Source organism: Planktothricoides sp. SR001 (genome assembly GCF_001276715.1).
GTDB lineage: Bacteria > Cyanobacteriota > Cyanobacteriia > Cyanobacteriales > Laspinemataceae > Planktothricoides > Planktothricoides raciborskii.
The window spans coordinates 90,399-148,069 of record NZ_LIUQ01000009.1; the positions used below are offsets into that span (position 1 = coordinate 90,399).

Sequence of the window (57,671 nt, forward strand, 5' to 3'; positions counted from 1 at the left end):
GGTTAATCCAAGTCTTTGATACCCATATAAATTATGTTAGACAGCACACTAAGTTTTTGGCTGATGCTCTAAATTGGCAAGAAAATCACCAGCAAACTCGATATTTGTTGATTGGCGAACAAAGGCAAGCGGCAGAACAATGGTTAGACCGAAAATTCGTGGATGAACCTGCTCCTTGTCAACCCACTGATTTACAATGCGAATATATTTGTGAAAGCATCAAGAATGCGAATAACTTGATGACCCAAGTATTTATCGGGTATGCAGACTCAGACCGGGACATTATGGAACATCTGACTCGGACTTTGCGCCGAGAAAAAATTACGGTTTGGCAAAATACCAGAGATATTAAAACTGGTGCAGATTTTCAAGAAGAAATTAAGCGAGGGATTGTTGGGGCAGATAACTTAGTTTATCTAATTTCTCCAGATTCTCTCGCTTCTCAATATTTTCACTCAGAAATTGAGTTGGCTTTGTCCTACCAAAAGCGGATTATTTGTTTAATGGTTCAGCCTATAGAAGTTAAAACGATTCCTGAAACATTGCGATCGCTTCAATTTATCGAGTTAACCGATTGGCAAAATTATGAAATTTATCAGAAACAAAGCAATGAATTAATTAAACAACTCCGAGAAGAATCCGCTTATTATCAAGACCATAAACTTCTCCTGGCTAAAGCCTTAAAATGGCAAGAACAAAACCGCAACCCTAGCATTTTGTTGCGGGGATATAACTTACAGCATTTTCAGGCATGGCTGAAACTAGGAAAAACCCGCGATCGATATCAGCCAATTCCTTTACAAGGGGAATTTATTGAGGTCAGCAGTCAGTATCAGTTCAGTTATTTAGAAGTTTTCATCTCTTATTCTCGCACCGATTCCGACCTAGCTAGAAAAATTAATGATGCACTCCAATCTCAAGGAAAATTTACCTGGTTTGACCAGGAAAGTATTGCCGCTGGGACAGATTTTCAGCAAGAAATCTATCGGGGCATTGAAAATTCTGATAACCTCTTATTTATTATTTCTCCTAGTTCGGTGAATTCCCCCTATTGTGCGGCGGAAGTGGAATATGCCCAAAAATTAAATAAGCGATTTGTCACTATATTATATCGTCCCGTTGACCCAGAAACTTTGCATCCCGTTTTGGCGAAAGTGCAGTGGATTGACTTTAATCAGCATGGGGGCGATTTTTATGCCAATTTTAGTGAGTTAGTCAGAACTTTAGACACGGATAGAGACCATCTAAGAAGTCATACGAAGTGGTCGCAACGAGCTTTGGAATGGCAGGAAAAAGGGAAAAGTGCCGATTTATTGTTGCGGGGCAGCGAGTTAAGTGTTGCTGAAGATTGGTTGCAGGAAAGTCAACAAGAACATAAGCAGCCTCCGGTGACGGATTTGCAACAGGAATATATTGCGAAAAGTCAAGCCGCGAGAGAAGCTGGGATTAAGCAAGAAAAGCAACGAGTTTTGATTTTAAGAACCCTACTTGGTGGAGTTAGCGTGGCATTGGTGGCGGCGATCGCCCTGGGGTTAAAGGCGAATAAATTGGCCACAGAAGCGACGATTAAAGCTGATGCAATTTTAGCCCGAAATTTGATTAGAGCAAATCCCCTAGAAGCTTTAATTTCCGCCATTGAAATCACCGGCAGAAGTGAAGCAAAATTAGGCCAAGTTTTGCCGATCGCTCAATCTAGTTTATCCGCCACCGTCCACGCAATTCGAGAACGCGATCGCCTCAAAGGACATACCGCTAATATTAATTCAGTGGTGATGACTCTAGACGGTAAAAAAATTGTTTCTGCCAGTGGAGATAAAACCATTAGAATCTGGGATAATTCGGGAGAAAAATTAGCGGTATTAACCGGCCATAAAAATTATATTTTCTCCGTGGCTATTACCCCAGACGATCAAAAAATTGTTTCCGGTAGTGGGGACAGTACGATTCGCGTCTGGGATATTATTTCCGGGAAACAATTAGCCGTTTTAAAAGGACATCATGGGAACATTTTAGCAGTAGCTATTACCCCAGATGGGCAAAACATTGTTTCCGCCAGTTGGGATAACACAATTAGAATTTGGGATATTAATTCAGGCCAGCAATTAGCCGTTTTAAATGGACATGAAAATGGGGTGATTGCGGTGGCCATTACACCAGATGGGCAAAACATTGTTTCCGCCAGTTGGGATAACACAATTAGAATTTGGGATTTAGTTTCCGGATCTGAATTAAAAGTATTAAAAGGCCATGATTCTGGAGTAATTTCTGTGGCGATTACCCCCGATGGGCAAAATATTGTTTCTGGGAGTTGGGATAATACAATTCGGGTCTGGAATATGGCCGGTGAACCATTAAAAGTTTTAAAAGGACATCTGGATCGAGTTTGGTCTGTGAAAATTACCCCCGATGGCCAAAAAATTGTCTCCGGTAGTGGGGATAAAACGATTAAAGTTTGGAGTTTATCCGGTGAAGAATTAGCGGAATATAAAGGACATGAGTCAGGGGTACTTTCCATAGGCATATCCCCCGATGGCAAAACGATTATTTCTGCCAGTGATGACCGCACAATTCGTCTGTGGGATATGTCAGCCCAAGAACCGAAAATTCTAGGGATACATGACTCATATGTGATTTCCGTAGCCATTTCTCCAGACGGGCAAAAAATTGTTTCTGGTAGTGCGGATAAAACCATTCGACTTTGGGATATATCTCAGGATAAATTAACCGTATTTAAAGGACATGAATTGACGATTAATTCAGTGGCTATTACCCCCGATGGCCAAAAAATTGTGTCCGGTAGTGATGACCAGACAATTCGACTTTGGGATATGTCTGGTAAGCAATTAGCGGTGTTAAAAGGGCATCAGTCTGGGGTAATTTCTGTGGCTATTTCCCCGGACGGGAAACAAATTGTTTCTGGTAGTTCAGACAATACTATTCGACTTTGGGATATCTCCGGTAAGGACTTAGCTGTATTTGAAGGACATGAGGGGGCGGTGGTTTCCGTGGCTATTTCTCCCGACGGGAAACAAATTGTTTCTGGTAGTGATGATGGAACAGTTCGTTTGTGGAGTATTTCTGGGGAACAATTAGCCGTATTTACCGGCCATGAATCCGGGGTTTATTCCGTGGCTATTTCCCCAGACGGCAAAAGAATTGTTTCTGGTAGTTTAGACAACAAAATTCGCATTTGGAATTTAGCGGGTCAGCCCCTCGCTATATTAAAAGGCCATGAGAATTATGTGCGATTTGTGGCTATAACCCCCAATGGCCAAAATATTGTTTCCGCTAGTCAGGATAATACAATTAGAGTCTGGAATTTAGCCGGGGAAGAAGTAGGAATCTTACAAGGACATGAGGGCGGAGTTAATGCAGTGGCGATTACTTCAGATGGGCAGAATATTATTTCTGGCAGTGATGATAAAACGATTCTTTTGTGGCGAGGTTCTTGGTCTGGTTGGTTAGCCACAGGATGCGATCGCTTACGGTTACATCCAGTATTCTTAGAAACCGCATTTAACCGCCCAAATGTAGAATCAATCCGCTTGGATTTTTCCCAAAAATCAGAAACAGAAAATATCCCACTGGCAGCGGTAAAAACTTGTCAAGAACAGGTATGGAATAAACAGCAAACAGCCGATTTTTATGTGCAACAAGGTTTATTAATTGCCCGGTCAACGGGTGATTTTGCCTCCGCGAAAAAACAGTTTAAGCAAGCGCAACAGTTAGACCCAGAATTTTATTCTGCTTTAGAATTTAACCCAGAAACAAAAGCCAAGCAAATCGTGGTGTTAATGTTGCTCCAAGATGCAGAAAACCGGGCACAACAGGCAGATTTACCCGGCGCGATCGCCAAATTTAACCGGGCGAAAAATATCGATCCGGCTTTACCATTTGACCCGGAAACAAAAGCCAAAGAAATCGTCGCGGCTACTTGGATTACTAAGGCCGCTGCATCGATTCGCCAAGGAGATTTAGAGTTAGCGTGGAAACATTATCAACAGGCGCGGGAATTAGACACTGAATTAGCAAAAGCCACTGTAGGGGATTTAAATACAATCTGTTGGTATGGCACTTTACAAGGTTATGTTACTCAGGCGATCGCTGCTTGCGAAATTGCCGTAAAACGCGAACCCAATCATGGGGGAATGCGGGATAGTCGCGGGGTGGCGCGAGTGTTGACGGGCAATTATGCCGGGGCAATGTCTGATTTTGAGGCATTTATTAACTGGAGTGATAATGACGTAGAAAAAAATCAACGTCAAGGCTGGGTAGATGCGTTACGTCAGGGAAAAAACCCGTTAACGGAGGACGTGATAAAAGAGTTATTATTAGAATCCCACTAACCAATACCAATAAGCAACAATTTTCAGAAATTTAGGGGCTACATCGGATGACAATTAGGTTATCGAATACAGAAAAAATTTGTAAAGCGATCGTTTTGACAGACTTTTGCTGTTTTCTCTTCATCTGTTCTGTCAGAGTTGTTTTGGTTATTATTTTGCCTATTGGGTGCTAACCGGGAAAAGGGCTGGGTAGGTAGGGGCATTGAATTCCTCCCAGACTGAGACCCGGAAGTTGAGGTAGTCGTCGTGCCGGAGAGCGAGCCTGGGGTGGGGGTTGCGGGGGGCGGCTGACTAGGCAAAACGCTTGGGGAGGGCGTGGGTGCGGAACCCGGAAAAATACTCGGTGTGGGCGTGGGCGTGGGTGTGGGCGTCGGTGTGGGTGTGGGCGTGGAGGTTTCCACTGGCGTACCACCCAGGTCAAAGCTAAGGGGTGCAGTAGGTACTACGGGGGCTGGAGAAACTGGGGAATTTTGGGCTTGCGCGGGGGCTGCCGGAACCACTACAGTGGCGATCGCGCTAACCATGCCCGCAGTACCGACCGCGATCGCACTGTTTATAGGTGTTTTAAAATTAGAAAATCGCTGTTTTTCTTTCATTGATAAACTCTTATTAAACTATCAGAGGAAGCGATACAACGGTATCGCCTTCTTGGTAAAATACCAAATTTGCTTAAAAAAAACCAGGAGAATTTACCAAAAAGACATAAAAGACATAAAGGGGATTGATTATAATCTCTATAAAGAACTCCGATTTCTTGAAAAAACTGGCAGAAACCCGGTTTCTTCAAGAAACCGGGTTTCTGCTCCTACCAATCATTAAAAACTTATGGCTGAATTTTACGATGCCTTTATCTCCTACGGACGCGCCGATAGCCAAGAATTTGCCATCAAACTTTACAATTGCCTCACCAACGCTGGCTTTAATATCTGGTTTGACCAACATGATATCCCCTTGGCGGTAGATTTCCAAAATCAAATCGATGATGGCATTGCCAAAGCGGATAATTTTCTGTTTATCATTTCCCCTCATTCGGTGAATTCCCCCTATTGCCAGAAAGAGATTAATCTGGCATTAAAATACCATAAGCGGATCATTCCCTTATTGCACGTAGAACAAATTACCCAAGAAATTTGGCAACGCAGAAATCCCCAGGGTACTGAAGCCGAATGGCAAGATTATCAAGCTAAAGGGTTACATTCTAGTTTCACAAATATCCCCCCAGAAATTGCCAAGATTAACTGGGTTTACTTTAGAGAAAATATTGATAATATTAACGCAGCATTGGCGGGATTAATCGACTTATTTTATAAGCATCAAGATTATGTCAGACAACATACGGAGTTATTGGCGAAAGCCCTGGAGTGGGCAGAAAATAAAAAGCCTAATCGCTATTTATTAGTTGCCGAAGAAAGGCAAAAGGCAGAAGATTGGTTAGAGATTAGATTTAAAGGTGAACAAGCCCCCTGTCAGCCAACGGATTTACATTGTGAGTTTATTTGTGAAAGCATCAAGGATGCCAATAATTTTCTGACTCAGGTGTTTATCCGATATGCGGAAGAAGACCGGGGGACGATGGAAAAGTTAACTAGGACGTTGCAGCGAGAAAAAATTACTATTTGGACTGAGAGAAGCGATATCAGAAAAAGAATGAGTTTCCAGGAAAAACTGAATCGCGGTATTCTCGTATCTGACAACTTTGTTTATCTCGTTTCTGCGGATTCTCTTCAATCTGATTATTGCCAAAAAGAGATTAATTTAGCGTTGTCGTATCACAAGCGAGTGATTTGTTTTATGGTGCCATCCCCAGAAATGGAGGCGCTGCCTGAATTTAGTTATGAACACCAAGCAAATGAGCTAATTAAACAAATTAGAGACGATGATAAATATTATGAATACCATAAAATTTTGTTGGTGCAATCTCTGAAATGGCAAGAACAAAATCGCCACCCTAGTATTTTATTTCGAGGATATAAATTACAGAATTTTCAGGCATGGCTGAAAGTCGCCGAAACAAGATTAGACCATCCACCAACGGCTTTACAACAAGAATTTATCGCCGCTAGTAGTCAGTATCAAGCCAAATCCTTAGAAGTTTTTATCTGTTATTCCCGTACCGATTCCGACTTAGCCAGAAAAATTAATGATGCGCTGCAATCTCAAGGAAAATTGACCTGGTTTGACCAGGAAAGTATTGCCGCTGGAATCGATTTTCAGCAAGAAATATATCGGGGGATTGAAATTTCTGATAATTTTCTGTTTATTATTTCTCCCAGTTCGGTGAATTCTCCCTATTGTGCGGCTGAGGTGGAATATGCCCAAAAGCTAAATAAGCGGTTTGTCACTATATTATATAATTATCATAACCTAGACCCAGAAACTTTGCCTCCGGCCTTGGCGAAAATTCAGTGGATTGATTTTAATCAACCGTGCGATTTTTATGCGAATTTTAGCGAGTTAATTAGAACTATAGATACGGATAGAGAATACCTGCGGAGTCACACTTTATGGTTACAAAAGGCGTCAGAATGGCAGGAGAAAGGAAAGAATTCTGATTTATTATTGCGCGGCAGTGAGTTGACGTTTGCTGAGGTTTGGTTGCAGGAAAGTGAGGCCAATCAGCGACAACCACCCCCAACGGCTTTACAAAAAGAATATATTGGCAAAAGTCATCGGCAAAAACTCCATAATCGCCTGTGGCAAATCGGCATATTAGCTACTTTTGTGACGACGGTGAGTGGGGCGGCAGTTTTTGCTGGGTTTCAGTGGCAAAAAGCCGAAAGACAGGCTACAATTATGGGTCTGAGAGAGTCTGCATTGTTGGCGAACAATTTACTGTCTATTAAACCTCTGAAAGCTTTGATTTGGGCGATTGAAATTACTGGGGAAAGTGAAGCAAAATTAGGCCAAGTTTTGCCCCAGGTTCAGTCTAGTTTGTCGGCTGCGATCGCCTTTGCTAGGGAACAGAATCAGTTTAGACATGAAAGTTGGGTGCGTTCCGTGGCTTTTTCTCCAGATGGAAAAAAGATTATTTCCAGTAGTTCCGATCGCACGGTGAAAATTTGGGATATTCAGGGGAATTTATTGGCGGTTTTAAACGGACATACTCATGCAGTGACATCGGTGGCGGTTTCCCCAGACGGACAAAAAGTTGTTTCTGGGAGTGATGACAAAACTATTAGAATTTGGGATATCTCTGGTCAGGAAAGGGGACAATTTTTCGGACATAAAGATATAGTGACTGCCGTGGCTTTTGCCCCGGACGGAAAGACGATCGCCTCTGGTAGTTTGGATCGAACAATTCGGATTTGGGATGTTTTTGGTCAACCACTTGGGCTACTTAAAGGCCATGAGGATATTGTGACTGCGGTCGCGTTTTCCCCGGACGGAAAAATGATTATTTCTGGTAGTCGAGATCATACGATTCGGCTGTGGCATATCTCTGGTCAGCCACTTCGGGTAAATAATCGGGTGTTCAAAGGGCATGAAGCTGATGTGACTGCGGTGGCTGTTTCCTCGGACGGGCAAAGAATCGTTTCTGCGGGCGCCGATCGCACCATTCGGGTTTGGGATATATCGGGCAATCCCCTGGCAGTATGGAACCTGGGGGAAATTTTTGCGCTTTCCCTAGCGATCGCCCCTGACGATCGGAAAATTCTCGCGGGCAATTCCGACAAAACTATCGGAATTTGGGATATGTCTGGCAATGAAATCGCGGTGTTGAAGGGACATCAGGATTCGGTGTGGTCTGTGGCTTTTTCCCCCAATGGTCAAACCGTTGTTTCTGGCAGTCGGGATAAAACCGTGCGATTGTGGGACAGCTTTGGCAACCAAGTGGCAGCAGTCAGCGCCCATAATGCCGCCGTTCGATCGGTGGCGATCGCCCCAAATGGGCAGACGATGGTTTCTGGAGGTGAGGACACCAAGATTCAGTTATGGGATATTTCCGGGAGGAAACTGGCAACATTGCAGGGACATCAAGATGCTGTCAGATCCGTGGCCTTTTCCCCGGACGGCCAGACCATTGTTTCTGCCAGTGAGGACAAAACTGTCCGACTCTGGAACCTCCAAGGCCAGGAATTAGCGGTTTTCCGGGGACATGAGGCGCCTGTCTATTCCGTGGCCTTTTCCCCGGACGGCCAGACCATTGTTTCTGCCAGTGAGGACAAGACTTTGCGACTGTGGAACCGCCAAGGAGAGCAAAAAGCGGTTTTCTCCGGCCATAAAGATTATGTGCGATCGGTGGCCTTTTCCCCGGATGGCCAGACCATTGTTTCTGGGAGTTATGACAAAACGGTGCGACTTTGGGACCTCCAGGGCAATCAATTAAAGCTGTTTTCCGCGCATCAAGCCTCGGTTTACGCGGTGGCCTTTTCCCCGGATGGTCAGACCATTGTATCTGGGGGTGAGGATGATACTTTGCGATTATGGAACCGCCAAGGGGAACACAAAATTTTCCAGGGACATGACGATGCGGTGATTTCCCTGGCTTTTTCCCCGGATGGCCAGACGATTGTTTCTGGGAGTTATGACCATACCGTCAGGCTGTGGGATCTCTCCGGCAACCAACTGGCTGTCATTACCGGCCATGAAGCCCCTGTGTATTCCGTAGCCATGACCCCGGACGGCCAAAAAGTCATTTCCGGCAGTTCCGACAAGACGATTAGAGTCTGGCAAGGTTCTTGGCAGTCTTGGTTACTGGCAGGGTGTGAGAGGCTGCGATCGCATCCCGCATTGATTCAAGCCGAGGAATTGAGTGATGCGATCGCATTTCAGGCGAGGAAAACTTGTCAGCAATGGCAGCAGAAAACTCACGCACCACAAAGACGCAAAGGACACAAAGAGGATTGATGATAATCTATTCAAAGAAACCCGCTTTCTGGCAGAAACCGGGTTTCTTCAAGAAACCGGGTTTCTACTCGCACCATTAATTAAAAATGGTATTAAAAGCTTATGCCTGAATTTTACGATGCCTTTATTTCCTATGGCCGCGCCGATAGCCAAGAATTTGCCATCAAACTTTACAATTGCCTTACCAACGCTGGCTTTAATATCTGGTTTGACCATAATGATATCCCCTTGGCGGTAGATTTCCAAAATCAAATCGATGATGGCATTGCCAAAGCGGATAATTTTCTATTTATCATTTCCCCTCATTCGGTGAATTCCCCCTATTGCCAGAAAGAGATTAATCTGGCATTAAAATACCATAAGCGGATAATTCCCTTACTCCACGTGGAACAAATTACCCAAGAAACTTGGCAAGCCCGAAATCCCCAGGGTACTGAAGCCGAATGGCAAGATTACCAAGCAAAAGGCTTAGATTCTTGTTTCACAAATATCCACCCAGGAATTGCCAGAATTAACTGGGTTTACTTTAGAGAAAATCTTGATAATTTTGAAACCTCTTGCGGGGGCTTAATCCAAGTTTTTCAGCACCATGCAGATTATGTCAGTCAGCATACGGAATTGTTAGTCAAAGCCTTAGAGTGGGTGCGGGGAAAAAAGCAAAGTTCTTATTTATTAATTGGCGAAGCCAAACAAGGGGCAGAACGGTGGTTACAAGTGCGGTTTAAACATGAACAACCCCCTTGTTTGCCCACGGATTTACATTGCGAGTATATCTGTGCCAGTATTAAAAATTCTAATAACCTGATGACTGACGTTTTTCTCTGCTATGCAGAGGCAAACCGAGAGATGATGGAACAAATTACTCGAACTTTACGCAGAGAAAAATTGACGGTTTGGACGAAAATCACCGATATGGAAACCGGCATAAATGTTCAGGAACAAATTCACCGAGGAATTGCGGCGGCTGATAATTTCATTTATCTGATTTCTCCAGAGTCTTTACAATCAAAATACTGCCAAGCCGAAATTAAGTTAGCTTTAGCTTACCATAAGCGGATTATTTGTGTAATTGTTGAACTCACCGATCAGCAAATGATTCCGTTGGAGTTGATAAATTTACCTTTTTTAAATCTTACCCCAAGGGAGAAAAAGGAAAATTATGGCCTAGTTATGGCTCAATTAATCAAACAACTGAATACCGATAAAAATTATTACCAACAACATAAAATTTTGCTAGTAAAAGCACTCAAATGGCAAGAGCAAAAGTATAATCAGAGTATTTTATTAAGAGGATATAATTTACAGCATTTTCAAGCATGGCTGAAGGTGGCGAAAACTCGTCAGCAACATCCACCAATTCCTTTACAGGTAAAATTTATTGAGAAAAGTCTGAGTCAATCCACGATTTTTTCTTTAGAAGTGTTTATCTCTTATTCGCGGGTGGATTCAGATTTTGCTCGTAAAATTAATGATGCCCTGCAATTACAAGGCAAAACTACCTGGTTTGACCAGGAAAGTATCGCCGCTGGGAGTGATTTTCAGCAAGAAATTTATCGGGGGATTGAACAGTGTGATAATTTTCTGTTTATTATTTCTCCCAGTTCCGTTAATTCTCCCTATTGTGGGGATGAGGTGGAATATGCTAAAAAGTTAAATAAGCGGTTGGTGACTATATTATATCGTCCCGTTGCTGCCGGTGATTTACATCCGATTTTAGCCCAGGTACAGTGGATTAATTTTAGTCAGCATGGAGGCGATTTTTATGCTAATTTTAGTGAGTTAATTAGAACCCTGGATACCGATCGCGAATATGTACATAGCCATAATCAATTGTTGCAACGAGCGATCGCCTGGTATCAGAAAAAGCAAAATCCTGATTTGTTGTTACGGGGCAGCGAATTAGCGATCGCCGAAACTTGGTTAAAATCAGTCCAACGGCAGCAAAAACAACCACCAATCACCAAACTGCATCAAGCGTTTATTAGCAAAAGTCGCCAACAAGAACGTCTAGAAGCCGATCGCTGGAAACAACTGTATATTCAGGCAGAAAAACAACGCATTCGGGCGGAAATTGCCGAAATAAAAGCCCTAAATTCCCTATCCAAAGCCTACTTTTTATCTGACCAGCAACTCAAAGGACTTTTCGCGAGTATTCAAGCAGGTTTCAAATTAAAAAAAACCCGCGTTTCCGACTTTATTCGGCTGCAAACTATTAGCTTTTTACATACATCAATTTATCAAGTAAAAGAGCAAAATTGCTTAAATCACCATTATCAAGAGGTTGCCAGTATTTGCTTTAGTTACGACGGTGAAATTTTAGCCTCAGCCAGTGCGGATCAAACAATTAAAATTTGGCGCAAAGATGGCCAATTATTAACCACCTTAACCGGACATACGGATCGTGTCTGTCAAGTTATATTTCATCCCCAGCCAAATGAACATCAAACCCTCGTATCTGGTGGTCAAGATGGGTTGATTAAATTTTGGACTGTTGATGGGGAATTATTACAAACTATTGAAGGGCATAAACATGGGGTTTTCGGTTTGGCTTTTAGTCCCAATGGTCAAATATTAGCTTCGGTGGGTGCTGATAAAAAAATTAAGCTTTGGCAATCCGATGGAACTTGGATTAGAACTATTAGCGGTCATGGAGATCGAGTGGTGGATGTCACCTTTAGTCCTGATGGTCAAAAAATCGCCACCGCCAGTTATGATGGCACCGTGAGATTGTGGGATTTAAACAGCCGTAAAATGCAGGTTTTTCCCGGTCATTTCGGTGCCGTTTTGTCTGTGAAATTTAGTCCCGATGGTCAATTTTTAGCCTCTGGTGGTCGAGATAAAACGATTATTTTGTGGAATAATGATGGGATTGAACAATTTAGTTTAAAAGGACATCAGGCAACGGTGTTAGATGTCACTTTTAGTGCCGATGGCCAAATCATTGCTTCCGCATCTGCCGATGGCACGGTGAAACTTTGGTCGCGCAAAGGTAAAGAATTACAGACTTTTTTCGGCCATCAAGGGGCGGTTTTTCAAGTAAAATTTAGCCCGATTCGTCCTGATGGGGAAATTTTGGCCTCTGGTTCGGCGGATGGGACGGTGAAACTTTGGCGACGAAATGCCCGTCTTATGCCCTGGGTGCAATTGCCCGTGACTCAAATTACTCAGGTTAGTTTTAGTCGCGATCGCCAATTGTTTGCTACCGCTACCCCCGAAGGGTGGATGCAACTTTGGAACCTTGCCGGAATTGAACAGCAGTCTTTCCCAGGCAGTTTAGAAAGTTTACGCCAAATTTGCATTAGTCCCAAGGGAGATGCGTTCGCGAAGCGTTGCGGATGCATCATTGCTTCTGCGGGAGAAAGTGGGGTGATTAAACTCTGGGATCTGCAAGGGAAACAAACGCAGCCAATTTTTGGCCATGAAACCACCGTAGTGGATTTGGCATTTAGTCCAGACGGCGAAAAACTGGTTTCTGTCAGCGCCGATGGCACTCTAAAATTATGGCAAATCTCCTATATTTATGCTAAAATTAGCCAAACTATCAAAATAAGCGATCGCAGTATTTTACGAGTCCAGTTTAGTCCCAATGGCCAAAACATTGTGGCGGCAAATACTGAGGGCAACCTTTATATTTTTGACGCCAATGGGGGCTTATTAAACAGTTTTTCCGCCCATACTGCCAAAATTTGGGCGCTGGCTGTCAGTCCAGACAGTCAAATGATTGCTTCTGGTAGTGAAGATAAAACCATTAAACTCTGGAATTTAGACGGGAAAATCCAACAAGTTTTCTCTGGACATGGCGATCGCATCGTCGATATTTGCTTTAGTCCCGATGGCAAAATTTTAGCCTCTGGCAGCGAAGATTACACCGTGAGAATTTGGAGTATAGACGGCAAATTTATGCAAGTTTTATCGGGACATCAAAGCAGTATAATCGGCATCCGGTTTAGTCAAGATGGCAAAACTTTAATCTCTGTAAGTAGCGATGGTATGGTAAAATTCTGGAACTTTGATTTAGATGATTTATTAACCCAAGGATGTGATTGGCTGCGAGATTATCTGAAAACTAATCCAGAAGTGGATGAAACAGACCGCCACCTGGGAATGTCATAAATATCATCAATAAAATATCATCAATAAAATATCATCAATAAAATATCATCAATAAAATATCATCAATAAAATATCATCAATGTAGGGTGAGCATTGCCCACCCTACAGAGATCGTAAATCGGTAGTTTATAATACAAAATTTTCTAATTTTTACAAATCCCCTGATATTTTACCACATTTGACAATTATTGCCCAAAAATCAACAACTGTTGACTTCGATCGCCGGTGGTAAATGCTAAAATTGTCAAGGCTATGCGATCGGCATCAATTAAGCATTTCTTAAATATTCAGCAAATTCTTGAATCGGTCTAGTTTCTGCCAGTTGCCAAGAACGGCTCATTGACAAAAACAATCAATAAGTTGCTTTACTAGCGGGAAAAAGATCGAGAAATGCTCAAAAAATTTCAAGGATACAAAGACCTGATTTGATTTGCGAGTGCTATAATCGGGGTAAAGCCTGCAAGCAACGCGCTTTTTTGCTTATGATGAACAATTTTCCCACAAAATCAGTCAAAATTAAGATAGATTGATGAAAGTTGGATAATTTTAGGGAATTTCCAGGATTTAATTTCTCTTAACTTGCTCAATGTAGCTAGTTAAACCGAAAAAACCCATAAACAAATTGGGGTCATTTATAATATAAAGCCAACAAAAATTAACAATACTTAGTCAACCGTTAACAAATATTTAATGAGGTTAGAGTAAACTTAGAGAGTTCACTGTGAGGGATTCATGCGGCTTTTATGGCAAAGCAAAAAAATCAACCAGATTGCCGTCAAGTCACCGACATGAAAATTGTTGAAAAAAAAATTTAATTTTTACCGAAAAATGTCAAGAAGTCTGAAAACAAATATTGATTTCGATAAATCAAAAATTATCGAAGAGTTTTACCGTTGCAAAATAATGGTGCAAAATAATGTTGAAAATATTTCAGAAATCAAGTGATTAGGAGGCTTCCATGCAAGTGAGATTAATCAACTCATTGAGACCAGCCGCAGACCCAGCCCACAATATATTAGGTGATAAACGCCAACCCCTCGATGCGATTTTTGCACCGAAAAATGTGGCGGTAGTAGGCGCTACGGAAACTCCGGGCAGTGTGGGTAGAACCATTTTATGGAACTTAATGAGCAATCCCTTTGGGGGGACAATTTTTCCAGTGAATCCCAAACGCACCAGTGTTTTGGGCATCAAAGCCTATTCCACCATTGCGGAAATCCCTGAACCCGTTGATTTAGCAATTATTGCTACTAAAGCGTCCACGGTTCCGGACATTATTCGCCAATGTGTTGATGCGGGAGTCAATGGGGCGATTATTGTTTCCGCCGGATTTAAAGAAATTGGCGAGGCTGGAGTCAAACTCGAACAAGAAATTCTGGACTATGCTCGTCGAGGAAATCTGCGAATTATTGGCCCCAATTGTCTGGGGGTGATGAACCCATTAACCGGACTCAATGCTACTTTTGCTTCGGCGATCGCCCGTCCGGGAAATGTGGCCTTTATTTCCCAAAGTGGCGCACTCTGTACCTCGATTCTCGACTGGAGTTTTCGGGAAAATGTCGGCTTTAGTGCCTTCGTTTCCATTGGTTCCATGTTAGACGTGGACTGGGGGGATTTGATCTATTATTTCGGCGAAGATCCGCGCACCCAAAGCATCGTCATCTATATGGAATCCGTGGGGGATGCTAGGTCTTTCCTCTCCGCAGCCCGAGAAGTTGCCCTGAGTAAGCCCATCATTGTGATTAAAGCCGGTTGCACCGAACAAGCGGCCAAAGCGGCGGCCTCTCATACGGGGGCGATCGCCGGTAGTGATGCGGTCTTGGATGCGGCCTTCAGACGGTGTGGAGTCCTGCGAGTTCACAGTATTTCCTACCTATTTTACATCACTGAATTGTTGGCCAAACAACCGCCACCGAAAGGCCCACGGCTGACCATTCTCACCAACGCGGGGGGCCCTGGAGTGATTACCACAGACGCTTTAGTTTCTCAAGGCAGCGAACTCACGGAACTTGCCCCAGAAACTATTGAAGCCCTCAATAAAATTCTGCCGCCCCATTGGAGTCATAACAACCCCATCGATATTTTGGGGGATGCGGACCCCGATCGCTATGCCAAAGCGTTAGAAATTGCGGCGAACGACCCCAACACCGATGGCTTATTAGTCATCCTCACCCCGCAGTCCATGACCGAGCCCACCCAAACGGCGGAAAAACTCAAACCATACAGCCGACTGAAAGGCAAGCCGGTTTTAGCCAGTTGGATCGGGGGCACCGAAGTCAGCGCGGGGGCGGAAATTTTGAATCAAGCGGGAATTCCTTGCTTCCCATTCCCGGATATGGCAGCGCGGTTGTTTGACTATATGCGGCGTTATAGCTACAACTTGCAGGGTCTTTATGAAACTCCCATGCGGATTCAAAAAGATGACCAAGCCAACCGATTTTTAGCGGGCAAATTATCGGGGAAAACTGGCACCATTCCCGAAGAAATGACCGGACGGGCTTATGCGGATTTAATTATTAAAACCGCACGAGATACCGGACGCACTACTTTAACCGAATTTGAATCCCAAAAAGTCTTTGCGGCTTATGGCATTCCCACGGTTAAAACCATGATCGGCACCAATGAAGAAAGAGCGGTTGCCGCTGCCGAAGAAATCGGTTATCCCGTCGCCGTGAAACTCTATTCTGACAGCATCACCCATAAAAGTGATGTCAGCGGAGTGCGCTTAAACCTGCATACTCCAGAGGAAGTAATTAGTGCTTATCGGGGCATAAAACAGGCGGTGACAGACAAAGTTGGCGCCGAATATTTTGATGGCGTGACCATTCAGCCGATGATTAAATCTGAGGGTTATGAATTAATTATCGGCAGCATGGTGGATCGGCAATTTGGCCCCGTGATGCTGTTTGGTGCGGGAGGAGTTTTGATTCATGTCCTCGATGATTGCGCGATCGCCTTACCGCCATTAAATACCACTTTGGCACGACGGATGATGGAACAAACCAAAATCCACAAAATCCTCAAAGGGGTACGCGGTCGTCAGCCGATTAACTTAGAAATTCTGGAGCAAATATTAGTCCGCTTTTCTTACTTGTTGGTGGAACAACCTTGGATTAAAGAAACGGATATTAATCCCCTGTTAGTTTCCCACGATGGATTTATTGCCCTGGATGCGCGGATTATTTTACATGACTTAGAAGTCACCGAAGACCAGTTACCAGATTTGGCAATTCGTCCGTACCCTAATCAATATATCACTGAGTGGAAATTGCGTGACAATACCCCAGTGAAAATCCGCCCTATTCTGCCGGAAGATGAACCCTTAGTCCGGGAATTTCACGATCAACTTTCCGAACATAGTCTCTATTTGCGCTATGCCCAAATAATGAAAAAGAGTCGCCTACTCGTCCACGAACGGCTGTCTCGGATGTGCTTTATTGACTACGATCGCGAAATGTCTTTAGTTGTAGAATATCAAAATCTCGAAACCGGCAATACCCAGATTATTGCCATGAGTCGCTTAACCAAAATTACCGGCACCGAGGACTCTGAATTTGCTATGCTAGTGAGCGATCGCTTCCAAGGCAAAGGATTAGGCACCAAACTACTAAGTTTAATGATTGACATTGGTCACGCCGAAAAACATTCAGTGATTCGGGCAGAAATTCTCAGCGATAATTTCATCATGCAACATATCTGCAAAAAACTCGGTTTTCGGATTCACCGTCTCCCAGGAGAAGCAATGATCTCGGCAGATTTGCCCTTACAAATTCATCCGGTGATTTAATATAGCAATTGTCAGAATTATGAAGTACAAAAAAATTTGTCATTCCCGCGTTCGCGGGAATCCAGAAAACTTCTGTACTTCATTCGGACAATAACCACTATATTCGTTGATTGTTGATTGGTGATTGTTGATTGTTGTAGGGTGGGCAAAATTTTGCCCACCCTACTATTTACTGTATGATATAAATTAATATAAACTATCTTTGTGCTCTTTGTGCCTTTGTGGTAAAAAATCCATGACTCAAAATATTCTGATTTGGTATAGAAACGATTTACGCATTCACGACCATGAACCCCTCTATCGGGCAACCCGTCAAAAAAACCCCGCCTCGCAAATTATTCCCGTTTATTGTTTTGACCCCCGACACTTTGGGAAAACCCCTTATGGTTTTCCCAAAACCGGGGCATTTCGCGGCCAATTTTTGTTAGAAAGTGTAGCAGATTTAAGAAACTCTTTAAAAGCGATCGCTTCTAACCTAATTATTCGCACCGGCAAACCGGAAGAAATCTTACCTCAATTAGCCAAAGAATTAAACATCACTGACATCTATTATTCAAAAGAAGTCACCTCAGAAGAAATTGCCGTAGAAACCGCCTTAAAAAAAGCCTTAAAACCATTAGAAATTTCCCTCACCGGCTTTTGGGGACATACTCTGTATCATCCAAATAACCTCCCCTTTTCCATTAGCGAAATTCCCGAAGTATTTACCCAATTTCGTAAAGAAGTAGAAAAAAAAGGCAGCGTCAACCCGACATTTTCCACCCCTAAACAATTACCGCCCTTGCCCAAAATAGAAATAGGCGAACTCCCGGATTTAACGGATTTTGGTCTAGAAAAACCGGAATTTTCTCCCCGGTCTGTCCTGCAATTTAAAGGCGGTGAAACCGAAGCGATCGCCCGATTAAAACAGTATTTTTGGGAAAAAGATTGCTTAAAAATTTATAAAGAAACCCGCAACGGAATGATAGGGGCTGACTACTCCTCTAAATTTTCTCCCTGGTTAGCAATGGGTTGCATTTCCCCTCGTTACATTTATGAGCAAGTCCAAAAATATGAACAGCAACGCATCAAAAACGATTCGACATACTGGCTAGTTTTTGAACTCCTTTGGCGGGATTATTTCCGCTTTATTGGCGCCAAACATGGGAATAAAATATTTTATCTTTGCGGGTTACAAGGAATAGATATTCCTTGGCAAGAAGACTGGGAAAAATTTGATTTATGGCGGCAAGGAATGACCGGATTTCCTCTCGTAGATGCCAATATGAGAGAACTTGCTGCCACCGGATTTATGTCAAATCGCGGACGGCAAAATGTCGCAAGTTTCCTCACCAAAAACTTAGGCATAAATTGGCAAATGGGCGCCGAATGGTTTGAATCGTTATTAATTGACTATGATGTTTGCAGTAACTACGGCAACTGGAATTATACCGCTGGAGTGGGCAATGATGCGCGGGGCTTCCGCTTTTTTAATATTATCAAACAATCCAAAGACTACGATCGCCTCGGAGAATATGTCAAACATTGGTTGCCCGAACTAGCAAAAGTTGCCCCGGATAAAATCCATGAACCCTGGCAACTTTCCCCCGACCAGCAAAAGCGATTTAACGTCATAATTGGCGTTGATTATCCTCAGCCTGTAGTAGATTTATTTAAATCTGCCGATGAGAATAAACGCATCTATGAAGGGGCATTATCCCGGCATGATTCTCGGCGATCAAGTCAAAAACCAGGGAAAAAATCTGGTAATAAATCCGAGGTTTATGCCAAAGTTCCTAAAGCTTTAAAAAGACCAGGTTAACAGAGAAAAGTCCGTTTACTTTATAAACGGACTTTTTTCTGTTTGACGAACAATTTTTTCTACCTACGCCGGGGTCGTAACTCACTATGGGAGCCATAGAATTTTCCCGGAGTCTACATCTCATAATATAGCTCATATTCCTAAGTAGGGTGTAGGGTGGGCAAAAATTTGCCCACCCTACGAATGTTATTTTTGCCCGATCGCCGCATCCGTATAACTAAACCCGATCGCGCTGATTAAAATTTTCTGTATAGTTAGATACGTTTTAGTGGTTTTTCCCTGATTGTCACCATATACTGATATCAAGGCCAATTCGTTGTCAATCATCGGCAAATATACTCATGTGGAAATATCAGAAAATTCGGTTGAAATGGGAAACTTATTGCTTCAAGCTGTTCGGGAAATGGCGGTCTGTACCGTTAACTTGTCCAATGGATCGACCGCATCACAAACATATTTTTTGGAGTTGGTTGGGGAGTTTCTGCGCGATCGCTGCCACATCTTACCTTTCCGTCAAAACCAATTCTCCCTTACTAATGGCTCCCTTTGGGGCTACCAGCGTCTTAATTTTTGGCGTTCCTGACAGCCCTTTGGCGCAACCGCGCAATCTCATTGGGGGTAATCTTTTATCAGCCTTTATTAGCCTCAGCATTTTGCATATTTTCGGTTCTGCTCCCTGGACAATGGGGATGGCTGTAGCTACGGCGATCGGACTGATGCAGCTTACCGGAACGTTACATCCGCCTTCGGGAGCCGTTGCCTTAGTTATTATGATGACAAAGCCTGACTGGGAATTTTTAATCGTGCCAACATTTGAGGGATCGATGATTCTTCTGTTGTGTGCCGTTGTTTTCAATAACCTCGCTGAAGATCGGTCGTATCCTAAACACTGGCTATAGCATTTTTTCGGTTAAGAGAGATAAAAAATGAAGAAATATTAACCTAATTTTCCTAATTTGCCCTTCCCATCCCTGGACTAAAAAAACTGCGAGAAATCTATACTAAGATAGATTCAATTCTCGGACAAATTACTATGCTCACGGTACTTTTGCTGACCATCTCTAATCTATTTATGACTTTTGCCTGGTATGGACACCTCAAGTTTTTGCAAAATCAATCATTATTTTTTGTGATTTTAGCCAGTTGGGGCATCGCTTTTTTTGAATATTGCTTTCAAGTCCCGGCAAATCGGATTGGTTATGGAGAGTTTACCGCCACCCAGTTAAAACTCATCCAAGAAGCTATTTCTATTATGGTGTTTATTGGCTTTGCCGTAATCACTTTGGGTGAAAGTCTGAAATGGAATTATTTGGTTGCCTTTATTTTCATGTTTATCGCGGTTTATTTTGCGGTGGCGATAAAATAAAATCTGTATTTGTAGGGTGTAGGGTGTAGGGTGTAGGGTGTAGGGTGTAGGGTGGGCAAAAATTTGCCCAGCCTAAGAATTTGCGCCCGCAATGCTTGCGCCCCTACGGATTAACTCATGGGATTTTGCAGTTCTTGCTCAATTTCTTCTAAAGTTTGAATCACTAATCGTTTCGCTTGTAATTTCCAGCCCATCTGTTGCACTTTAATAGCAATAAATCCCCCCACTCCCGTCGCAATAAAATCTAACGGCTGAGTCATAGAAATGCCAAATAATAATCCCAGTCCCGCAATGCCCCAAAAAGGTAATGCCACCGTTTGCCGTTGGTGTTCCAGAATGCGACTAAATAAATCTGTGGGCATTTCTTCGATCAGTTGGGCTTTGACTTTCCTTTGTTCCGCGATCGGGACAGAAAGACCAATTTTTCGCCGCAATTTTTCGATTTTTCTGGCGGTGGTGCTGTATTCCGTTAGCTGATCTTCTGCCATCATTACTAGGCGTTCTAACTGTCCCATAATTGTTAATAAATAAGTAAAGTTTGATGTGGTTTTTGACCCCAATTTTGTAGGGGCGAAGCATGACCGCAGGAGAAACCGGGTTTCTGGGACAATGGGCGACCACTTTCGGGGAATCTCTACAAGAAACCCGGTTTCTGAAATTAAGGATCTAATACCGGAATGCTTTGCCCTGACAATGCTAAAATATTACCATATTTAGCTAAATTTTTTTGGAAAAATTCAATGATACTAAAAAAACCCGATCGCCCCCTAGGGAAACTTTCTCCCAGCTTTCTGGCTTTACTATTATTGGTGACATCCTGCACCAGGGCGACCACGGGGGGATCGCCCCTAAATTCCGTATCTTCTGAACCCGTCCGTTCCACCCCGGTAACGGTGACGGAAGCAGGAACCTGGGCATTTACACCGGAACCGGATACTTATAATAATCAAGCCTTATTAGATTTGCGGTTTCTCAATGAAAAAATAGCCGGTGAATCGGGGTTTATTCGCCGATCGCCTGATGGTCGAAATTTTGTCAAAGGGGACGGTGTACCGATTAGATTTTGGGCAGTCAATTCTGATAGTTGGAGAGAAGGTAAAGAAGCGATCGCCGACCAAGCGCGTTTTTTAGCCAAACGAGGGGTTAATTTAGTGCGTTGGCATGGACAAATTCAAGCCAAAAATGAAGAATCAAAACTAACAGATATTGACGAAAAAGCTAGGGATCAACTTTGGCAATTTGTGGCGGGAATGAAACAAGAGGGAATATATATGACCATTTCCCCATACTATGCCATGCCAGTCAAGGCAAAACCCAACTGGGGCATTCCCAGAGATAGTGAATCGATGCAGGGTTTGTTATTTTTTGATCCAGAGTTACAAGCGGCTTATAAAGGATGGCTGCGATCGCTGTTTGAACCAGTCAATCCTTATACAGGAATTGCCTTAAAAGATGACCCGGCTGTGGCCATTATTCAACTGCAAAACGAGGATTCCTTATTATTTTGGACAGTGGAAAGTATTCAAGGTCGCGATCGAGAAATTCTCAGCGGTCAATTTGGCGAATGGTTAAAGCAAAAATATGGTTCTTTAGCCGCAGCCTCAAAAGCATGGAACAACGCCAAAATAGAAAGCGATGACTTTAACAATGGTCGAGTAGGCTTTTATCACATTTGGGAAATGACCCAAGAACAAAAGCCGAACAGTGGTAAAGCCAAACGTTTGGCAGACCAAACCCAGTTTTGGACAGAAACCATGCATAATTTTAATCAGGAAATGGTGCGATTTTTGCGAGAAGAAATCGGCGCCAAACAGTTAATTAATGCCGGTAACTGGAAAACCGCCAATTCTCTGACCCTAAATGATGCCGAACGCTATTCTTATACTCCCAGTGAGGTGATGGGAGTAAATCGTTATTATGATGGCGGCGGTCATTGGGGGGAATCTTCGGGCTGGGCGATCGTGAATGGGGATAAATTTATTAACCGTTCGGTGTTATTTGACCCCAGTTCTTTGCCCACGAATTTAAAACAAGTAGCAGGTTATCCCATGATTATTCCTGAAAGTTCTTGGGTGCCCCCTTTGGGTTATCAGTCAGAAGCGCCTTTTTTAGTCAGTATTTATCAGTCCCTCGGTGGGGTGGATGCTTTCTATTGGTTTTCCATGAAAGAACCCCAATGGCGTCAACCTTCTTCGGCAAATGGCTTTAAGCCGTCCATTGGAAAATGGGTGATTAATACCCCAGAGTTGTTGGGCAATTTTCCCGCTGCGGCGTTAATGTATCGTCAAAATTATATCCAAACAGCGCCAGTGGTGGTGGCCGAAAAGCGATCGCTGGAGGATTTGTGGCAAAGGCGATCGCCCATAATTGGGGAAAATTCCGGCTTTGACCCCAACCGCGACCAAGAAGCCGCTAGATCCCTGGGACAAAACCGGGGATCTGACTCAATTCATCCCCTCGCCTTTTTGGTCGGCCCCGTAGAAGTGACTTATAATGCTGACCCCAGCCAAAGTCAGGCGATGAACTTGGATCAATATATTGATGAAAAAGCCAAAGTGGTGCGATCGCAAACCGGGGAGATCCAGTGGGACTATGGCAAAGGCATTGCCACCTTAAATGCCCCCAAAGCCCAAGGAGTCACCGGCTTTTTGGGACAAATCGGCAACTTTGAATTAGGAGATATCACGATTATTTCTGGCAATAAATACGCCACGGCGATCGCGGTATCAATGGACGATCGACCCATTGCCACCTCTAAAAAAATATTAATTCAAGTAGGAACCGTCGCCCGTCCTCACGGTTGGACAGAAAAAGCCGTCACCTGGGAAGACAAAAACGGTCAGCAATTGCAAGGGTTTGAGGTAATCAGCTACGGTGAGGCCCCGTGGGCGATCGCGGAAAATAACCTAACCATTACCGTCAACAACCCCAAAATTACCAAAGCAACAGTATTAGACATGAACGGGTTAGCCAGAGGGCAAGCAGAACTCCAGCGTCAGGGAAACAAAGTAACATTGCAAATGCCCCCTGACGCCAAATATCTGATTTTAAATTAAAGCGTTTTTCTACTGAATAAACCACAGATATATGTAGGGTTTATGGGGTGTAGGGGCGAAGCATTCTGGGGAAAATCTTAATGGTCAAAACCAAGATTTTTTACCCGTAGGCGAAGCCTTCTCGAAGAGTATGCTTCGCCCTTACCTGCGGTCATGCTTCACCCCTACGAAAATTTGTAATTCATTAATCTGAAAAACCCTGTAAGTCTAAATGCAAAATCAAATAAAAAAACCGGATTTTTCCTCAAAAAAAACCGGTTTTTCGCATCAATCAAACATTAAATTAACCCCCACCGAAGACGCCTTTAGTGAGCATTTTCACCGCCACGTCCACCACTTCTGAATAGCGTAATTCTCCACAGAGAATTTCCACCATTTTTGTGGTGGCAGAGGGTTTCTTCACCCCGACTTTGTAGCTAATTTTCGGCAAGCGGAAAAATGCGCCAGCAATCCGTTGCGCCCAAACCATATCACTGCCCCGTTCTTCTTTCATAATTTCGGTGTATTTTTCCAGGGCGTTGCTGTCACCGGCTAAGGCAGCCGCGATCGCCTCTGCCGCCTTAATCCCACTAAACATAGAAGGGCGAATTCCTTCAGCAGTAAAGGGATCGACCACTGCTGCTGCTTCCCCAGCTAACACCGCATTTTGGGTATGTAAGGTGCGATCGCCATCCCACAAAGCCATCTCTGCCTCATACTGTTTAGCATTAGTTAGATCCAAACCCAAATTAGTGGCATACTTCTGCAAAATTTCCGGCAGATTCTTCACATCTCCACCAATAAAAGCCGCCGTTCCCAAAGAATAGCCATCCGCCTTCGGGAAATTCCAAATAAAACCATTTTTCACTTCCCCAAAATCAAAATTAATCGGCGAATTTTGCACCCCCGTAGTTAAAGGCACCTCAAGGCCCACCGCCAAACGGCGTTTCACCTCTTTCTTAAAGCCCAACAACTTACTCATCGGCCCAGAAGCGCCGTCAGCAGCAATCAAATAACGACCTGTCACCGGCCCCTTACTCGTCGCCACTTCCCAAGCCCCATTCTTAAAGGCCACCCCAGTCACCGCCGTATTATCCCGAACCTCAGCCCCTTGACCCTTCCCTTGGTCGATTAAAAACTGGTCAAACACATCCCGCTTGACCATCCAAATTGGTTCTGCACTCGTCACCTCTAAATCCACCGGGTCTTCATTACTCCAGGTGTAGCGAAGATGCTTCACTTTCAGGGAAATCGCCGGACTAAAATCAAAATCAAACCACTGGGCAACTTGTGGTGACACCGCCCCCCCACAAGGCTTATATCGCGGCAGAGATTCTTTTTCCAGGACTAACACAGAATGTCCTTTCTTCGCCAAATGGTAAGCAGCACTGCCCCCGGCAGGCCCTGCGCCGACAATAATACAATCAAACATCCTTAAATGAGACTCCTCGCTAAACTACACTACAGAAATACATTACGCATCTTACATGGCAAACCAATTGCCGCCTTGTCAATACAAAATTTGTACTGTAAACAAATCGGGAAAAATAGTTTTGCCTTCTCTGTTATATCTGTTGAGATAGCGGTTCGCACCGAACGAGTAGTATTTGTTATTTGTTATTTGTTATTTGTTATTTGTTATTTGTTATTTGTTATTTGTTATTTGTTATTTGTTATTTGTTATTTGTTATTTGTTATTTGTTATTTGTTATTTGTTAACTGTTGACCTTTGTAGGGGCGCAATGCTTGCGCCCCTAAACCCCGCACACCGATGGCGGCCCCCTGCACTATTTACGCATCCCTAATCGATCCTCAAAGATTTTTCTATCCATCTACCGAGTCGGCACGTTGGGCAGTTCACAACAAACTTTATAATGATCGAGATACTTGCAACCGAATATTTTTGATCCATCTGCCGTGCCTTTGGTGAGCTTTTGTCCAGACGCGACCTATCGGGTTTTGACAAAACAGCAAAAATCTCAACTGGGGCGGCAGCCCAAATCTGTCTCAAGGGGAAAAGGCCACAGTTATGTCAATGATTGAAACCAGAACCGAACCCATGATTCTCAACATGGGGCCACACCATCCCTCAATGCACGGGGTGTTGCGGTTAATTGTCACCCTGGATGGTGAGGATGTGGTGGATTGCGAGCCAGTCTTGGGCTATTTGCACCGAGGCATGGAAAAAATCGCCGAAAACCGCACCAACATCATGTTTGTTCCCTACGTCAGCCGCTGGGATTACGCAGCGGGGATGTTTAACGAAGCCGTCACCGTGAATGCACCAGAAAAACTGGCGGACATTCCCGTCCCCAAACGGGCCAGCTATATTCGGGTGATTATGCTGGAGTTAAACCGGATTGCCAATCACTTGCTGTGGTTAGGACCATTTTTGGCGGACGTGGGTGCCCAAACTCCATTTTTCTACATTTTCCGGGAGCGGGAATTCATCTACGATCTGTGGGAAGCCGCCACAGGTCAGCGCTTAATCAACAATAACTATTTCCGCATTGGTGGGGTTGCCGCCGATCTGCCTTATGGTTGGGTGGACAAATGCGAAGATTTTTGTGACTATTTCGACCCCAAAATCGATGAATACGAGCGCCTGATTACCGATAACCCCATTTTCCGTCGTCGGATTGAAGGACTCGGTGTGATTACTCGCGAAGAGGCGATCAACTGGGGACTGTCTGGGCCAATGCTGCGTGCTTCCGGGGTGAAATGGGATCTCCGCAAAGTAGACCACTATGAATGCTACGACGATCTGGACTGGGAAGTGCAATGGGCAAAAGAGGGCGATTGTTTAGCCCGTTATTTTGTGCGGATTGGGGAAATGCGGGAGTCGGTGAAAATTATTCGCCAAGCCCTGAAAAACCTTCCCGGCGGCCCCTACGAAAACTTAGAGGCGAAACGGATGGCAGGGGGGCCAAAATCTGAATGGAGTGATTTTGACTATCAGTTTATGGGTAAGAAAATTGCCCCCACGTTTAAAATTCCCGCTGGCGAACATTATGTGCGGATTGAAAGCGGCAAAGGGGAATTAGGGATCTATATTATCGGTGACGATAATGTGTTCCCCTGGCGGTGGAAGATTCGGGCGGCTGATTTTAATAATCTGCAAATCTTACCGGATTTATTGCGAGGAAATAAGGTGGCCGATATTGTGGCTATTCTCGGTAGTATCGATGTGATTATGGGTTCAGTCGATCGCTAATATATCTGGCTAAAACTTATCAAAAATAGGGACAGTTTATTGTCCCTATTTTTATGATCAATTTTATCGATATTTTTTCGCGATCAGTGAAATAAAATGTTTTACCACAAAGACACAGAGAAGCACAGAGAGAAAGAAGCACAGAGATAAGCACATAGAAAAAATTTCTCCGTGTCCTTTGTGTCTTTGTGGTGAAAAATAAGTAATAATAAGTAATAATTGGTGGGCAATGCCCACCCTACTAATTGATCAAAAAATATGAGTAATCCTAATTTATGTGAAGAAATTGCCCGGAAAATTCAGGCAAGTGAGCAAAAAAGAATTTCTTTTGCTGAGTATATGAATTTAGCGCTGTATCATCCCGCTTATGGTTATTATACGACGGGGGCGGGAAAAATTGGCGCTGGGGGTGATTTTGCGACTTCTCCCCATTTATGCTCGGATTTTGGGGAAATGCTGGCGGAACAGTTTTGGCAAATGTGGCAAATTTTGGGCTGTCCGGTGCGGTTTCAATTGGTAGAAATGGGGGCAGGTCAGGGATTAATTGCGGGAGATGTGCTGGTTTATTTACAGTATAAATATCCCGATTTTTTTCAGTGTTTAGATTATGTTATTATAGAAAATTCTCCGGCGATGCGCCAGTTTCAAGAACAACGGTTAGTTCGGTTTACAGGCGATTTGGCGAATGTCCTCCGCTGGTGTTCTTGGGCAGAAATCGAACCGGATTCAATCATCGGTTGTTGTTTTTCTAATGAATTGGTCGATGCTTTTCCTGTGCATCAATTTGTTATAGATAGAGGGGAATTTAAGGAAATTTATGTGACTATGTCAGAAATTAATGGTGAACTAAATTTTGTGGAGGTATTGGGAGAACTTTCTAACCCAAAAATTGCCGAATATTTTAATGAGTTAGGGTTAAATTTTCTGGGAGTAAAGTACCCGGATGGCTATCGCAGTGAGGTGAATTTAGCGGCGTTAGATTGGTTAAGGGAAGCGAGCCAAAGGTTAAAGCGGGGTTATTTGTTAACCATTGATTATGGCTATGAAGGCGATCGCTATTACGCCCCTTCTCGACATCAGGGAACTTTGCAATGTTATTATCAGCATCGCTACCATGACAATCCCTATATTTTAGTAGGCCAACAGGATATTACTGCCCATGTGAATTTTACCGCCTTGGAGCGTTATGGGCAGCAATGGGGTTTAGAAAATATCGGCTTTACTAAGCAAGGATTATTTTTAATGGCTTTGGGGCTGGGCGATCGCATTGCCGCCATATCCACCACTCCCGGACTGGATATTGTCACCGCATTACAACGGCGAGAAGTGCTGCATCAATTAATTGATCCAATGGGTCTGGGTAATTTTGGCGTCTTAGCACAAAGTAAAGGACTAACGGATCAAGAACGCGACCAAAAATTAACAGGTTTTACCATGCCACCAATGGGAACGTTTTAGGAATAAAGAGGTGTATTGGAGCGGGAGAACCCGCTCCCCCATCCGCCTAAATGGGCACGGCGACCTTTTTTAAGACCGTCATGGGGCCGGTTTCTTTGAGGAGTTGCATTTGTTCGGCGTTGCGAACCAGCAGGGCGCCCGCAAAGCCCAAGGAGTTGATGGAGATGCCGTGAAATTCTTCCTGCGATCGCGGCACAATCAGCATCCATTCCCTTGTTGCCAGTAAATTGTAAGGCCCAGACTGCTGCGGACTTGGCTGATTTTCTTCCGTGAGTAAGCCGACTGCCGATAATAAGGTGCGATAACATTCCAGGGTCGGGGCAGCGGCATCTACGGGGGAATTGACCCAGTTAGGATCCATGCGGGCGAACCCATTGACAAAGGGCAAATCCGCGATTCGCAGGAGCGATCCTGGACTATTGGCTGATGGCAATAGGGGTTCCAGGGGAATTTTGCCTCTGCCTGTCCCTAGGGGCAATGGGACGAGTTGTAAATGCTTATGTTTTTGACTTGCCCCAGCGATTTTGCCGCCGTTATAAAATATCAGTCCATCAAATTCCGCTAAACAAGCCCACATTGCCACAAAATCCGCCCAAGTTAACCAATTTTCCTGGTCTTCAAACTCTCGCGTGACAATCAGCAGGTGATGGTTAACCACATTAAATTTATTCAATAAACATAAGTGGGTCGGAGAAATATCACAGACAAATAAATCTTGCTCATAAGGCAGAAAAGGGTTAAACTCTTTGCCGGTTTTCTGTTGTTTTTTCTGTTGTTTTTTCTTGGCTTTATCTTTGCGGACGAGGTTGGCTAAAATTCTCACGATCCAATCAATGCCCTCTTGATTGATTAACTCGCATTCCGTGGGAATTGATTGCAATGCCCCACAACTTATGGCATAGTTGGTTTGGAATTGAATTTTAGACCATAAACTGCCCGGTTTTAGCAGGATATTTTCTGGACGCAATTCTGGACACAATAATGTTTGTTCAGTCATATTTCAATGTCAGAAATATTGGCGTGAGTTGTACTTGCTTTAATCGCTTATTTAACTAAGTTAATTAATTCAGTAATTATTCCCCCAAAAAAAAGATAATATTACCTTAATTGGATGGATATAAGGTTTAATTAACCATAAGTTAAGAAAGTATTTGATGGCGATTTTAAGATTTTGACGATTCAATTTTAATGGTGTAGCGATCGCACCTGATAAAATATCGGATTTTTTTAACAAAACGTAACAATAAATTTAGTTTCAGGATATCAAGAGCGCTCGGCTTTAAGAGATTTTTTGGCCACAACCATAGAGAGGCAGAGAACCGAGAACAACGACAGAAAAGCCTCGTTTGCTCTGATTGTCCGGGAAAATTATTTGGCCGATAATTAGCGATGAATTAGCGCTTGTCCTGGAGACGATTTATCAACGGAAATAAAGACTGTGTTTAAGAGTTAGCGGCGATCGCCGCCCTCCCATCGGGCGCCCTAAAATCATGGGTGATGGGTGAGAAAAATGTTAAATTTTGGTCATCGGCGCCTGCCCCCGCCTTCGCGGGGGTTGGCATCAGCTTGATTAAGGATATATAATATAAGACATTTTATTTACCGGAACTATATTTTACTTGCCGTATTTTCACGGATCCAGTCAATTTTCTCTTTGACTTTTGAATTCATTCAAGTGAACTGATTAAAATAAAGCTGTGTCTGATCATGTTTCTCCGTTTCTGCTTCAAGATCCCCACGTATTTGAAACCCTATTTAACGCTGCCCTCGATGCGTGGGCGATCGCCGATGATCGAGGTAATTATCTTGATGCTAACCCCGCTGCCTGTCAATTATTCGGATTGCCCCGTTGCAACCTGATCGGTTGTCATCTCAGGGATTTTACCTTCCAAGGGTTTGACTTTGCCTCGGCTTGGCAGCAGTTTCTTGACCAAGGTCAAGACAAGGGGGAATTTCAGTTGATTAGAACCGATGGCCAAGTGTATGAAGTCGAATACACCGCAAAGGCTAAGGTAATCTCCGGTTATCACCTATTAATGTGGCGGGACGTCACCGCCCGCAAACGGGCAGAAGACCGGGTGCAGGTGTTGGAAAATCTCCTGGCACAAACCACCGCTGTCCCACCGCCGTCCCACCCAGACAGCCTGGAGGCGATGCAGAAAACCGATGAAGAACGGTATCGCCTGCAACAAATTGCTCGGCATATCCCTGGGGCGATCTACCAGTTGACGTTGCATCTCGATGGCCGGTCTTGTTTCCCATACTTCAGCGAGGGGTTGCAAGAGATTTATGGGGTCGCACCAGAAGCGGTCAGGGAGGACGCTACCCCCCTTTTGGCCATGATTCATCCCGATGACCTAGCCAGTTTCAAGCGGTCGATTGTTGACTCAGCCACCCACCTCAACCCGTGGCATTGCGAATATCGCATCTGTCATCCCGATGGCCGGTTGTTATGGGCGATCGGTCACGCCACACCCCAGCGAGAACTCGATGGCAGCACTATCTGGTATGGCTATATTCAGGATATTACCGCCCAAAAAGCGACGGATCAAGCGCTGCGGGAAAATCATGTGCGGTTACAACTGGCCCTAGAAGCGGCGAATATTGGCACTTGGGATTGGAACCCGCAAACCAATCAGGTGGCTTTTAGCAAGCAGTGGAAAGCGATGCTGGGCTACAAAGAAGATGAAATTGAAAATCGCCTACCAGTCTGGGAAAGTCTGGTACATCCAGAGGATCTCCAAGAGGCTTATGCAAAGATTGATGCCCACATCCAAGGAAAAACGCCAGTTTATCAGAATGAATATCGGATGCGGTGCAAAGATGCGTCGTATAAATGGATCTTAGACCGAGGGCAAATTATTGAACGCGATGAACAAGGTCAGCCGGTCAGGTTTATCGGCATCCATCACGATATTTCTGAGCGCAAAACGGCGGAACTGGCCTTACGGGAACTGACTCAACAACTCCAAAAAGCTCAGGAAGTGGCTCAGTTGGGTTATACCTATTTTGATATGGCAACCCAAAAAATCACTTGGTCTGAACAGGTTTTCCGCATCTTTGGCCTGAACCCAGACCAAGGAGAACCAACGTTTAAGGAATATCTGAAAAAATTGCACCCGCAAGATCGCACCATTTGGCAACAGAGGTTGACAGAAGCGAGGCAAGGTGTGCCCCAAAGTTTTGACTATCGCGTCTTTCGTCCCGATGGGGAAATGCGCTATGTGAATGCTCGCCTTGAGCTTGAGGTTAGAGATGGTGAAGTGGTGGGGATTTTCGGCACCGAGATGGATATTACCGATCGCAAAACGGCGGAATTAGAACTGGAGCAATTTTTTAGCATTTCCCTGGATTTACTCTGTATTGCTGATGCCGAAGGTCGTTTTCGCCGCCTGAACCGGGCTTGGGAAACTAGCTTGGGCTACACCGTTGAGGAATTGGCAGGTCGGCTTTTTTTAGAGTTTGTCCACCCTGATGATGTTGCCCCCACTCTGGCCAAGATGTCAGATTTAGAGCATGGGGATAGGGTGCTGAAATTTGTGAATCGCTATCGAGCTAAAGATGGCAGTTATCGTTATATTGAATGGCTGGCGAATCCTTGCGGATCGTTAATTTATGCCGCTGCTAGGGATATTACCGATCGCATCCAAACGGAGGCGACCCTGCGAGCGAATGAGGAAAAACTGCGATCGCTGTTTGACCTATCTCCTTTGGGAATTGTGTTAAATGATATGCAGGGTAAATTCACCGAAGCCAACCCAGCCGCTTTGAACATTACCGGCTATACCTTGGCAGAATTAAATCAGTTGAGTTATTGGGATTTAACTCCCTCGGAATACATCCAGCCGCAAAACCGACAAATTCAATTACTCAAGACCATTGGGCGATACGGCCCTTACCAAAAAGAATATATTCGCAAAAACGGCGATCGCGTACCCGTGGAACTGACGGGGATGATAGTCACGGGGGCAGATGGACAGCAATATGTCTGGTCAATTATTGCCGATATTACAGAGCGCAAACAAGCGGAAGCCCAACTGAACGAAATCTCTGAGCGGTTGTCATTATCCCTCAAGTCTGGAGCGATTGGCTGTTGGGAATGGAATATCATCGAAAACACCCTGATTTGGGACGATCGGATGTATGAACTGTATGGGGTCAACCCGGAGTCTAATACCCGATTAGTTTACGAAATTTGGTCAACGGGACTGCATCCCGATGACCGAGAGGCATCGGAAAGTTTAATTCGCCAAACGGTTTTGGGTCAAGCCGAATTTGATACGGAATTTCGGGTGATTCATCCTGATGGCAGCATCCATTTTATTAAAGCCTTTGGTCTGCTGCTGCGAAACCCCGAGGGGAATCCCGAAAAAATGATTGGGGTTAATTTTGAGATTACAGACCGCAAACAGGCTGAAGCCCAGCTACAATCCCTGCTTCAAGAATCCCAAGCCAAAAGCCAAGAACTCCAACTCGCCTATCGGGAACTGCAAGAAACGCAAATTCAGTTAATTCAAGCGGAAAAAATGTCCAGTTTAGGGCAGTTGGTTGCCGGGGTTGCCCATGAAATTAATAACCCAGTAAGCTTTATTTATGGTAACTTAACCCCCACATTAGAATATGCCCAGAGTTTACTAGAACTGATTCAGCTTTACCAAGATTGCTATCCTAATCCAGGGGAAGAAATTACTGATTTCAGCGAAGAAATCGAGTTAGATTTCATTATCGAAGATTTCCCTAAAATCATCGATTCTATGAAAAATGGTGCATCGCGCATTCGGGATATTGTCAAGTCTCTGCGGATCTTCTCTCGCTTAGATGAAGCCGATTTAAAGGAAGTAGACCTGCATGAAAATCTGGACAGCACCCTGGTAATTTTACACAATCGCTTGAATGGTGGAGGGGTAAATGCGGAAATCAAAGTGATTAAAAACTATGGAAAGTTACCTCTGGTTGAATGTTATATTGGCTTGTTAAACCAGGTGTTTATGAATCTGTTGATCAATGGGATTCAAGCCATAGAGGAACGACAAAAATTTGATCTAATTGATCTAAATTATGAGTATGTTGGCATAATTACCATTACCACAGCTATTGATGCCTCTAATTGGGTATCGATTTCAATTAAAGACAATGGGATCGGCATGACTCCAGAGGTGCAAGCGAATATTTTTAATCCCTTTTTTACTACCAAGCCTGTAGGTCAAGGGACCGGCATGGGATTACCTAATAGCTATCAAATTGTCACCAAAAATCACCAAGGAAAGTTAAGTTTCACTTCGGCGATCGGGGTGGGAAGTGAGTTTGTTATTCAGTTACCTTGCCGGTAAGTTTAGGTAAAACCAAGGCTTTTTATCAATGTTAAGGCCAAAGGTTAAGGCCAAAGACAAGAATGGAAGCCGCCTAAAATACCCTATTAAAATAGAATCAGCCAAAAAATTAAAAATAGGCTATCAATTACCATGCAAATAAATTATCAGCAACTAAATTCTAAAATCGATCGCGTAAAACTCTATGCTGCCGGGGCAACGGTGTCGCGGGTGGCTGAGTTAGCTGATAGAAATGAAGTAGTGGAAATTCCCGGTTTACCTTTAGCTTTGGATGATAGTAGCGTGCGAGTCCGGGTGGAAAGCGATTCTGGAAATAGTGCCTTTGCCGCGATCGCCACTGATGTGCGGATTGGTTTAGGGGTTCCCCCGCAGACCGAAACCCAAGCATTTCCCCTAGAGGCAGAGATTTCTACCGCCCGCACGGAGGTGCAACAATTAGAGGAATTGCTGACTGTGATTGACCATGAAATTAAAGTTATTTCTCGAATAGAAATTCCCCAAAGACTGATTGGTGAGGGAGAAAATGCGCCCCCTCCGTCCCCAACGATGATGCGAATGGCGATCGCCAATTATAAGAACCAACAAATACGCGATCGCACCGCAGAACAGCGAGAAATTCGGGAAAAATTACGCCAAGCTCAAGAACATCTCAACGATTTATTAGAGAAACAATCGCGGGCATCTTCTGCCAAAGAAGCCCGACCCCATGAGTTGAGAAAAATCGCCATTATTCGCCTAACTTATCCAGAAATTGACTCAAATCAACCCCTATCCTGCCAACGATTAATCCTAGAATATTTTGTCCCCGGCACTCGTTGGACTCCGACTTATATTTTTCGTTTAGATACAGTTGCCAATACCGCCACAATTGCGATGCGGGCATTAATTTGTCAGAAAACTGGGGAAGACTGGAACGGAGTTTCTCTGGAACTTTCTACAGCGCAACCAATGATGTGGTGTGACTTGCCAGAGTTGCCTTCTTTACGTCTTGGTCGGGCGCAACCAACGCCGCAAAAATCCGGTTGGCGACTTCCTCCAGTGGGGGCAGAATTGTTATTTGAAGATTACGATCGCGATCGGCAAAAACAACCCCTATTCAATGAAGAGGAGGAAGAGGAAGACTCTATCGATCGAGTTTTGGATGATATTTTGGAATCATTGAGTAGCGACTTTAGCAACTCTGATGATTTAGATATGTTGTTCGAGGATTCCATGCCTAGTCAGGATCTAGAGTATGAGCTATTCCCACCACGGGATCCTAGTTATGCCTCCCAGAGATGGGGAATTGTGACTCAAGATAATTTTTCTCCGTTTGTCAATAATTTGGTGGCATCGGGTTATATCGATAGTAATCGGATGAATGAAGCTCTCAAACAAAGTCGGCAGCTACAAAAGCCCCTGCCCGAAGTCCTCGAAAACATGACGAACAGAAAACTTTCTCCCAAATGGCTTCGCTTGTACAAACTTCAGCGACTCTTTGAATTAAAGGCGATCTATGCGGTCGAATCCTTGGATCTTGAATCAGCAGAAATTCCCGCAGAACAGATCGTCGATCTAATGGAAAATCTAATTCCCATTCAAACCTGTCGTCTGCATCGCATTCTTCCTCTATATAAAACAAAAGCAAATCCCCCCTCCCTGGTTGTGGGCATGGTAGATCCAGATAAGCTCGATGCGCTTGACGATCTTAAGCGAATGTTGAAACCCCATTCTCTGGGATTTCAGCGTCGGGTAATTACTCTAGAAGACTACCAGCATTTTTTGAATCTATACTTACAGGAAAAACAAGCGGAAGAAGCCGCCCGCAAGAAGCAGAAGCAAGATAAAGCCAATCAAATCGATCTCTGCCTCGATCCGAATGCCTTCGCCAGTGTGGGGCTTCAGGAAGTGGGGATTATGACCGATGATAATTTCGACGATCTGGAGCTTCAGGAAGCGGGGATTACTACCGATGATGATCTCGACGATCTGGAGCTTGTCGATCTCTGCCTCGATCCGAATGCCTTCGCCAGTGTGGGGCTTCAGGAAGCTGACGTTGAGGATCAAGATGACATGGACCTCAATAAATCTTTGCAAGGCGGATATTCACCACCAGTTGTTAAGACTATTAATCAAATATTAGCTAAAGCTGTGAGCGACCGTGTATCTGACATTCACGTCGAACCTCAACAAGAAGGTGTCCGGGTGCTGATGCGTAAAGATGGGGTGCTTAAAGAAGTCTATCAGCTACCATTAGAATTCCGAAGTCCTTTGGTAGCTCGCTTTAAAATTATTGCTGATTTGGACATAGCCCAACACCAACAAATACAAGAGGGTCAGTTCCAGCGGATATTTCAGGGAGAGACTATGTATTTCGCGCTCTGTTGTTTACCTACTCAGTTTGGAGAAAAAATTATTATCCAAATTTGTAAAAACTTTAATTCCGTCAAATCACTGATTAACTTCGATAAAAACTTAAGCCTTATTTTAGCATACAATATGATGGAAATCGGAGCAGAGGATGACATAGAAAAACGCGGCAAATTATCTATACTGCCACCGCAAAAAACATATCTAGAAATTCTCAAACGCCAGGAAGTTGATGTTAACTTCAATGTTATGTTCACTGTACAAGAGGCCATAATTAAAGCCAAAGAATGCCTAAATCAGCCTTTACCTTTTGGCGGCGTTGACGTGCGAGAACTTGCCGGTTACTTTGATTATGTTTATCGAGGTGAAGGTCGGGTGGATGTGCCGTCAGATGGAGAATTTCATTCCGTAGCTTTGACAGCGAAAAATACAAAAATCGGGATGTATTATGTCACCGTCCCTCGCAAGGGTAATCATGTTTTCCGTATTGCCAGACTCCTTAACCCCTTGGCATCTCCCCTGTTAAACGGACTTGTGGATGTCTATCTCAATGGCGAATATCTGTTATCGACTCAGATTAAAACTGTACCGCCGAAAGGAGAACTGGATTTAGGGTTAGGAGTTGAACAATCAATCAAGGTTGCCCGCAATACAAGTTATAGAGAAAATTGGTCGGGTCATATTTTAGTGGGGCTGAATGAATTCCACCATGAGATTAAAATAGACCTGGCGAATAATTTATCCAAACCGGCAAAAATAGAAGTCCGTGAACGGATACCGATTCCGGCAAAAAACGCTAAAGTGGATATTATTATTGATGCGGTTTCTCCTCCTTGGAAAAAGTACGACCAAACAGAACGAAATTTACCGATTGCAGGGGGGTATCATTGGTGGGTAAACCTCTCGCCAGGAGAAGAGAAAACTCTGTCAGTAGCATATATAGTGAAAACCGCAACGGATCAAGCGTTAATTGGTGGCAACCGCCGGGAGGAATAAGGCTATGTTGTAGGTTGGGTTTCGTTCCTCAACCCAACCTTACCAAAATTTTTGTTTCACCAAATTCCAACAAACCTACAGAAGATATTTTTGATCTAACCAAATAATCAAGTATGGAAACCAGCTTAAAAGAGATTAAAAATTTAACCCTAGATGCACCAGTTGCTACGGTGACATTGTTAGAAGACCGGGCTTTAGTTCAGCGTATGGGGAAAATAAACTTAACCCCTGGTTTGTGGCGAGTTAAGGTGGAAAATGTTTCACCAATTATGGCGAATAAATCGCTACGGGCAGAATTTTCTGGAGACTATCCTAATGCCAGAATTGATGATGTGCGAGTCCGTCGGGAAATGATTGTTAAAGCAGCGGAAAAACCAGCAGAAATTCAGCGGTTAGAAGCGGAGTTGCGATCGCTTACCCAAGAGGTGACAAATATCGTCGCAGACCGGCAGCAAAATGATAAATTTGCCCAGGAAATCAACAAAGTTCTTAATCTGGGGATTTCTGAGTGGATGCAAGATGCGATTTGGGGCAATTTTGACCTGAGTAGTGGGCAGGAACAAATCAAAACTCTATTTCAGGAATTGCGCGATCGCCGCTTGGAAGGTTTCAACAGCGATCGGATTTGCAGCGAAATCCAACAGCAAATCGACGATTTAAAGCATCGCCTTGCCAGCTTATCCCGACCGGATCGGGTCTATATTACTTACCTGGAAATAGACTTAATGATTCCCACAGAGGGCGACTATGAAATTGCCATAGATTATGTAGTTCCTAATGCTTTATGGCGTCCGTGGCACCAAGCCCGGTTATTATTAGGAGAACAGCCTAAACTGATCTTTAAATGTGATGGCTGCGTCTGGCAAAGAACGGGGGAAGATTGGGAAAATGTAGATTTAATATTTTCCACCGCCCGACCCTCTCTCGGTAGCGACCCACCCCTATTAACCGATGATGAGTTAAGTCTGCAAGAAATAGAGAAGAAAATTATTGTCGAAACACGCGATCGCACCATAGAAAAACCCGGATTAGGCAGTGAACCTAGCCCCGATACTATCACCGTACCAGGGGTGGATGATGGGGGAAAAGTCCGCATATTGCGATCGGGCACTAAAGCCACCATTCCCTCTGATGGTCGTCCCTATCGTGTCCCCTTATTTACCTTTGAATCCGAAGCAAAAATCGAATATATATTAATGCCAGAAATCGTCCCGCAAGTCGTCCTCAAAAGCGAACAAATTAATCGCGCCGATTTTCCGATTTTAGCCGGCCCCGTAGACTTATTACGCACCACAGAATTAATCGGCAAAACCTCTGTGGGATTCATTGCCCCAGGGGAAAAATTTGCCCTGGGGTGGGGGCCAGATGCCGCCATGCGAGTGCAACGCACTCAAACCAAAAAATCAGAAAAAAACGCCATTACTCGTTGGAAAAGTATCACCACCACCACTCAGCTATTTTTATCCAATATTGGCGCAGAAACTAGAGCGATTAAAACCACTGAACGGGTGCCCGTCTCAGAATTAGAAAAAGTCAAGATAGAGGTAATTAAGGATAAAACCACCGAGCAAATCACCGCCGATGAAAATGGTTTTTGTCATTGGACATTGACCTTAGCCCCTTATACGCAAAAAGAGGTTATGTTGACCTATAAAATATCCTCAGCCCCCGATGTTGAGGGGATTTAATCTTCTGCTTGGTTATTAGTTATTGGTTATTGATTATTGGTGATTTGGAAAAAACACTAATAAATCATAACCAATAACCAATAAGCACTAACGATAGATTGGCAATCATATATGAAAAACTCAACCGGAGATCCGAAAATTCCATCAAGCTAATCAGCCTGTGATTTGACAATTCCTTCTAATTTTTCCAGCGGTGGAAGATATTTCAAAGCATTCTGAAAAGCTTCTGTATTTTCAAACAAATCTTGCAAAGTTAATAGATGAATCACAACCTGATGAATATCTGGATGACCATAAAGACGTTCTTTGAATGTTTCTTTATAGCCCACTCCAGATAACATAATACTTACATCTGCTTGATGATATTTGATATCTGAGTAATATTTACGAGCTTCATCTTTATCTAAAGGTTTACTGCTTAATTTAGATTGAAAATGAATGTTTTTGCCTTCAAAGTAAGTTGAACCATCAACACCGTCGTCCGGTCCTTCTGACCCTGGTGTTAGATTAAGGCAATCTGCAAACTTTTGACCAAGCCTCTGCTTGGAATCATTTTCAGCTTGCAGAATCCCTTTGATCAGATAGTAGGTTGTTGGATCTCTGAACATTTTTCAATTTTTATCTCAATTAGAGCTTTTTTTTCTAAGATTCAAATTCTTTTCATATAAAACTTTAATACCCGCAACAGCATATTTGGCGGCCTCCTCTACTTCTTGCACCCCTGAGTCTTTAAGTTTACTTAATGTTTCCGCATTGAGCAGCAGGTCATAACCAATAGACCCTAACCGCTTGGGATAATATTGCAAATCTTTTGCCTCAACTCCTTTTTCTTTAGAGAAAAAAATGATGTATTGTATGCAAGAATTCAGCATAGTTCTCACAGAAACACCAAATACGTCACAATACTGTTCTACTTTCTGTTTTTGATCTTCAGATAGATAAACTTTTACCGATGACTCATTCAGACCGGAATCACGTTTATGTAAGCCAGAAGAAACTAAATAGTCTACGGCTCCATTTTCTCTAGCTGATTGTTCTCGATAAATTTTGGTTGTCATCATAACCTCCTATTTTACACATAAACTAACTGAGAAGCGAGCTAAAATATTCCTGCAAATTTTCCAAACCTGGATAAGTCCAAATCAGCTTTCCCTCATCCAAAGCCCTATCTACTTCTTTGTTTAAGTTTTTCATCCGATTTGCTAGATTGTAGTTACTTGGCAAGCGTGATATACTTTGCATTTTTTCATTAATCTTTTGTTTATATGATCCTAGTGGTACAATTGCAACTTCAGGAGTAAAACCGGCAAATTCCTCTAATTTTGAAATTACTGGTAAAGTGTCAGATAAACCTTCAATTGCCCAAGGATGCTGGCTAACAGGGATCAACACAACGTCAGGGTAGTTATCGACTATAACTTTAACTGTGTCAGGTAAAGGTGTACTCATATCCAGAATAATGTGATCGTAAGTTTGAGTATCCGCTATGCGTCGAATTGGCTCCCGATCGGGATTCCAAATAATTGATAATTGGTTGCTATGCTCTTTCAGTTGCAAAGGTGTCTGCGCCTTGCTACGAAAATAAAAAAGCCAAGCATTTCTTTGTGTGTCGCAATCAATTAGAAGAATACGACCTAGCTGAGTTGCCAGAAAACCTGCCAAGTGAACTGCCAATGTTGTTTTTCCAGCACCTCCTTTATGTTGAGTGCAAAGAATAATACTCAATTTAGTCTCCTGATGATAAAGCTATAGGAATTTGTTCTATTTTACTTGTTCTCGTTGGCATCTGCAAACCCGCCCAATTTATTCCATGAAAATTTGACTTGACTATTAATTCGGTGTTACTTCAAAGCTTAATTAATTAATATTTTTTATCTGTTACTTGTTATCTGCTACATAGTTTTTTGCAACCAATAACGAATAACCAATAACGAATAACCAATGACAAAAAATAACCTATTTAATCCCTGAATAGCGTAAGCTATAATCACCAAAGAATTTTGCTGGTTGCCCAATGAATTTAACTAAACTAAAACTGCCCAAAATTTTAGCTCAAACGAACCGCCCTAGCCTAGATTTCCTGTTTATGTGGGTGGGGTTAATCATTACCCTATTCTTTGTAATGATTGCGTTATTTTCCCCATTATTTCAATCTTGGGGATGGTTACAAGACCCGACAGAATTTTTGAGTAATCCCATTCATCAGCCCCCATCATTTGATTATTTATTTGGCACAAATCGCCTGGGTTATGATGTGTTTTCCCGCACTTTAATGGCGAGTAGAGTGGCGTGGCAAGTGGTGATTTTAGCGACGGCTTTAAGTATGTTAATTGGGGTGCCTTTGGGGATGCTGAGTGGTTATCTTGGTGGTCGCGTCGATCGCATCTTATTGTTTATCATGGATACCATTTACACTCTGCCCGGGTTATTATTATCAATTACCCTGGCATTTGTGGTAGGCAAAGGGGTTTTTAATGCCGCGATCGCTTTAAGTATTTCCTATATTCCCCAATATTATCGGGTAGTCAGAAATCACACGGTAAGCGTAAAAACCGAACTATTTATTGAAGCGGCCCAAGCAATGGGAGCAAGTTCTTGGACAGTGCTTTCCCGTTATCTATTTCTCAACGTGATTCAAAGTGTTCCTGTATTATTTACCCTGAATGCTGCCGATGCAATTTTAGTCCTCGGTGGTTTAGGGTTTTTAGGATTAGGTGTTCCCGAAGAAGTTCCCGAATGGGGTCACGATTTGCGCCAAGCATTAGAAGCACTACCCACGGGCATTTGGTGGACTGCTTTTTTCCCCGGTTGTACTATGACTTTCATGGTGGTGGGCTTATCTTTATTTGGCGAAGGATTGAATCAATTTGTCAATCCCAAATTAAGAAACCGCAGTTAAAACTTGAGAAATTGAGCAGATTAACTAATGTCAAATAAAATCGGCATTGTGGTGGTAGGAGTGGGTCGCTGGGGCGTTCATTTGGTGCGCCAATTTTACCAAAATCCCCTAACAAAGGTAGTGGCAATAGTAGACCAAAACCCGGAAAGATTGCCAGCGGTTCAGCAGCAATTTAATTTAGATTTATCATCAGTGGTTTTGGCCAAAGATTGGGCAGAGGTGCGAGAACTGCCCGGAATTCAAGCGGTGGCGATCGCCACTCCTGCTTCTACTCACTATTGTTTAATTAAAGATGCCTTAAATCAGGGCTATCATGTATTAGCAGAAAAACCCTTAACCCTCGATCCGCAAGAATGTCTGGAACTTAGCCATTTAGCCGAACAAAAACAGCGGCAATTAATGGTCGATCATACTTATTTATTTCATCCGGCAGTTCAACGGGGCAAAGAGGCGATCGCGGCTTTGGGAAAATTGCGTTATGGGTACGCTGCCCGAACTCACTTAGGCCCAGTGCGATCGGATGTTGATGCCCTCTGGGATTTAGCTATTCACGACATCTGTATCTTCAACTTTTGGCTAGGAGAAACACCGATTCAGGTGCAAGCAACGGGCAAAATTTGGTTAGAAAGATCGGGAAATTCTGCTAACAGCAACATTTCTCAAGAAATAACCACAGAAAATAAATTATTTACCCAAGGTTTAGCGGATTTTGTCACCGTAAACCTGACCTATCCTAGTGGGTTTGAAGCCCGGATTCATCTGTGCTGGTGTAATCCTGACAAGCAAAGGCGTCTCTGTGTGGCTGGCAGTCAAGGCACTTTAATTTTTGATGAAATGTCACCGAATGCTCCCTTAATGATTCAGCATGGTTTCTTAGAACGAAATAACGAAACATGGCAACCTGTGGGGCAAAAATCTGAGGTAATTGCTGTGTCCCCTGGAGAACCTTTACGCTTAGTGTGCGATCGCTTTCTTGACCTCGTAATAAATCCCAATCAACCCAGCAAAAATCAGCCCATTTCCTCTGGCTGGTTAGGAGCAGAATTAGTGCAAATTATCACCGCTTTAAGTAAATCCTTAAATCAAGGAGGAATCCCAATTAAAATACCAAGGTGAATTATCAATAGTTACCCTGAATATTTACCCTGAATCCTGTAGCATCCTGTAGGTGGGCATTGCCCACCCTACATAATAATTATTATTATGCTTTCTCAAATAAAGGTGGTTCAGGATGATGGGTTGGTTTAACGGGAATTTCTATAATCAACTCTGTTCCTTCCCCAGGAGCAGAAATCACGTCTAATCTACCAGAGTGTTTTTCCACCACAATCTGATAGCTAACCGATAACCCTAAACCCGTGCCCTTGCCCACAGGTTTAGTGGTAAAAAACGGCTCAAAAAGACGCTTTTGCACCGTTTCCTCAATCCCTCGACCATTATCAATAATGGAAATTCTGACATAGTTTTTTACCCCTTCTGAATCCTCAGTAGTTTCTAACTGGGAATTATCAACAGTAAAAGCGCGGGTTTTAATCGTAATTAATTGGGGTGGTTCTTTATTTTCTAGAGCATCTAACGCATTATTTAGTAAATTCATAAAGACCTGGTTTAGCAAACTAGGGTAACATTCCACCTTGGGCAAATTCCCATAGTCTTTATAGACTTCAATGTTGGGTTTGCCTAATTTGCCTTTGAGCCGATGTTGTAAAATCATTAATGTACTTTCCAGTCCTTCATGCAGATCGACTTCCTTAATGGCAGCCTCATCGAGGCGAGAAAAATTGCGTAAAGATTGTACAATCTGGCGGATTCGTTCTGCCCCAGCCTGCATAGAATGCAAAATTTTATGTAAATCATTCGCCAAAAAATCTAACTCAATTTCTTCGATTATTTGTTCAATTTCTTGGCTAGGATTGGGATAAGTATTTTGATAAATATTCAGTAGCTTCAGCAGATCCGTAATATAAGTGCTGGCGTGAGTGATATTGCCATAAATAAAATTAATTGGGTTATTAATTTCATGGGCGATTCCGGCCACAAGCTGACCTAACCCAGACATTTTTTCCATTTGAATTAGTTTGGCTTGAGTTTTTTGTAGTTTCTCAATAGCGATTTCTAGTTGACGTGCTTGTTCTCGCGATTGGGCTTCTGATTTTCGCAGTGCAGTTTCTACTTCCTGCTGATGCAATATCTCTTTTTTTAGCTGTTCATTAACTACTTTTAAATCAGCGGTGCATTCTGCTACATAGCTTTCTAAATTTTTTTGGATAGTTTCTAATGTAGTCTCGGCCTTTCTGCGTTTGGCAATTTCTGCTTGTAACTCTGTATTCTTTCTATTTACTGCTTCGGTTTTTGATTCTAGGTTTTGTTGCAGTTGTGCGATTGTCTGATACATTTCGGCAGGGTCTAAGGTTTTTAGCCAGCTTGTTCGATCAATTACTCCCATAAATTCTCCCTGATCGCTAGAAACTACTAAGGCTGAAGTTTGCCATTGTCCCATAGATTTTTGAGCCGACCATAAAGACGCTGCGACACCGATCGCCGGTAAAGGATGATCGATGACAGATTTCGCTTTTATAGTCGATAAATCTAGGCCAATTGCCCAATAATTCACGATATCTTGGTCAGTGACAATGCCCAGGGGCGTGGGGATATGTTCTGGTTGGGCGATCGCTTCTCTTTGAGCATTTAACTCCTCAAAAATTAACACATAACTTCCCTGATTTTGCCGCATAAGCTGGGCAATTTTTGCTAAAGAATCGCTCAACAAAGCTGGAATCACTTTTTGATTTAATACATTTTTCAACGAGTGCCATTTTAGCCAATTTTCACCAGATTCAAGAGATTCAAGTTGTTGAACAATCTTAGAGGGAGCGATCGCCCCTAAAAAAAACCCGCTGGTGTCAGACACTAATATGGGATAAATCCCCGACTGCCGCCAAAGATTAGCAATCGAGAAAATATCCTCAGCTTGCGCTTGATAAAGCGTGAGTAAATTTGGGTTCATTACATCAACAACCGTGAAATTTGTACCTGGTTTCTTCTCTGCGATCGCTTGGAGAATATCTGGGACGGTGACAATCCCTAAAATATCTGATATTTTTAGCATATTTTCAGTATTTAGAGTCGGGTTATATGCATCGGCGCTGATAGCAGATTCGGAAACTACCAACATATAACCCGATGCCATATTAGCCCCAGGGTAATCGGGTAATTCTGGGTAATTTTTTGATGCAAACAGAGGACAGCTTGCATTTAAGTGGCTGATTTCCTCGCTAATTTCCCGGACAGAAATGTTCGGTGTCACAAATTGAGGATGGCGATCGAGAGCAGATTTTAGAAAGGTAGGATTAATTAATGATGTTTGATTTGACATTTAAATTAGCTAGATAAAAAATAACCAAAAATAACCAAAAACAACCAGAATAATCGCAAGCAAAATTTTAATCAATAATCAAATAATTAACAAAAATTATTCAGGTTAATACAGGGAAAATTTACCCATTTTAGATAGGAAAATGATGGCAGATTGATCGATAATTTTTTTTGCAAAAATCAAAAAAGAATAAAAAACTGATTAATTTTGCGCTTGCCCAGTAAATTTTCGTCCCAGTCATCTTAATTGAGTTTACCCTAGCACGAGAGGCGGATAAAATTTTAACATTAATGTTTTAAGATTAATGTTAAAAAATTAATGTAGGCAATCCATTCAGCGATCGCCAATTTTCTGGATCGTCTCGTCAACCTCCCTTCGTCAACCTCCCCTGAAGGATCAAACAGATGCCTTTTGCTTCAAGGCTTCAGTAGGGCGTCAGTAAGGCTTCAGTCTACGGTAAACCACACCTGACATCATTGCCACAGAGAGGCACCATTGATTACAATAGAGATTACAATAGAAATAAAACAGATATTGTAATCCGTTGTTGATTACCCAGGATAAAATGCCAGAATCCTACAGCCAAGAAGATGTACAGCAAATTCTCCAATTAGCGATCGCCAAAAGAGCGATCGATGGAGATTTTTCTCGCGTTCAACTCCTAGAAATGGCCGATGAACTAGGAATCTCCCCAGAAAATCTTCAGCAAGCCGAAGCACAATGGCTGGCGAAACAAGATGAATTTAAGGAACGTCAGCAATTTGATATATACCGACGCAATCAATTAAAACAAAATTTCGTGCGTTATCTCATTGTCAACGTTTTTCTCATTCTGCTAAACCTGGTTCTATTTAAATCAGCTAACTTTGGTCTAACCATTGCGCTAGTTTGGGGATTAATTCTCGCTTTAAAGACTTGGAAAAATTATGAAATAAATTCAGAAGAGTATGAAATGAATTTCCAGAAATGGAGGCTGAAAAAACAAATTGGTGAATCTATCAATCTAGTGGTTGATAAATTATTTCACCCTAAATCATCAAGTTAAATTTGCCGAATAGCGTTGTCAAACCCACTGACAACGCTGATTTTTTTCCCAGGAATCAGCCATGAAATCGAGAGTTTAGGCTATGACTTGCCTCGGTAGGTTGCCTCCCTGTCAGACCTGTTTGACGCCACTCAAATCAGCGAGTTACTCAAAAAAAATTTAACTAGGTCCCTGATTTAGGATATAAGAATAAACCAGTCTCTTTACCAACAAATCAAACGTTTAATGTTTTATCGAATAATTTGATGTAAAAACAGTAAAATTTTTGAATAAATTGATTTGTTTTTGTTTAGATTAATTTAATTTTTAATTATTGCTGCTATTAAAAATTAAAAATTTAGATATTTTTTTAATTGTAAAATAAAAAAATATCTACAATCTGTGAATCAATATTTTAATTATTGATCACACTTAAATTAATTTCAAAAATTTTTTAAAATATCGATTCATGGCTATTTCGTCAAGCATTGAGTGGTTAAATAGCGTTAATAACCATATAAAAACTGCTCCAGATATTATTTTAATGGATATTACTATGCGGGATATGAAGTGTGTCTTAAACTCAATCAAGTCTAATCAAACAACTTGTGAAATTACCATAATTTTTATTAGAGATGTATCATGTATCGGCTAAAATAAAAGCCTTTGATGTGGGCTGGGCGGTGCCGACTATATTACTAAGCCTTTTAAAAGCCAATTTAAGCACGGCTAGAAAATCAAATTAAGATTAGGCAATTACAGCAACAACTGACATTGCAAAATATTCAATTGCAAAAAATTGCCGAACGAGAAAAACTTTTGGGTCAGATATCTCAGCGGATTCGTCAATCTTTAGATTTGACAGAGATTCTCTCAACGGCAGTTAGAGAAGTGCGAGAATTTTTGCAAGTAGATTGCGTAGCGATCGCACGGTTAAATCCTGATCGAAAACAATTGTCCAAGAATCTTTGGTAGACCAAGGGTTATCAATTTTAAATTTAAAGATTACCGATATTTTCAGGAGGCTTATATTCAGCGATCGCCTGACATTCAGATGATTTCAGATATTCAGCAATCTAGTCTGTCACTTCCTTTGATTTCATTCTGGACTGGACTTGCGCTCTCATTTAGTGGTGCCAATTTTTCAACAAACTGTCAGCATTTCTGAAGAAAATAAGGAGCCATACACCGATAATCTGAAAGAAGATTCTCTAAATTCAGAAGTTTACGGACTGCTGATTGCCGATGATTGTACTCAGGTGCGTCAATGGCACCCCTCAGAAGTGGATTTATTAACCCAATTATCGATTCAAATTGGTATGGCTTGGCAACAAATTCAAATGAAAAGTTGCGCTATCAGCAAGAAAATACGGAGACGCTGTTGTTAAATATTTCGCCAAAATTAATTGCTCAACGGCTGAAACAAAATCCGGGGCTTATTGCCGATAACTTTGAATCGGTGACAGTGATGTTTGCAAATATTGTGGGATTTACTAATTTATCCGCGCAAATTTATGCTCTGGAGTTAGTCAAGTTATTGAATGAAATTTTTTCTAGGTTTGATGCCTTAGCCCAACGACATAAGTTGGAAAAAATTAAAACCATTGGGCTCTTTAGGACTTATGGTGATAAGTTTATCTAATTTAATATGAGTATTTGCATAAAATTAAAAGGTGAAATTAATATACATGAACGCTTCTAGCTTCTCATGTTGAAAAAAAGAGTCTTATAAGTCCGCCAAATCCTGAAAAAATCATTAAGTTTAGTTACCAGGCTCAAAGTTAAGCCCTAAACTGATAAAATTTAGCTGTTTTGTGAAACTAACCCTTTCACCCTAAAAATTTTTGAGCTTAGGTTTATGGAAAATCATCTCAATGTAATACTGGGCTTACCTGAAGTGAATTTAACAAGCCCATAATTTGCATATTACCCTGGGCAAAAAGATTAATATCTCCTCCTTGGGTGACGATTCGGTCAATGATTAATTGGCCGCCTGAGTTAATAATCACCGGCCACCCTGGAGTGGAAATCTGACTCACAGAAATATCACGATTAAGTTGCTCGGAGTCAGAGAGAAACGCGGTGTTTACCACGGTCAAATCAGGGGGAATGTTCGCCGGATTACTCAGACTAGAAACGCCGGATCTTAAAATTAATGCTGGGGAATTGGCCAAGATTTCCGCATCAGGATCCGGAGAACCGGATAAAGTCACATCTGGGTTAGTAATGATGATATTCCCGGCATCAATTCCTCCCGTGGCTTCTACTTTTAAGGAAACCCCAGTATATTCATCAAAACTCACATTACCATCAGCACTAATAATTGGGTCATAATAACTGATAAAATCACCGAAATCGCCTGCTACAGTACGAATAAAGAAATTGCCCTCCGTGGCAAAATGAGCATCGGTGGCAATATTTCCCCCACTAATTAAGGTAATATCACCCCCTGCCTGAAAAGTTGCGCCTTGGTTGACAGAATTCAGGGCGAAAATATCAATTTTTTGCAGTCCAGTTAGATTCATATTTGCGCCTGCGATCGCGGAAAATGGGTTTTGACTATCCCGAACAATCAGCGTATTTTTCGCCAATAAATTTAAATCTTGGCTAGTTTGGATTTCAATCCCGAATAAACTTAAATTATTAGCAGCGGATAAACTAGCATTTCCTGAGATAATTGTTGCCGATTGATTTGATTGATTTGTGGGGTGAAGCACCACATCCCCATTGCGTATCCCCAAGGCAGAACCGGATAAAACTACTTGCCCCGCTTCATTGACTGTCACCTGGTTGGCATCAATAATATTGCCACCCCCGGTTAATAATTCATGGAGAGAAAGTGGATTAAAAGCCTCAGTTTTTAAATTGGATAAACTCACTTCTAAACTAAGTAAATGTCCGGGCCGACTAATCCGCAAAATACTTTCCCCTGGAACCGCAGTAATAATCAGATTCCCTTGGGGGGCAGCGCTCGACCCGGTACTGAGTATGGCGCTGCAAATTAAAGATAAAGATTGTCCCGATCGCACCGCTAAATCGGCAAAATTAATCAGACTCCCTGGCTGAATATTGTCAAAAGAAAAATAAATCAAATTCCCGACTAATGTGGTATAATTATTATTGCCGAATACTTGCAATATTCCGGCATCAAAGCCTAAACTGGTGGCAGTGGTGGCGGTAAAATCACCGAGGACATTTAAGGCAGCATTTTGACCAAATACTATGCCTGCCGGATTGAGCAAAAAGAGGTTAGAATTTCCACCATTAACTTGAATTAAACCATTAATTAACGATGGATTACCCCCAGAAATTCGTCCGAGAATATTGACAATTTCTGGACGCGATAAAAAGTTGGCAATTTGTCCATCACTCAGTCCAAATTCTTGGAAATTGTGAAATAAATTTGCCCCATCTCCAGAAGTTTTACCCCCGGTAATGTTAATCTGATTTCCCTCAGTAGTGACAACAGTTCCCGTCCCGTCTGTTGCTGGGGTAATTGTTTGGGCAAAGACTAGACCCTTATTGACTCCTAGGGTCAGGAAAAAGACTACGAGGAATAAGGAATAAAAGGGGGATGTGGTTGGCAACTAGCGAAGACCCTCAAAATTAGTAATTTTTCTTTTCATTATACAAATACCTGATTAACTAAACAATACGCCCAAATCAAAAATTTTTTGGTTCGTAGAGTACACCCCACTTTTTTCTCTGTGTCCTCTGTGTCTCTGTGGTTTATTCATTGGTTTTTTTTCACCACAGAGACACAAATAGTCACAGAGAGGAGATAATTTTGACCAAAAACCACCGATTATTGCATAATATCTCCTCTTAATAAAAAAATCTTAAAATTCTCTCAAAGCCCTGCGCCCTCGCAAAAGGGCTTGGGGTGAGGGCGATTTGAAAGTGGTATCAGATGGATTTAATTAGATTGATTCAACCAAATCAGTAAATCTTCCATCGTAGTAAAATCTAATAACGCTTCGGCTAATGATTCTAGTTGTTGGATAGATAATCTCTCAATTCCTTGTAATATTGCTGAGTCAATATTACCCAACCGCCGCGACAGTAGGCGTTTAATTAACGCAACTTCTCCTTGTTGGCGTCCAGTTTGGATAATTTCTTGATAAATCACCGATTCTTGCATAATATCTCCTCGGAATAGTTGACGAATCAAATCTTTTTCATAGCGTAACCCGGCCAATATCTCCGTACAACCAGAGATATTTTGCCGTTCCTCTTCTGAGGATATCTTAGCCAATTCTTTGGCCACTTGTTGCAGAAGGGTAGGGGGGTTTTCGCTCCGAGTAAGAGGGGCTAAAGGTAATAACCCTCGGTTGGCTAAAAACGGCGCTGGGTCTTGTTCCCAAAGTCGGATAATCCCATAGCGGTGTTCGGTGTTCGTGTCTCGGTATTGGTTCTCAAATACCAGAGGTGAACTGGTTTCTTTTAAGAAAATTACCAGTTGTTGAATTTCACAGTTGTACTGCCGCTTTAATCGAGTGTAATAATCCAACATTCGCAAAGGAATGGGAGTGCGATCGCTTTTTGGCAGGGTTTCAAATTCCAGGTGAGCAATGCGATTTCCTGCTTTGATAAAGGCTACAGAATCCGCACGAATGGGTTCAATGGTTAACTCGGTTTTAAGAATTGAAACATCTGCGGGATCTACCGAGAGAAAATAGCGGATAAAATCTTCCGGATAGCGATCGGCCATAAATTTGCAAGCGTTATCGTAACTCACAACTTTCGGTTTCTCTCTATATTTTTATTTTTTTTTATTTTATTGTATCACAAAAAACAATGTGCGACTTGCCAGCATTGTGTCCTCTGTGTCTCTGTGGTTAATATCTTAAATAAACTGAATTAAATTAGGTTCAATCCCTTGACCTCCTTGTAAAATGGCTAGATATTCCCCAGTTGCTTGATGCTGAATGATGAGATCGTTAGCATGATTTCCCGTTCCTTGGGTAATATTTAAGGATTCAGAATTTAAGCCCTCTTCGGTGGCAGAATCCATTAAATCAATAAAATCTTCCTGCACATTAAAATCAGTAATAACATCGGCTGATTCTAATGTCAATCCGCCCATGCCTAACCCGATCGCAAATACATCCCGTCCTTGCCCTCCCGTGAGGGTATCTGCACCTAAATCCCCCGATAAATAGTCATTGTCTTTATGACCCAATAGCCGATCGCTGCCATCTCCTCCTAACAGGCGATCGCTGCCACTTTCCCCAAACATTAAATCATTGCCTGCACTACCTTCAATATAATCATTGCCCTGACCGCCCCAAATTTTATCATCGCCATCCCCTCCTAAAATATAGTCATCATTTTCCCGACCATAAAGGCGATCGCTCCCCCCTTGACCATCAATAAAATCATTACCTTCTCGTCCATGTAGAATATTCATTTCCACAGTTCCAAGGAGGCGATCGGTCAGATTAGTTCCTGCTAAATTTGGGCGATTTTCACCCTCAAACCCTTCTCCTAAATCATCATTATCGCTCACATTAGCGCTTAAATTAACCGTTAAATTATTATACTGAGAATCGCTACTGGTAATACTATGAATAATCTCACTACTACGCAACCCTTCTTTAACATTATCATTCACCGCCGTCACGATGATAGTTTGGGCAATATTCCAATTTGATGGGGTAAATAATACCTTTAAAGAACTTGATGGTGAGTTACTCCCTGAGTTATTTAAATTAGTTTGGCCATCGGTGGTAATATTAATCGTCACATCAGCAGTAGGTTGAGTGGCAAGTTTGACTTTATATAAATCAAATCCGCCATTTTCCTGCACATCAGTGCTAAATAAAGATTGAATCAGTTTAATATTACCAATGGATACATGAACCAAGGCATCAGTATCGGCATAAGTTTTGCCATCATAACCATTCCAGGTAAAACTGGTATTGCCATTAAAATTAGTGTTGGGCGTAAAAGTCAGATTACTTAATTGGTCAACGGCAATTTCTTGATTAACCGTAACTTCTGTGCCATTTAACTTGAGAATTCCGTTAGCGGAAAGCGAAGTTATTTTAATTTGGGATAAGCCATCATTGTCTGGGTCAGCAAAAGCATTGGTAAAGTCAGTCTCAGCTAAAGCAATTTCACTATTTTGATCTCCAGACTTGCTGATAGTTTTCAGACTAGGGGCATTAATCAAGCCAATATTTAGGTTAACCGTTGCATCGGTATCTGCATAAATTTTCCCATCAAATCCATTCCAAGTAAAACTGGTATTCCCGTTAAAATTGACATCCGGGGTAAAAGTCAGTTTATTTAAGTCAGCCGCCGCAATTTCTTGATTAACTTTCACTGCCGCGTCGCTTAATTTAAGAATGCCGTTAGCGGGAAGCGAAGTTATTTTAATTTTCGATAAGCTGTCATTGTCTACATCAAAAAATGCGTTGATAAAGTCGTTTGCCGTCAAGACAATATCCGTATTTTCATTACCATTAAGACTAACATTAGTGAGAATAATATTGGAATTTCGAGTGATTTGATTTGCAGCAATATTATTATTTTTCGCATTATCTTTCGCCACATTCTCAGCAATATCTACCGTGACTTTACCATTAACAATAGGAGTGATATCAAAGGTGTAAGTTTTAGCATCAACTGGGGTAAATTTAATGACCTTGCCATTCCCCACCTTAATATCTGTTGCCTCGAAGCCGGTGACAGATTCACTGAAATTTGCTGTGACTTTGAATGGATCTGTTACTAGGTCAGCCGCATTAGAAGTTAATGTGACAGTTGGGACAACCCCATCCACAAATACATTTTCTGTAGATGCGACATTATTTAAATCTAAAATAGCGTTGTCGCCGTTAACATTTTGAATTGTTGCTGTGGCATCGGCGGGCAAGTTTAAAGCATTGCCTACGGTGATGCCATTAGTTGCTAAATCACCAGAGGCAATTGTATAGGTGAAATTGTGGCTAGTCGCTGATGCACCAGTTCCATTAAGGGTGGCATTAACCAAACCGCGATTATTTAAAATAATCGGTAAAGTTGGACTGCCGGTAATCCTGACTGCTTGACTAAAATTAACCGTAAAGGTGAGAACATCGCCGATTTTATAATTGTCGTCAGTGGGAACTTTTACACTGGTAATGGTTGGTGCAGAGTTGATGGTAATCTTGGCGGTTTCAGTCGCACTACTAAAAACACTAGAGGTGGTATTAGTTGCCCGGTCTGTGGTGTAGTCGGCGGTTCCGCCATTGGTGCCCGTAATTCGATCCCAAGCAGCAAAGGTGATGGCATTGGCAATAGTGCCGTTATAATCCGTATTGGGAACAAAGCGGATTTTAGTATTAGTATCACTGGCTAATAATAGGGCGCTATTTGCCGAAACTGTCGGGCAAGCATTCCAGGTGGTGCCATTGGTACTGTATTGCCAAGTGCCGTTAGTGGTGTCTAAGGCAGTAATGGCAATGCCTTGTAAAGCGCTGGCATTGGGGTCGGTGATTTTGCTGCCGCCCAAGTTGGCGATGATGGTACTGACTAAGGTGCCGCTACTGTTATTGTTGTTTTGGTTTTGCGGGTTAAGGGTGGGACTGCCAGTGTTGTCTAAGACTGGGGAGTCGTTGACCAGTACGGTGACGGTGGTGGGACTGCTGACCCCGTTGCGATCGCGGGCATTGTAGGTAAATTTGTCCAAGCCGTTGAAGTTGGCAGTGGGGGTGTAGAGGATATCTCGTTTCGGGTCAATGGTAATCGTCCTGACTACATTATTCGCATTCGGGTCAAAGGTACTATTCGCAGTGCCAGTGGTGGGGTTTAACTTAGCCATGCGGTTGCGAGTTGCACCGCCGATATTGGTAAAGCTGCCACCGACAATGGGGCTGCCACTGCTATCTAGGGCGATCGCCTCGACGGTACTATTCGCATTGGGGTTAAAGGTAGTATTCGCAGTGCCGGTGGTGGGGTTTAACTTGGCAATGTAGTTGCGAGTTTCACCGCCGATACTGGTAAAGCTGCCACCGACAATGGGGTTGCCACTCCTATCTAGGGCGATCGCATAGACCCAATCATTTGCATTGGGGTTAAATTGAGTATCCGCAGCACCAGTGATGGGGTCTAACTTGGCAATGCGGTTGTAAGTTTGATCGCCGATACTATTGAAATAGCCACCGACAATGGGTTCTAGGGCGATTTCATAGACATAACCATTCGCATTGGGGTTAAATGTGGTATCCGCAGCACCAGTGGTGGGGTTCAACTTGGCAATGCGGTTACGAGTTTCACCGCCGATACTGGTGAAGTCGCCACCGACAATGGGGTTGCCACTGCTATCTAGGGCGATCGCCCGGACATCACTATTCGCATTGGGGTTAAATTGAGGATCCGCAGCACCAGTGGAGGGGTCTAACTTGGCAATGCGGTTGCGAGTTGCACCACCGATACTGGTAAAGTTGCCACCGACAATGGGGTTGCCACTGCTATCTAGGGCGATCGCCCAAACATAATTATTCGCATTAGGGTTAAATTGAGGGTCGGCAGCGCCCGTGGTGGGGTATAACCGGGCAATGTAGTTGCGAGTTTCACCGCCGATACTGGTGAAAGCCCCACTAACATAAGGGTTGCCACTGCTATCTAGGGCGATCGCATTGACATCACTATTCGCATTGGGGTTAAAGGTGGGATCGACACTACCATCAGAGTTTAACCGGGCAATGCGGCTGCGAGGTTGACCGCCGATACTGGTGAATTGACCACCGACATAAATCCAATCATTAATTATGACAGTGCCGTTAGTGCCCGTGGTGTTGATACTTTCCACGGTGAGTCGCCCGGTTCCGGTGTCGTTGCCTAGGACATCAAGTTGTTTGCTGGTGAGACTGCCTGTAATCGCTTTGCTGTCCGCATTGGCAGTGGGAGGGGCCAGGATGTAGTCATAGTTTGTCGGGGTAATGGGTGCAGTTTCGATATTGCCCACTTGGGTTTCTAATTCCCAATCGCCCCCAAAGCCGGTTTTGTCGTCACTTGCGGCGATATCGGCTTGGGTTAATTGATTCAGTTTTGAAATAAATTGAAGGTCTGCCCCAATATCACATCCATATAATAGAATATCCGCATTTGCAGTTAGAGAGTTTTGCCACTGTTGTAGCTGCGGGCGATAGATTTCTAACTGCTGCTCATCAATCGTATCTTGCCCTAGTTTAAACCGGCCTTGTTCCCCGTGAGAAATAATATGAATCGCGGCGATATTTTCTGCTAGTTCTAACCGTTCCGTGATTTGCTCAAGGCCATTGCGGGTGCCATCCAAGATAATCACTTCCGCATCGGAGGGAATGGCGTCGATTAAGGTTGGATAATCGGCTACGTTAGGGTCAATAAAAACTAAGGTGGAATGTGACATGGTGAGGGTTCCCCGGTTGATTAATTAATTAATCTTATGCTTGATTAGGGGGGATATACTCCTTATTTTACCACAATTTACCCAAACAAATAAGAAAAATAATTATCTTCACAATCTCTTTAAAATTGACCATAGTAAAATGTTTTTTTATGTAGTTTGTTTACGATTTTGTTACATCGATCAATTGTAGTTAAGTGGTAATTTCTCTGTGTCCTTTGTGTCTCTGTGGTTGATTCATTGGTTTTTTCACCACAGAGACACAGAGAACCACAGAGAGAGATAAGATTTTGGGCGATCGCTAAGAAATATCCCATCCTTTGGTTTCTAAATTGGAAAGCGATCGCCCCCATTTGAGATATTCGGTTTTCGTAGCTTCTAGGATATGTTTCATCATCACAGGTTCATTGGCATCAGCGGCTAAAAAAGCAGAATTTAAAGCAATAGATTTAATATTGCCCCCGGTAATATCTAATTGACCCAAACGTTTATAATTGAGTTCTTTAGTAGGAGTTTCTTGGGGAAAAGCCCGCTGCCAAATTTCGCTACGTTCCGGGGATTTGGGAAAGGGGAAGTTGACAATAAAACGCAGCCGACGCAAAAAAGCTTGATCTAAATCCTCTTTTAAATTAGTGGTGAGAATGGCCAATCCTTGATAAGCTTCCATGCGTTGTAATAAATAGCTAACTTCGATATTTGCGTGGCGATCGTGGCTATCTTTGACTTCGCTTGCCAAATAGGGCATCCGCTTCATCAAATAGTAGAATTCCGCCGCCGGTTTCTGCGGCGTCAAAAATGCGGCGTAAATTCTTTTCTGTTTCCCCAATATATTTGCTCATTACTGAAGTTAAATCGATGCGATATAAGTCTAGATTCAGTTCATAAGCTAAAACTTCGGCGGCGGTAGTTTTGCCGGTGCCACTGGTTCCGGCAAATAATACAGTTAATCCTAATCCTCGCTGATTTTTGCGGGCAAATCCCCACTTTTGATAAACTTTCGCTTGCTGGCGAATTTGAGCCAGAATTTGCTTTAAAATCTTTTTTTCTTGTTCTGGCAAGACTAAATCATCCCAGGAGGTTTTAACATTAATCCGTTGGGCTAATCCTTCTAAGTGCGGACGGGCTTGTAATCGACAAAAATCCCATAAGCGATCGCCCCATTCTTTGGCTTCTAATGGTTCTAATTCTGTATTGACTTCTGTATTTAATTCTATATTTAATTTTACCGCAGCACTGGCAGTTTGAATCATCCCTGGGGATAAGCGAAATTGTGCCGCTAATCGTTCGAGTTGTTCGCCGATTTCCCCTTCAGTATCCGGTAATGCCCCTTGCCATAGATCGAGTTGTTCTGCATATTCTAAACCAGCAACATCAAAAGTGATGACTACCGGATGGGAAAGGGACAATCTTTGGTCTGTGGCAACGAAAAACGGCACTTTTAATGATTATAAAAAACTGTTGATTGCGCTGATTTTTTGTTTTTCTGCTATTGCCCCAGATTCTTTGATTTCTAATAGCAATAAACTGGGTTCGAGGAGATACCAGCGCTGCCACCGCATGACTAAGGATTTGATTTCGGTGCGATCGCTGGGGATAGCATCACTGGGGATAAAATACAAAGGTAAATCTAAATTTACGCTCACATTTGCGGCAATTTCTCGTTGGGATTCTCGCAAAGTGCCGCATAATTGAATAATCGGCACCTGGGTTTGGGGGGATTGAAAAATAGCGATGATTTGGTTAACAATTTTTTGATAAGAAGGTTGCAGAGAAATCGGTGGTGACGGGGAATCAAATTCACGAGCGATCGCCCCAGTAAGAATTGGATCGCTGTAAGGTTCTCCCATGAAATAATGTAAAATTGCTTCATCAATTTGTAAGCAAGCCCGAGGCAATTCAGGACTGGTAGCACAATGAACCAATTGCCAGCGACGCAAAGGCCGATTCTCCGTGAAAGCATCCCAATGAACTTCGGGAAAACACTGACAAGCTAGTTGAAAAGTGGGATAATTTAATTCGGCATTATTATGGGCGATCGCAAATAAGTTGGGAAAGTTAGGGTCGATCGCTTGTGCGGCACAACAAAGCAAAATCATCCGTTCAAAATTGGATAAATCAAAAGTCTGACAAACTTCTTCCAACCTGGGGGAAAAATGCATAGCATCAGCAATATCTGCCAGTTCTGCCAAATCATCGTCCAAACTTAAACTTTCTTCACCCCGCGACTCAGCAATGTGAGAATTCAGTAAACCTTGAACACAGGCGATCGACTGGAGCAAATAGTCGATATTACTGGAATACCAAGCCAGATTTTCCTTCATAAAAAACCATCCCGAACCCAAGCCGGATACTATTAATATTTATGTCATTAGGTTGGTTTGAGGAACGAATAACCGCCAGGGAATCGTATTCCCTGGCTAATAGCCCAAGTCGGTTAAAACCGACTAAAATTATGTACGGGTCAACGGTTATTGTACGGGTCAACGGCTGTTGACCCCTACCAAGCATAATTAGTCGGTTTTAACCGCCTGTAGGGGTCAACGGCCGTTGACCCCTACGGGGATTAAAATCCCCGACGGGTGTGGTTTACAAGGGCAGAAAACCGCTGTGTGTTAGGTTTCGTTCCTCAACCCAACCTACGAAACTATTTTAAGCAGAAACCTAGGAA

At 42.8% G+C, this 57,671-nt stretch carries 33 protein-coding genes and 1 pseudogene (1 of these 34 only partly in view); 19 read left to right on the forward strand and 15 right to left on the reverse strand.

What is annotated here, in order from left to right; all coding sequences use genetic code 11:
* Positions 1 to 4,346, forward strand: the 3' portion of a protein-coding gene (locus AM228_RS07825) for a TIR domain-containing protein (RefSeq protein ID WP_054465569.1). 463 nt of this gene lie to the left of the window's left edge; the window shows 4,346 of its 4,809 coding nt (coding positions 464-4,809); the start codon falls outside the window, past its left edge; it ends in the stop codon at positions 4,344 to 4,346.
* A 59-nt stretch (positions 4,347 to 4,405) separates the two neighbouring features.
* On the opposite strand, the gene AM228_RS32065 is transcribed toward AM228_RS07825, so the two are convergent.
* Positions 4,406 to 4,942: a hypothetical protein gene (locus tag AM228_RS32065; protein ID WP_156331615.1), complete on the reverse strand. Its 537-nt coding sequence runs from the start codon at positions 4,940 to 4,942 to the stop codon at positions 4,406 to 4,408.
* Between the two features lie 229 nt (positions 4,943 to 5,171).
* Here AM228_RS32065 and AM228_RS07835 point away from each other — a divergent pair, with 229 nt between their 5' ends.
* From AM228_RS07835 to AM228_RS07850, 4 genes are all read left to right on the forward strand, one after another.
* Positions 5,172 to 9,194: a toll/interleukin-1 receptor domain-containing protein gene (locus tag AM228_RS07835; protein ID WP_054465571.1), complete on the forward strand. Its 4,023-nt coding sequence runs from the start codon at positions 5,172 to 5,174 to the stop codon at positions 9,192 to 9,194.
* 102 nt (positions 9,195 to 9,296) lie between these two features.
* Positions 9,297 to 13,307 (forward strand): TIR domain-containing protein, encoded by a 4,011-nt coding sequence (locus AM228_RS07840; RefSeq protein WP_054465572.1) that lies wholly within the window; start codon positions 9,297 to 9,299, stop codon positions 13,305 to 13,307.
* A gap of 958 nt (positions 13,308 to 14,265) precedes the next feature.
* The gene (locus AM228_RS07845; RefSeq protein WP_054465573.1) at positions 14,266 to 17,094 is read left to right on the forward strand and encodes a bifunctional acetate--CoA ligase family protein/GNAT family N-acetyltransferase; all 2,829 of its coding nucleotides are present in this window, start codon (positions 14,266 to 14,268) and stop codon (positions 17,092 to 17,094) included.
* Between the two features lie 235 nt (positions 17,095 to 17,329).
* Positions 17,330 to 18,895, forward strand: coding sequence for a DASH family cryptochrome (locus tag AM228_RS07850; protein ID WP_156331616.1), 1,566 nt, complete (start codon positions 17,330 to 17,332; stop codon positions 18,893 to 18,895).
* Between the two features lie 186 nt (positions 18,896 to 19,081).
* Here AM228_RS07850 and AM228_RS34075 read toward each other — a convergent pair whose 3' ends face one another.
* Positions 19,082 to 19,222: a hypothetical protein gene (locus AM228_RS34075; RefSeq protein ID WP_190876795.1), complete on the reverse strand. Its 141-nt coding sequence runs from the start codon at positions 19,220 to 19,222 to the stop codon at positions 19,082 to 19,084.
* Positions 19,223 to 19,236: 14 nt separating this feature from the next.
* Between AM228_RS34075 and AM228_RS07855 the strand changes: the two genes are divergently transcribed.
* Both AM228_RS07855 and AM228_RS07860 read left to right on the forward strand, forming a co-directional pair.
* Positions 19,237 to 19,794: an HPP family protein gene (locus tag AM228_RS07855; protein WP_054465574.1), complete on the forward strand. Its 558-nt coding sequence runs from the start codon at positions 19,237 to 19,239 to the stop codon at positions 19,792 to 19,794.
* Between the two features lie 134 nt (positions 19,795 to 19,928).
* Complete coding sequence (locus AM228_RS07860) at positions 19,929 to 20,261, forward strand: DMT family protein (RefSeq protein WP_054465575.1); 333 nt, start codon at positions 19,929 to 19,931, stop codon at positions 20,259 to 20,261.
* Positions 20,262 to 20,371: 110 nt separating this feature from the next.
* Here the strand turns inward: AM228_RS07860 and AM228_RS07865 are convergent, their stop codons facing one another.
* The gene (locus AM228_RS07865) at positions 20,372 to 20,776 is read right to left on the reverse strand and encodes a hypothetical protein (RefSeq protein WP_054465576.1); all 405 of its coding nucleotides are present in this window, start codon (positions 20,774 to 20,776) and stop codon (positions 20,372 to 20,374) included.
* A 225-nt stretch (positions 20,777 to 21,001) separates the two neighbouring features.
* Here AM228_RS07865 and AM228_RS07870 point away from each other — a divergent pair, with 225 nt between their 5' ends.
* Entirely contained in the window at positions 21,002 to 23,317 is a 2,316-nt protein-coding gene (locus AM228_RS07870) for a hypothetical protein (RefSeq protein WP_054465612.1), read from the forward strand.
* Between the two features lie 283 nt (positions 23,318 to 23,600).
* Here AM228_RS07870 and AM228_RS07875 read toward each other — a convergent pair whose 3' ends face one another.
* Positions 23,601 to 24,728, reverse strand: a complete 1,128-nt coding sequence (locus AM228_RS07875; RefSeq protein ID WP_054465577.1) for a geranylgeranyl reductase family protein — start codon at positions 24,726 to 24,728, stop codon at positions 23,601 to 23,603.
* Positions 24,729 to 25,325: 597 nt separating this feature from the next.
* On the opposite strand from AM228_RS07875, the gene AM228_RS07880 reads away from it, so the two are divergent.
* Together AM228_RS07880 and AM228_RS07885 are read left to right on the forward strand one after the other, a co-directional pair.
* Positions 25,326 to 26,510, forward strand: coding sequence for an NAD(P)H-quinone oxidoreductase subunit H (locus AM228_RS07880; protein ID WP_054465578.1), 1,185 nt, complete (start codon positions 25,326 to 25,328; stop codon positions 26,508 to 26,510).
* 258 nt (positions 26,511 to 26,768) lie between these two features.
* Positions 26,769 to 27,968: a class I SAM-dependent methyltransferase gene (locus tag AM228_RS07885; RefSeq protein ID WP_054465579.1), complete on the forward strand. Its 1,200-nt coding sequence runs from the start codon at positions 26,769 to 26,771 to the stop codon at positions 27,966 to 27,968.
* A 46-nt stretch (positions 27,969 to 28,014) separates the two neighbouring features.
* On the opposite strand, the gene AM228_RS07890 is transcribed toward AM228_RS07885, so the two are convergent.
* Positions 28,015 to 28,965 carry a DUF4922 domain-containing protein gene (locus AM228_RS07890; RefSeq protein ID WP_054465580.1) on the reverse strand — a complete coding sequence of 317 codons (951 nt, stop codon included), beginning with the start codon at positions 28,963 to 28,965 and terminating at the stop codon, positions 28,015 to 28,017.
* Between the two features lie 700 nt (positions 28,966 to 29,665).
* Between AM228_RS07890 and AM228_RS34080 the strand changes: the two genes are divergently transcribed.
* The 3 genes from AM228_RS34080 to AM228_RS07905 all read left to right on the forward strand — a co-directional run bounded on the left by AM228_RS34080 (position 29,666) and on the right by AM228_RS07905 (position 38,331).
* A complete protein-coding gene (locus tag AM228_RS34080) occupies positions 29,666 to 33,298 on the forward strand; it encodes a PAS domain S-box protein (protein ID WP_054465581.1) in 3,633 nt (1,210 codons plus the stop codon).
* A gap of 132 nt (positions 33,299 to 33,430) precedes the next feature.
* Positions 33,431 to 36,643 (forward strand): ATPase, T2SS/T4P/T4SS family, encoded by a 3,213-nt coding sequence (locus AM228_RS07900; RefSeq protein ID WP_054465582.1) that lies wholly within the window; start codon positions 33,431 to 33,433, stop codon positions 36,641 to 36,643.
* 113 nt (positions 36,644 to 36,756) lie between these two features.
* Positions 36,757 to 38,331: a mucoidy inhibitor MuiA family protein gene (locus tag AM228_RS07905; protein ID WP_054465583.1), complete on the forward strand. Its 1,575-nt coding sequence runs from the start codon at positions 36,757 to 36,759 to the stop codon at positions 38,329 to 38,331.
* A gap of 149 nt (positions 38,332 to 38,480) precedes the next feature.
* Here the strand turns inward: AM228_RS07905 and AM228_RS07910 are convergent, their stop codons facing one another.
* From AM228_RS07910 to AM228_RS07920, 3 genes are read right to left on the reverse strand one after another with little or no spacing between them, the layout of a single operon-like run.
* Positions 38,481 to 38,939, reverse strand: a complete 459-nt coding sequence (locus AM228_RS07910; RefSeq protein ID WP_054465584.1) for a hypothetical protein — start codon at positions 38,937 to 38,939, stop codon at positions 38,481 to 38,483.
* Between the two features lie 15 nt (positions 38,940 to 38,954).
* Positions 38,955 to 39,392, reverse strand: a complete 438-nt coding sequence (locus AM228_RS07915) for a hypothetical protein (protein WP_156331617.1) — start codon at positions 39,390 to 39,392, stop codon at positions 38,955 to 38,957.
* Positions 39,393 to 39,414: 22 nt separating this feature from the next.
* The gene (locus AM228_RS07920) at positions 39,415 to 40,056 is read right to left on the reverse strand and encodes a ParA family protein (RefSeq protein WP_054465586.1); all 642 of its coding nucleotides are present in this window, start codon (positions 40,054 to 40,056) and stop codon (positions 39,415 to 39,417) included.
* A gap of 289 nt (positions 40,057 to 40,345) precedes the next feature.
* On the opposite strand from AM228_RS07920, the gene AM228_RS07925 reads away from it, so the two are divergent.
* Positions 40,346 to 41,230 (forward strand): ABC transporter permease, encoded by an 885-nt coding sequence (locus tag AM228_RS07925; RefSeq protein WP_054465587.1) that lies wholly within the window; start codon positions 40,346 to 40,348, stop codon positions 41,228 to 41,230.
* A gap of 27 nt (positions 41,231 to 41,257) precedes the next feature.
* Positions 41,258 to 42,346 carry a Gfo/Idh/MocA family protein gene (locus tag AM228_RS07930; RefSeq protein ID WP_054465588.1) on the forward strand — a complete coding sequence of 363 codons (1,089 nt, stop codon included), beginning with the start codon at positions 41,258 to 41,260 and terminating at the stop codon, positions 42,344 to 42,346.
* Between the two features lie 85 nt (positions 42,347 to 42,431).
* Here AM228_RS07930 and AM228_RS07935 read toward each other — a convergent pair whose 3' ends face one another.
* Positions 42,432 to 44,606 (reverse strand): ATP-binding protein, encoded by a 2,175-nt coding sequence (locus tag AM228_RS07935; RefSeq protein WP_054465589.1) that lies wholly within the window; start codon positions 44,604 to 44,606, stop codon positions 42,432 to 42,434.
* A 565-nt stretch (positions 44,607 to 45,171) separates the two neighbouring features.
* Between AM228_RS07935 and AM228_RS07940 the strand changes: the two genes are divergently transcribed.
* From AM228_RS07940 to AM228_RS07955, 4 genes and pseudogenes are all read left to right on the forward strand, one after another.
* On the forward strand, positions 45,172 to 45,651 hold the full coding sequence (locus tag AM228_RS07940; RefSeq protein WP_054465613.1) for a 2TM domain-containing protein: 480 nt from the start codon (positions 45,172 to 45,174) through the stop codon (positions 45,649 to 45,651).
* A 753-nt stretch (positions 45,652 to 46,404) separates the two neighbouring features.
* On the forward strand, positions 46,405 to 46,605 hold the full coding sequence (locus AM228_RS07945; protein WP_054465590.1) for a GAF domain-containing protein: 201 nt from the start codon (positions 46,405 to 46,407) through the stop codon (positions 46,603 to 46,605).
* Between the two features lie 140 nt (positions 46,606 to 46,745).
* Complete coding sequence (locus AM228_RS35005; protein WP_054465591.1) at positions 46,746 to 47,018, forward strand: GAF domain-containing protein; 273 nt, start codon at positions 46,746 to 46,748, stop codon at positions 47,016 to 47,018.
* Positions 46,979 to 47,239, forward strand: a pseudogene (locus AM228_RS07955) (adenylate/guanylate cyclase domain-containing protein); the annotation flags it as partial. The gene AM228_RS35005 and the pseudogene AM228_RS07955, both read left to right, overlap by 40 nt.
* 262 nt (positions 47,240 to 47,501) lie before the next feature.
* On the opposite strand, the gene AM228_RS07960 reads toward AM228_RS07955, so the two are convergent.
* From AM228_RS07960 to AM228_RS34095, 6 genes are all read right to left on the reverse strand, one after another.
* A complete protein-coding gene (locus AM228_RS07960) occupies positions 47,502 to 49,217 on the reverse strand; it encodes a filamentous hemagglutinin N-terminal domain-containing protein (RefSeq protein WP_054465593.1) in 1,716 nt (571 codons plus the stop codon).
* Positions 49,218 to 49,546: 329 nt separating this feature from the next.
* The gene (locus AM228_RS07965; RefSeq protein WP_054465594.1) at positions 49,547 to 50,368 is read right to left on the reverse strand and encodes a DUF4351 domain-containing protein; all 822 of its coding nucleotides are present in this window, start codon (positions 50,366 to 50,368) and stop codon (positions 49,547 to 49,549) included.
* A 108-nt stretch (positions 50,369 to 50,476) separates the two neighbouring features.
* A complete protein-coding gene (locus tag AM228_RS07970) occupies positions 50,477 to 55,006 on the reverse strand; it encodes a DUF4347 domain-containing protein (protein ID WP_054465595.1) in 4,530 nt (1,509 codons plus the stop codon).
* Between the two features lie 298 nt (positions 55,007 to 55,304).
* Positions 55,305 to 55,739 carry a hypothetical protein gene (locus AM228_RS34085; RefSeq protein ID WP_231636695.1) on the reverse strand — a complete coding sequence of 145 codons (435 nt, stop codon included), beginning with the start codon at positions 55,737 to 55,739 and terminating at the stop codon, positions 55,305 to 55,307.
* A complete protein-coding gene (locus AM228_RS34090; RefSeq protein WP_054465597.1) occupies positions 55,717 to 56,439 on the reverse strand; it encodes an ATP-binding protein in 723 nt (240 codons plus the stop codon). Before AM228_RS34090 ends, AM228_RS34085 begins: the two co-directional genes overlap by 23 nt.
* 9 nt (positions 56,440 to 56,448) lie before the next feature.
* Positions 56,449 to 57,324: a hypothetical protein gene (locus AM228_RS34095; protein ID WP_054465598.1), complete on the reverse strand. Its 876-nt coding sequence runs from the start codon at positions 57,322 to 57,324 to the stop codon at positions 56,449 to 56,451.
* Between the last annotated feature and the right edge of the window lie 347 nt (positions 57,325 to 57,671).

Bases quoted from the DNA above. Each gene is read 5' to 3' on its own strand.
- AM228_RS32065 (WP_156331615.1), bottom strand. From the start codon at position 4,942: ATGAAAGAAAAACAGCGATTTTCTAATTTTAAAACACCTATAAACAGT.
- AM228_RS07970 (WP_054465595.1), bottom strand. From the start codon at position 55,006: ATGTCACATTCCACCTTAGTTTTTATTGACCCTAACGTAGCCGATTAT.
- AM228_RS07850 (WP_156331616.1), top strand. From the start codon at position 17,330: ATGACTCAAAATATTCTGATTTGGTATAGAAACGATTTACGCATTCAC.
- AM228_RS07860 (WP_054465575.1), top strand. From the start codon at position 19,929: ATGCTCACGGTACTTTTGCTGACCATCTCTAATCTATTTATGACTTTT.
- AM228_RS07925 (WP_054465587.1), top strand. From the start codon at position 40,346: ATGAATTTAACTAAACTAAAACTGCCCAAAATTTTAGCTCAAACGAAC.
- AM228_RS34095 (WP_054465598.1), bottom strand. From the start codon at position 57,324: ATGAAGGAAAATCTGGCTTGGTATTCCAGTAATATCGACTATTTGCTC.
- AM228_RS07900 (WP_054465582.1), top strand. From the start codon at position 33,431: ATGCAAATAAATTATCAGCAACTAAATTCTAAAATCGATCGCGTAAAA.
- AM228_RS07840 (WP_054465572.1), top strand. From the start codon at position 9,297: ATGCCTGAATTTTACGATGCCTTTATTTCCTATGGCCGCGCCGATAGC.
- AM228_RS07935 (WP_054465589.1), bottom strand. From the start codon at position 44,606: ATGTCAAATCAAACATCATTAATTAATCCTACCTTTCTAAAATCTGCT.
- AM228_RS07910 (WP_054465584.1), bottom strand. From the start codon at position 38,939: ATGTTCAGAGATCCAACAACCTACTATCTGATCAAAGGGATTCTGCAA.
- AM228_RS07940 (WP_054465613.1), top strand. From the start codon at position 45,172: ATGCCAGAATCCTACAGCCAAGAAGATGTACAGCAAATTCTCCAATTA.
- AM228_RS34075 (WP_190876795.1), bottom strand. From the start codon at position 19,222: ATGATTGACAACGAATTGGCCTTGATATCAGTATATGGTGACAATCAG.
- AM228_RS07905 (WP_054465583.1), top strand. From the start codon at position 36,757: ATGGAAACCAGCTTAAAAGAGATTAAAAATTTAACCCTAGATGCACCA.
- AM228_RS07885 (WP_054465579.1), top strand. From the start codon at position 26,769: ATGAGTAATCCTAATTTATGTGAAGAAATTGCCCGGAAAATTCAGGCA.
- AM228_RS07835 (WP_054465571.1), top strand. From the start codon at position 5,172: ATGGCTGAATTTTACGATGCCTTTATCTCCTACGGACGCGCCGATAGC.
- AM228_RS07870 (WP_054465612.1), top strand. From the start codon at position 21,002: ATGATACTAAAAAAACCCGATCGCCCCCTAGGGAAACTTTCTCCCAGC.
- AM228_RS07915 (WP_156331617.1), bottom strand. From the start codon at position 39,392: ATGATGACAACCAAAATTTATCGAGAACAATCAGCTAGAGAAAATGGA.
- AM228_RS07845 (WP_054465573.1), top strand. From the start codon at position 14,266: ATGCAAGTGAGATTAATCAACTCATTGAGACCAGCCGCAGACCCAGCC.
- AM228_RS07930 (WP_054465588.1), top strand. From the start codon at position 41,258: ATGTCAAATAAAATCGGCATTGTGGTGGTAGGAGTGGGTCGCTGGGGC.
- AM228_RS07855 (WP_054465574.1), top strand. From the start codon at position 19,237: ATGTGGAAATATCAGAAAATTCGGTTGAAATGGGAAACTTATTGCTTC.
- AM228_RS07880 (WP_054465578.1), top strand. From the start codon at position 25,326: ATGTCAATGATTGAAACCAGAACCGAACCCATGATTCTCAACATGGGG.
- AM228_RS07875 (WP_054465577.1), bottom strand. From the start codon at position 24,728: ATGTTTGATTGTATTATTGTCGGCGCAGGGCCTGCCGGGGGCAGTGCT.
- AM228_RS07890 (WP_054465580.1), bottom strand. From the start codon at position 28,965: ATGACTGAACAAACATTATTGTGTCCAGAATTGCGTCCAGAAAATATC.
- AM228_RS07865 (WP_054465576.1), bottom strand. From the start codon at position 20,776: ATGGGACAGTTAGAACGCCTAGTAATGATGGCAGAAGATCAGCTAACG.